This is a genomic window from Paenarthrobacter nicotinovorans, assembly GCF_021919345.1.
In the GTDB taxonomy this organism is placed as follows: domain Bacteria; phylum Actinomycetota; class Actinomycetes; order Actinomycetales; family Micrococcaceae; genus Arthrobacter; species Arthrobacter nicotinovorans.
This window is the reverse complement of record NZ_CP089293.1, coordinates 3322116-3379786: the sequence shown is the minus strand read 5'-3', so window position 1 is coordinate 3379786 and position 57671 is coordinate 3322116. Positions and strand designations below refer to the sequence as shown.

The window sequence follows — 57671 nt, the reverse complement described above, 5'->3', positions numbered from 1 at the left end:
CCGATGCCCGGTCTTCGGTCCCGGCAATACGTTGAATGCAAGCCCGGCAAAGGCGCCGGGCCAATTTCGAAAACCACAGAATTTGAGGGAGCACTCCAATGCCAACACTCGCACAACAGCTCGTGCAGTTCCTGATGAGCCTGTTCAACGATCCTGACGCCGCAGAAGACTTTGTACGCGATCCCGAAGCGGCCCTCGCCGCTGCGGGCCTGCGGGATGTCTCCTCCGCAGATGTCGACGCCGTCCGCCCCGTGGTCCTCGACTACGCACCGATCAATGCCCGGTCGTCCTTCGACCGTGAATACAACACCGGAGGAAACCACGCGACGACCGGCGGCGGACGGCCCGAGCACGATGGCGGCGGCTGGAGTGGCGGCGGACGCCCGGAACACGATGACGATCACGGCGGCGGCGGTGGCGGTGCCGGCGGTGGTTGGGATGGCGGGCATGACGGTCATGACCACGACCACGACGACGATCACGGCGGCGGCGGTGGCGGTGCCGGCGGTGGTTGGGATGGCGGGCATGACGGTCATGACCACGACCACGACGACGATCACGGCGGCGGCGGTGGCGGTGCCGGCGGTGGTTGGGGCGGCGGGCACGACGACCATGCACATGCGGTCCAGCAACTCGTCCACGTGGTGAACAACTACTCCTACACCACCACCATTGATGACCGCGACACGATCACGGACCAGTCGGTGAACCAGAACATCTGGGCCAACGGAGATGTCTCCCAGATGTTCAACCAGGACGCAGTGATCGCCTCCGGTGATGGTGCCATTGCCGCCGGCGACGATGTCACGAATTCCGGAAACACCACGACCACAACCACCACCACGAACAACGATGACCACACCGTGGACAACTCGGTCAACGTCAACACCAGCGGCAACAACAACGATGTCTCGGTGGGCAACGACTACTCGGATCATTCGGTGACCAAGGACTCGTACAACACGGACGATTCCTACAACACAGAGGATTCGTACAATACCGATGTTGATGTGGATGTGGAGATCGAGGATTCGTTCAACGAGGACAACTCCAACCACACAACGAATACCACCAACACAACGAACACGACCACCACAACCAACACCACCAACACGGCCACGGACTCGTTCAACGACAACTCCACGGACGTGGATGTCGATCTGGAGGACGTACAAGTGGTGAACGATTCCGTGGTGGTCCAGGACAACGAACTGGACCTGGAATACTCGCCGGACTACTCCACCAACGTGGAAGTGGACGACGTCAACGTCATCAATGATTCCATCGTTGTGGCCGACAACGAGTTGACCTACACCGAGGACAATTCCACCACCGTAGGCGACGTCGACGTTGACTACACCAACGTCGAGGACAACGTTGTTGTGGCGGATAACGAACTCGATGTCGAGTACAACGACATTGATGATTCGGTGGTGGTTGCCAAGAACGACGTCGACATCGACTGAGGCAGCACCCTCCGCGCAGGAGTTGCAAGCACAAGCGCGAAACCCCAGCAGTGCCCGGCAGGTGGACCCCCTCCTGCCGGGCACTTCGTGGCCCCCTGACAAGGGGCGGCATGTGAGCAAAGGAAGAACCGTGGCGGAAACAGTACGCATGACCACCCTTGTGGAGCACGGGATAGCACTGGCAGGTGAGCGGAACGACCTCAGGCGGCGCTTGGACAACACGCTCCGACGCCTGCAGGACCCCAACGTCAGGGTGATTGTGGTGGGCGAGTTCAAACAAGGGAAGAGCCAGCTCATCAACGCTTTGGTCAACGCTCCTGTGTGCCCGGTGGATGACGACATCGCCACCACCGTTCCCACGCTGGTAAGGCAAGGTGATCCGGCGTCGGCGGTTGTCCTTGTCCCCGCGGCCGATCCCCCAGGGCCGGACAGCTTTACGGACATCGACGGCGGTGAATCGCGCCTTGAGCGCAAGCCCGTGCCGTTGGCCGAATTGTCCGACTTCGTCTCCGAGAAGGGCAACCCGGGAAATGCCCGGAACATCGTTGCAGCGGAGGTGGCCCTTCCCAGGAAGCTCCTGTCAGGCGGGCTCTGCATTGTGGATTCCCCGGGAGTGGGAGGACTTGGCTCAAGCCACACCCTGACCACGCTCACGGCATTGCCCTCGGCACATGCCATGCTGTTTGTCTCCGATGCGTCCCAGGAGTACACAGAACCGGAAATGCGCTTCCTCCGGCAAGCCATGCGCGTGAGTCCCAACGTAGCCTGCGTGCTGTCCAAAACAGACCTCTATCCGGCATGGCGCCAGATCGCTGAGCTGGACAAGGGCCACCTGGCCGACGTCGGGCCGGACATCCCCCTGTTTCCTGTCTCTTCGGAGGTGCGGCTCGAGGCCGCGAGGCTCCAGGACGCCGAATTGAACAACGAATCCGGATTCCCGGAGCTGGTCTCCTACCTGCGAAACGCCATTGTTGCTGAGGCGGCTCTCATCCAGCGCCGGTCCGTAGGCAACGACCTCGTGTCGGTTACGGGGAACCTCATGCTGGCGTTGCGGTCGGAACTTGGGGCCTTGGAAAATCCCGAAGACACACCGCAGATGATCGCGGGCCTGAAAGCGGCCAAGGACGATGCCGACGCGCTCCGGAAGAAGTCCGCCCGATGGCAGACCACCCTGAATGACGGCATTGGCGATCTCATCGCGGACATGGAATATGACCTCAAGGACCGTCTTCGGCGAATACAACGCGAAGCCGAGGCGGCCATTGACCAGGGCGATCCCGGTCCCGCGTGGGAACAGTTCGCCAAGTGGCTTGAACAAAGCGTTGCCGCCGCCGTGTCCGACACTTTCGTGTGGACCAGCGAGCGGGCACAGTGGCTGGCCGGACAGGTGGCAGAGCATTTTTCCGAAGACGAAGTGGCTTTGCCTGCCCTCCACGTTGCCGACACCGGCGGAGTGCTTGACCCCGTGGCAGAAATCCAGGACATGGAAGATGGCCGTATGGGACCTGTGCAGAAGGTTCTGATCGGCATGCGCGGGTCCTACGGCGGGGTGCTGATGTTTGGCCTCTTGACGGGTTTGTTTGGCTTGGCCCTGATCAACCCGCTGTCTGTGGGGGCCGGGCTCATGCTGGGCCGGAAAGCGTATCGGGAGGAGCAGGAAGCACGGCTGAAACGTCGGCAGGCAGAGGCCAAACTCCTGGTGCGGAAGCAGGTGGACGACGTCGTGTTCCAGGTGGGCAAGCAACTCAAGGACCGGTTGCGGCTGGTTCAGCGGGCCACCCGGGATCACTTCACGGACATCGCAGAGGAACACCACCGTTCCCTCACCGAATCCGTGGCTGCGGCGCAGAAGGCGGCAGCCACCTATGCTGCCGAGCGGGACCTGCGGATCAAGGAGATCAAGAACCAGCTCAAAGCCGTGGAAACCTTGCACGCGGTTGCCCGGCAACTTCAGGAAGAAGGGGCCGGAGGACAGCACGCCGTTCCGGCGTCGTCCGCGGTTCCGGCGGGATGATCGAATCGGGAATCGCCGGCGCAGCGGAGCTGCTCCGGCAAGCGCGGGAGGTCTTCCAGGGGGACCCGGCTGCCCTGGCTGTCCTGGACGACCTCGACCAACGCCTTGCCGGGCCGTTGCGCATTGCGGTGGCCGGAATGGTCAAAGCCGGAAAGTCCACCCTTCTCAATGCCATCATCGGCGAGGAGATCGCTCCTACCGACGCCGGTGAGTGCACGAAGATCGTCACGTGGTACCGCTACGGGCACGCTCCCCGTATCACCCTGCACCCCTTGGCAGGCGGGCCGCAGGCGCTGCCAGTGCACCGTGAAGATGGCCGCTTGGTGTTTTCATTGGGGGAATTCCAGGCGGAGGACGTGGAAAAGCTCGTGGTTGATTGGCCGGCAGCCAGCCTCCGGGATCTCACCTTGATCGACACTCCGGGCATCGCTTCCTTGTCCAAGGATGTATCCGGGAGGTCCACGGCCTTCCTGCTTCCCGAAGACGCTCCCACCGCTGCGGACGCCGTTATCTACCTGATGCGTCATTTGCACGCCTCGGATGTCCGGTTCCTCGAATCCTTCAAGGACACCGCCGCCGGGAAGTCCGGGACGGTCAATGCCCTCGCTGTCCTGTCACGCGCGGATGAGATAGGTGCCGGCAGGATAGATTCGCTCATTTCCGCTGCCGTGATTGCCGACAGATACAGCCGGGACGAAAACCTCAAACCGCTCGCGCTGGGAGTGGTACCCGTGGCGGGACTGCTGGCGCAGAGCTCCAGGACCATGCGCCAGGGCGACGTGGACGCCCTCATGCTCCTGGCGCGCATGGACCGGAACCAGCGCGAAAGGATGATGCTTTCTGTTGACCGCTTTGTCCGCGCGGCCGGACCGGAAGGCGTGGAGCCCGGCCTGAAGGCTTCCCTGGTTCAACGGTTCGGGCTGTTCGGGATCCGGCTGGCAGTGGCCCTGATCCGGGGCGGAATCACCAACCCGACGGAACTGGCGCACGAACTCGCGCGACGCAGCGGACTCGGCCGCCTGCTGGACACAGTGGCCTCCTTGTTCCAAACGCGGGCCGACGCACTCAAGGCGCGTGCCGCCGTCGTGGGTTTGGAGTCACTGCTGAGCGGCTCCCAACCCGGCCAGTCAGCAGTCCTCGAACCGGCGCTGGAGGAGTTGCTTGCCGGCGCGCACGAATTCCGCGAACTCAAGCTCCTGGGCTCGCTGCGGACAGGTGGTGTGGTCCTGCCACCCGGGCAGGCAGAGGACGCGGAACGACTGGTGGGCGGCCGCGGCAACCTTCCGTTCCAGAGGCTGGGACTTCCCCCGGACGCGGACGCGGAGGAGATCGCGCGCGAAACCCGCAGGGCCCTTGACCGTTGGCGGCAGATCGCGGAAAACCCGTTGTTGGTCGAGCCTTCGGCGGTGGAAGCCTGCCGGGTTGTCCTGCGCAGTTGCGAAGGTATCCTGGCGGCTATGCCCGCCGCCCGCTGAGCAGCCAGGCTGTCGTCGACGGCAGGAAAAGCAGAATCAGGCCGGCTGCAGCGAGGATGAATTGCGCGGCGAGAAGCACCATGGCCATGACGCCGTCATTGCCCGGAGCGACCACATAATCAGCGGTGATCACGGTGACGACGGCGTGGAGGAGGAGCAGGGGAGCCAAGGCCCAACGGGGCCACGTGCGTCGCCTGAAAAGGATCGCCAAGAGGACGGCTTCCATCGCGACCACCACGGCGATCATGGCCAGGCTGCCGAGGAATACGACGGCGGCGGCCCCCTCGACGGAGTTGGCGTCGCCGTCCGGGACCATGGACTGGATAACGCCCTTCAAGCGCTCAAAGTGGGCGTCGCGGCCAAGGAACCCCGTGAAGACCACGGCGATGCCGGCCACGAAACTTGCCAGCCACAGCGAACGGGACAACCGGGCCGGGCCGGGAGGCTTTACCGCTGCAGGGATGGGCGGCGGAGTTGAAAGGGACATGCCCGGGCGCTGGGGTGGCGCCGGTGGCCCGCTGACTGATGGCGTGGAGGGTGACTGCCGTGAACCATCAGCTTGCTGGGCCATGTTTGCCTACTTCAGCTCGTCGGTATCATGCGTATCCGGCTCACCGCGGTGGGCATCGTCCGTGCCTGATGACGTGTCCCGGAGTTTGCGTTCCTTGGCTTCGAGATCCGCCTTGAGCTTCTTCAGGCGGTCCTCTTCGGCTTGGTTGCGACGGCGGGTCTCCAGGTTGCGGAGGAACTCGGGGTCGTCGTCCGGTGCGGTGGGGTGGCGCCTTACGGGGGTGGCCGTGGGCTTGTTGTAGGGACGGCCGAAAATGAACCACAGAACGGCACCCAGCAACGGCAGGACGATCATCACGATGATCCACGCGGTCTTCGAAATGCCGCGGGTCTGGTGCCGGTCAGTGCGTATGACATCCACCAGGGCATAGACGAAGACAACAAGAACGACGACGACGCCTATAACGCGGAGCATGCATCAAGTCTAGTGCCCGGAAGCCGTTCGCTGGACGCCCTCTTTGGGCCGTGACCAGAGTGCAACCATTCGGGCGGCTAAACTTGGATGGTGGCTTTCCTGAAGTATTCCCTCATCCGCCTGGCGCTGTTCGTGCCGTTGTTCATCATCTTCGCCCTTTTGCAGGTGGGTCTGCTGCCTGCGGCCATCTTCGCAGGGCTCATGGCCTTCGCCATCAGCTACCTGTTCTTCCAGAAGCAGCGCGACGAAGCCACGGCGGCGATGCGCGAGCGTTTCTCCGGGCGCGCCAAGCCCATCCGCACCGCCGGCGAGGTTGAAGACGCCGAAGCTGAGGACAGCCTGGTGGAGAAGAACCCGGACATTGCCGTCAATAACGACAAGCGCCCCGGCGCGGCCTAAGAATTGAAACAGCGAACGCCCCTCAGCACATTGCCGGGGGCGTTCGCTTTTTGTGGAGCCTAGAAGCCGCGGCTCAGAATGAGCCCGAGCGAGAACAACAGGCTGTAGCCGAGGTTGATCAGGCCGGTCTGCTTGAGCACCGGGATGAGGCTCTTGCGCTTCTTGCCGTTGACCATCAGCCATGCAGGCATGAGGCAGGCGGGGATCAGCAGGAGCACGATCAACATCCAGGGCTTCGTGGGCGCCAGGACGATCACCAGCAGGATGGACACGGCCAGCATCAGCACGTAGCTTTCGCGGGCATGACGGTCACCCAGGCGGACTGCCAAGGTCCGCTTCCCGGCCGCGGTATCCGTGGGGATGTCCCGTACGTTGTTGGCCATGAGCAAGGCGCAGGCGATGAGGCCGGTACCTATTGCGCCGATGACTGCGGCCAGGCTCACCTGGCCGGCCTGCGTGTAGGTGGTACCCAGGGTGGCCACCAGTCCGAAGAACACAAACACGAATACATCACCCAGGCCCATGTAGCCGTAGGGGTTCTTGCCGCCCGTGTAACCCCACGCTGCCAGGACGCAACCGATGCCCACCAGGATGAGCCACCACGTTTGGGTAATGATCACCAGGATGAGGCCGCACAGCATGGCAGCGCCGAAAAGGGCGAAGGCCGCCCACTTCACCTGTTCCGGCTTCGCTGCGCCGGAACCCACCAAGCGCAGCGGGCCGACCCGGTCCTCATCGGTTCCGCGGATGCCGTCGGAGTAGTCGTTGGCGTAGTTGACGCCGATCTGCAGCAGAAGCGCGACAAGCGCCGCGAGGATCGCGTTCGGCAGCCGGAAAGCATGGAGCTCGTACGCCGCTGCCGAACCGATCAGGACCGGCGCTATTGCCGCGGGCAGGGTGCGGAGCCGGGCTCCTTGGATCCATTGTGCAGCTGTCGCCACGTGTAGTACCTCGTGTGTTTCGCGTTTGATCTCAGTTGGGGGGAAGAACTTGTCTATTGTCCCTGATGCAGATTGGAAAGCTGTTCAATCATGGCCAGCCTGTCCGGTTTTCCGTTCGGCAGCATCAGCAATTCCTTGTCGGCCAACACTGTTTTCGGGGCCAGGACGCCCAGGGCGGCTTCCCGCCGGGCCGTGAAACCCTTGATTCCGTCAGGGCTGGGATCCTCGACGGCCACGTAGGCCGCAACAGCCTGGCCCCATTCCCGCGAGGGGACGCCTGCGACGAAAGCCGCGGTGACGCCGTCGAGCTCTTCCAGCTTGCTCTGGATATACGTGGCGGAGGCCTTGACGCCCCCGGTGATGATGACGTCGTCGGCGCGTCCCAGCACGGTGAGTTTGCCTTCCGGGGACAGTTCACCAAGGTCGCCGGTGACGTACCAGCGCGTACCGTCCTCTTCGAAGAACGCAGCCTTTGACGCGCGGGCAGCATCCAGGTAACCCGCGGCCACCGTGTCGCCGCCCAGCAGGACCCGGCCTTCCAGGTCGCCGTCGCCGATCCGGATTTCGACGCCGTCCAGCGGCTCGCCGTCGTACACGCACCCGCCGCACGTTTCGGCGGAACCGTAGGTGGTGACCACCTTCAGGCCCGCGGCCTGGGCGGCTGCCAGGAGGTCGGGCGACGCCGGTGCGCCGCCCAGCAGGATGGCGTTGAAGCGGCGCAGTACGGCGAGGGTTTCGGGCGCGGTGGAGTCCAGGAGCCGTTGCAGCTGCGTCGGCACCAGGGAGGTGAACCGGATCTTGTCCGTCAGTTCCTCGGCTGCGGCGGTGAAGGCCTCCGGAGTGAAGCCGTTGGTCTGGTCCATCACCCACGGCCGGGTTCCCGCATAAAGGGAGCGGACCAGCACCTGCACGCCGGCCACGTACTGCAGGGGCAGCGCGAGCAGCCACTGGCCTTCGCCGCGCAGTGCCATGGCGGTCGCCACCGACGACGCCGCGAGGGCATCGACGGTCAGGACAGTTGCCTTGGGTGTTCCCGTGGAACCGGAGGTGCGGACCACCACTGCGGCATCCTCGACGCCGGTCTCCACCGGCACCGCCCGGGGTTCGCCGTTTTCATCCAAGACGATTTCGACGGCGGGACCCTCACCGTGGAGGGCAGCCATCAGGGCTTTGAGGACAGGATCGACGTTCACGGAGGAGTCCTAGAAGTAGTAGGGGAAGCTGGACCAGTCGGGATCCCGCTTTTGGAGGAACGCTTCCTTGCCTTCCACAGCCTCGTCCGTCATGTACGCCAGGCGGGTGGCTTCGCCCGCGAAGACCTGCTGCCCGGCCAGTCCGTCGTCGGCCAGGTTGAACGCGAATTTGAGCATGCGGATGGCCTGCGGGGATTGCCGGGCGATGTCGGCGGCGTACTCGAGGGCGACTTCTTCGAGGCGTTCGTGGTCCACGGCCTCGTTGACGGCACCCATCCGGACCATGTCCTCGGCGGAGTATTCGCGGGCGAGGAAGAAGATTTCCCGCGCGGCTTTCTGCCCGATCTGGCGCGCCAGCAGCGCAGAGCCGTATCCGGCGTCGAAACTTCCTACCGTGGCGTCCGTCTGCTTGAACTTGCCGTGTTGGCGGGAGGCGATGGTGAGGTCGCTGACCACGTGCAGGGAGTGCCCGCCGCCGGCCGCCCAGCCGTTGACGACGGCGATGACCACCTTGGGCATGGTCCGCATGAGCCGCTGGACTTCCAGGATGTGGAGGCGGCCTGCACGGGCGGGGTCTATAAATTCAGCAGAGTCTCCTGGGGCGTCTTCTACTGCGTACCTGTATCCGTCGCGGCCACGGATCCGCTGGTCGCCACCGGAACAGAACGAATGTCCGCCGTCCTTTTCGGACGGCCCGTTGCCGGTGAGCAGCACGGTGGCGACGTCCGGAGTCATCCGGGCGTGGTCCATGGCCCGGTAGAGCTCATCGACGGTGCCGGGACGGAAGGCGTTGCGGACCTCGGGACGGTTGAACGCGATACGGACTGTGGGGAGATCCTTGACCGTGCCGTCCGCGGACCGTTCGACCTGCCGGTGGTAAGTCATGTCCTTGAAGTCGTCGAAACCCGAAACCGTGCGCCAGCGCGAGGGGTCAAAGATGTCGGAAACCTTGGCAGGGAGATCGTTGTTCACAGTCCGAGTCTAGTAATGGCCTTAGCTGATGCAGAACTCGTTGCCTTCGGGGTCGGCCATGGTGTGCCATTCCTGGGGTCCCTGGCGGGCGGTCCAGAGGTGTTTGGCGCCGCGGGCTTCCAGCTCCTTGCGCACGACGTCCTTGTCCCGGCCGTCCAGGCGGACGTCCCAGTGCACCCGGTTCTTGACGGTCTTGGGGTTGGGATCGGTCTGGAAGAGGATACGGCGGCCTGTTTTGGGATCGGTGTCTTCGGCGGGCACGATCGCACAGCCTTCGGCCCAGACGAGTTTGCCGTTGTGGGTGATGGTCTGGTCTTCGGTGGCGAATCCCTGCTCGATCATGGACCGGATGAACGCCTCGTCCTGGGGTTCCACGGTCCATTCGAGGGTCTCGGCCCACCAATCGGCGAGTTCGTGGGGCTTCCTGCAGTCGACGGCTACCTGGATGTTGAGTGTCATGCCCACCAAGCTATTCCGACGGCGGGTGGCTGGGTAGCGCAATGCGGTCAACTTCCGTCCGGGTTACCCGAGCGGGGGACAGTGCGCGTAGAGATTTGCTGTCCCTTAGTTGGACAGGAGCTCGGGCGGGACCGCGTAGATCAGCACGACGGCCATGAGGTTCTTGGCCGCGTGCACGAAGTAGGAAAACATCAGGTTCTTGCCTGTCCAGACATAGACGGCCACCAGCACCGCGGCCATTCCCAGATAGGGCGCCAAGGCTGAAAGCACCAGTCCTTCGCGGCCCACCACATGGATGGACGCGAAAACCACCACGGAGATCACGCAGCAGATCCAGATGTTCACATGCTGCGACAACTTGCCGATCAGGAGATGGCGGAATAGGTACTCCTCAACAAACGGCCCCAGAACCACCAGCAGGGGCACCATCAACCAGGCCGGAACGTGCTGCAGCAATCCCTGGATACCCAGTTGGTTCTCGGAGCTTTGGGCAGTCCCGAACGCGGCGACGAGCAGAGCCGTCAGGATAAGCATCACCACGATCGCGAGGGGAATCATGCCCAAGGTGAACCACGGACGCGTCCCCAGGATCTTCAGGTCACGTCCCGCCACACGCCAGGCTGACGCCGCGGCAAATATTCCGACGCCGGCATAGAAGACCGCGTTGACGGCATAGGACGCTGTGGCCGGGTCGGGAAACAGCTGAAGCATCAGCCGTTCGACTGCTTCCCCGCTGACCGTGAAGTAGACGGTGAACCCGAGATAGACGGCTACGGCCAAGGCATCCAGGGCAGTGAATCTGTACAAAGATGCCTTGGTATGAAGAGTGCCCATGGTTCCAGCCTAGCTTTGCTGCCTGATGCTCCGGATCAGGCCAGGCCGGATATCAGGACTGCCCTGTGAGGGTGAGCGTGATGAGGACACAGTTCAAACCGACGATCAGCACGGCACTTGTCCAACCCGCGATCTTCAGCGGCATGCCGTCGGTGTGGAGGCCCATGACATCCTTCTTGCCGGTGAGCCGGATCAGGGGAATCAAAGCGAAAGGAATACCGAAGCTGAGCAACACCTGGCTCAGCACCAGGGCGAGTGTCGGCTCAATGCCGGCCCCCAGCACGATCAGGGCGGGGATCAGGGTGATGACGCGGCGGGTGAGCAGGGGAATGCGGACTTTGAGGAGACCGCCCATGATGGTCGCGCCGGCATAGCAACCAACCGATGTGGACGCCAGTCCGGATGCCAGCAGGCCGATGGCAAAGATCACGCCGATGGCCGGGCCCAGGGCGGACGTCACCGCGGCGTGGGCGCCGGCGATGGTGTCCGTGCCTTCTATGCCGCGCAGGCTGGAGGCGGCAAGAAGGAGCATGGAGATGTTGACGACCCCGGCCAGGAGCAGGGCGCCGACGACGTCCGTGCGGGTGGCGCGGATCAGCTTTGTCCGGATGGCGGGGTCCGGGGAGAAGCCGTGCCGGTCGCGGGCAAGGGCCGAGTGGAGGTAGATCGCGTGGGGCATCACGGTGGCGCCCAGCATGCTCGCTGCCAGAAGGATGGTGTCCGTACCTTCAAAACGCGGAACCAGCCCGCCAAGGGCGCTCCCTGCATCCGGGGGATTGACGAACAGCCCGGACACGAAGCCCACGGCGATGATCCCCAGGAGAACCAGGATGGCGTACTCGAAGGAGCGCTGGCCCCGCCGCGACTGCAAGGCCAAAAGCAGCATGGAGGCGATGCCGACGATCACGCCACCGGCAAGCAGCGGAATTCCGAACAGCAGGTTCAAGGCCACGGCTCCACCGATGACTTCCGCCATATCCGTGGCTCCGGCAACAACTTCAGCTTGCAGCCAATAGAGGCGCCGGCGCTTGTTGCCGAGCCGCTTGCCAAGAATCTCAGGGAGGCTCATTCCTGTGGCGAGGCCGAGTTTGGCTGACTGGTACTGGACCAGGACTGCCATGGCGTTCGCTACAACCAGGACCCAGACCAGCAGGTAGCCGTAGTTGGCACCGGCCGTGAGGTTGGCTGCGACGTTTCCCGGATCCACGTAGGCGATCGCAGCAACGAAGGCAGGTCCCAGGAGCAGGAGCCGGGACCATACTTTGCCGGGGGTGGCACGTGTTTCCAGGGTGGGTGCAGCCATTGGGGTTCCTCATCGTTGGGGGTACTCACTACGAGGATAGCGAAATTTAGGCATACCGAAAAGTTTTATTTAGGCAATCCATTGGAGAACCGAAATCCGGGGTCGGAGATGGCCCATCCAGCGGATAAATATGGGCCATATCCGACCCCGCGTGGCTTCCGGAGAAAGGGGTGCTGTTGCCTGCGTCACGGGCATTCCGGTTAATCCCGTAAGATAGACGGGTTGCGCGAAGCTTCGGCGTTCTGCGTTCTTTGTCACACTTCGGGATCCTCAAAGCGGGAAAGCTCGAATTATGTGTGCCAAAGCCGCCCGTGTCCCGGCACTGGGCGAAACCCCTACAGCAATACCCCAACCCACAAGGAACAGCTGTGCCGCAAAGTACTCCCACAGATCTCCAGAGCCCCAAGGCCTCATCCACAGCCGCAGGCTCTACCCTCAGCGCCGAGGGATACAAAAAGACCCTGAGCCGCCGCCACGTCACCATGATCGCCATGGGTGGCGCCATCGGCGTCGGCCTCTTCATGGGTGCCGGTGGCCGCCTGGCCTCCACGGGCCCGGCCCTCATCTTCTCCTACGCCATCGCCGGCGTCATCGCCTACCTGCTGATGCGCGCACTCGGTGAGCTCATCATGTACCGCCAGACGTCGGGCTCCTTCGTGAGCTACGCCGGCGAAATGTTCGGCAAGAAGGGCGCCTTCCTCTCCGGTTGGATGTACTTCATCAACTGGGCCATGACGGGCATTGCCGAACTCATCGCGATCGGACTGTACTTCCAGTTCTTCTTCCCCAACGTTCCTATTGAACTGTCCGCCATTGCCGCATTGGTGCTGTTGGTGGCTGTGAACCTGTTCAGCGTCAAGGCGTTCGGCGAGTTCGAATTCTGGGCATCCTGCCTCAAGGTCGCAGCAATCGTGATCTTCCTGGCCGTTGGCACGTTCATGGTTGTCACCAACGCCAAGGTGGGCGAGGGCCATGCGTCTGTTGCCAACCTCTTCCACGAAGACGGCGGCATGTTCCCCAAGGGCGGCCTGGTGATGATCCTGGTCCTCAACGCCGTGATCTTCGCTTACAACGCCATTGAACTCGTCGGCATCACCGCAGGTGAGATGGAGAACCCGGAACGCGAAGTTCCCAAGGCGATCCGCGCCGTCGTATTCCGCATCGTTGTCTTCTACGTCGGTTCGGTGACGCTGCTTGCCATGCTGCTGCCGTCCGACCAGTACGTCGCCGGCACCTCGCCGTTCGTTACCGTGTTCGGCCAGATGGGACTTGGCTGGATGGGCGATGTCATGAACATGATCGTCATCACCGCCGCGCTGTCCTCCTGCAACTCCGGTCTCTACTCGATCGGCCGTATCTTCCGCACCATGGCCAACAATGGCCACGCCCCGCAGTGGCTCACCAAGATGTCCACCCGCCATGTGCCGTACGCGGCCATCCTCGCGATCGGCGGCGTGTACCTCGTTGGCATCCTGCTCAACATCTGGCTGGGTGGCTCGCACGCCTTCGACCTCGCACTGAACACGGCCTCCATCGGCGTGATCTTCACGTGGGGTTCCATCTTCGCCAGCCAGATCGCGCTTCGTAAGAAGCATGGCAAGGTCTCCAGCCTCCCCATGCCCGGTTCGCCGTGGACCAGCTGGCTGGGTTTGGTCGCCCTGCTTGCCATCACTGTGCTGATCGGTTTCGACACCATGACCGACAAGGCAACAGGCGAGGTCTTCCTGCTGGGCCTGTGGACCCTTGCCACCATTCCGTTCTTCGCCCTGGTGCTGTGGATCGGCTGGCAGAAGGTCAAGAACAACCAGCCGAAGAGCGAGCTTTTCAGCTGACGCTTATGAGCTGACAGAGGCTCGACGACGGGCGCCCCCTCCAGTGATTGGTTCACCGGAAGGGGCGCCCGCCGTCGTTTCGGCCCGCTTTTGCCCGAATCAGCTTTTGCCCGGGTCAGCTTTTGCCCGGGTCAGCCTGCCAGGTGCTTCGCGAAATGCTTTTCGATGCGCCGCCATGCTTCCGGGGCGGAGGCTGGATCGGGTTTGATGCCCATGACCCGCGTCAGGGGGCGGAGCAGCTTCGGTCCTACCGGGGCGTCGTTCATGAAGGCGTGGCCCGCCGTCGGAAATTCCTTGACGTCATGCTCAATGCCGAGGCTGTTGAGGGCCTGATCCAGCTTGGCGGCAGCTCCGGGCAGGGTGCGGTCCTTGCCGCCGTAATTGGCAACCACCGGACACGCGCCTTGGAGGGCGTTATGCAGGTCCCGCGGGAGTTGGCCGTAGTTCACGGCCGCGGCGTCAAAACCATCGTTTGCGGCGAGTAACGCGAAAGCGCCGCCCATGCAGAAGCCGATGACGCCCACCTTGCCGGTGCACCTGTCATCGTTGCGCAACCACTCTTTGGCGGTGGCCACATCGGTGAAAGCCCGGCCCTCGCCCGAGAGCATAGAGCGCATGGTGGCGACGAGGCAGCGCCTTGCACCGCCGTCGCTGTACAGATCCACCGCGAGCGTCAGGTAGCCCGCCGTCGCCAGCCGGTCAGCCTGGCGACGCATCACATCATCCAATCCAAAGGCTTCGTGGATCATCACCACCCCGGGAAACGGACCCTCGCCCGGGGGCTCGGCCAGGTATCCCTTGAGGGACACTGAGCCTCCCGCTGCTTTGCTCTGTCCGCTCAAATCGATGGTGACCATGGGGTGGCCTTTCGGTGTGGTTTCCAGCGCCGGCGGTGGTTTGGCAGGGTTGCTGACCCCCGGGGACGGTTTTGTCGGCGCCCGGGGATAGGCTCGAAGCATGGAACCAGCCACCACTTTGACGCAGCATATCAACGCCGGACCGGAGCGGGCCCGGGCCGGCTTGCCGGATCTTCCGCCGGACACCGGGACCACCGCTCCAGCGGCGATTGCAAGAAAAGCGGAGGCGCTCTGATGGCGGCTGCGAAGGTGGCGGCCCCCAAGATCTCCCCGGTGCGGTTGGATGAACTGCGCGACGACGACGCCCCGGAGTTCCAGCGCGGCGAACGGTACGACGGCGTCCGGCTCACCCGGGTCTCGGCGGACGGGGAGGAACTGAGCGGCGCGGATTTCATTGAGTGTGAATTCAACGGTGTGTCCTTCAACGAGGCACAACTGCGGGGAGCGACGTTCCGTGAGTGCATCCTGGCTGAGCCGTACGCGCCCGTGTTCATGGCTGCGCGTACGTCCTGGCAGGATGTCGAGATCACCAATCCCCGATGGGGTTCGGCCGAACTTTATGAGGGCAACTGGCGCTCGGTCCGAATCGACGGCGGCAAGCTGGACTACGTGAATCTCCGTGGTTCCAAGCTCATGGATGTCCAGATCTCCGATTGCATCATCAACGAACTCGATCTCGGTGGATGCACGGGAACGCGGGTGGCGTTGAAGAACTGCACCATCGGAACCCTTGATGTGACGGGCGCCAAGCTCAAGGACGTGGATCTGCGGACATCGGAGTTTCGGGGAATCAATGGTTTGGCCGGGCTGGCGGGGGCGGTTATCGACGATTACCAGTTGAGCTTGATGGCGCCGTTGTTGGCCGGTCATCTCGGAATCCGGGTGGTCTGAGCGGGGTGGGATGCGGTCCGGCGGGCAGCTTCATCTGTTGACCCTCCCGCTGGGCCGTGTAATCTTTATAGAACGAACGGTCGGTATATTATTCGAGGCCGGTCCCTTTCACTTTCGCGAAGGATGTTCTCATGGTCGAGGCTTTTCTTGTTGGCGGCGCACGGACGCCTGTGGGTCGCTATGGTGGGGCGCTGTCCTCAGTCCGACCCGATGATCTCGCCGCATTGGTGGTCCGGGAAGCTGTGGCGCGTGCCGGCGTCGACCCTGACTCGATTGATGAGGTGATCCTCGGCAACGCCAACGGCGCCGGGGAGGAAAACCGCAATGTTGCCCGAATGGCAACCCTCCTTGCCGGGCTTCCCCTCCACATCCCGGGCATTACGGTCAACCGGCTCTGCGCTTCCGGATTGAGCGCCATCATCATGGCCAGTCAGATGATCAAATCCGGTGCCGCGGACATCGTGGTTGCCGGCGGCGTCGAGTCCATGAGCCGTGCGCCGTGGGTCCAGGAGAAGCCGACCACGGCCTTCGCCAAGCCTGGCCAGATTTTTGATACCTCCATCGGCTGGCGCTTCGCCAACCCGCTCTTCACCAAGGGCGAGCTGTCGCGCGACGGCAAGATGACCTACTCAATGCCGGAAACTGCCGAGGAAGTCGGCCGTGTGGACAATATCTCCCGCGAAGACGCCGACGCGTTTGCCGTTCGGTCGCACGAGCGTGCGCTGGCAGCCATCGCCGGCGGACGGTTCAAAGATGAGATCGTTCCCGTCACCGTGAAAACGCGGAAGTCCGAGACCGTGGTGGACACGGACGAAGGCCCCCGGGAAGGAACCACCATGGACGTCCTTGCCGGATTGCGCCCCGTGGTTCCCGGTGGATCCGTGGTCACCGCCGGGAACTCCTCCTCCCTCAACGACGGCGCTTCGGCCATCATCGTCGCCTCCGAAGCCGCCATCAAGAAGTTCGGCCTCACACCACGCGCCCGCATCATCGACGGCGCCTCAGCCGGCTGCGAGCCCGAGATCATGGGCATCGGTCCCGTCCCTGCCACCCAAAAGGTGCTGGCCCGCACCGGGCTCAGCGTCGACCAGCTCGGTGCCGTGGAACTCAACGAGGCTTTCGCCACCCAGTCCCTCGCCAGCATGCGTCGCCTTGGACTTGACCCTGAAATCGTCAACAACGACGGCGGTGCCATCAGTTTGGGACACCCCCTCGGTTCCAGCGGCTCAAGGATCGCCATCACACTGCTGGGCCGGATGGAACGCGAATTGGCCTCGGCGACGGGACCGAAACTCGGCCTGGCCACCATGTGCATCGGCGTGGGCCAAGGCACGGCAATGCTGCTGGAAGGCGTGTAATGGCACTGAATCCTGAAGACTTCACTACGCTCCTGCTCGAAGAACGCGACGACCGCCTGACCGTTCTGCTGAACCGCCCCGAGGTCCGCAACGCGATCGACCAGAAAATGGTGGACGAGCTTCATGCCGTGTGTGCCGAGCTGGAGCGGAACCCCAGAATACTGATCATTGCCGGTACCGACGGCGTGTTCGCCTCCGGTGCCGATATCGGCCAGTTGCGTGAGCGGCGCCGGGACGACGCTTTGCAGGGCATCAACTCCACGATCTTTGTCCGCATCGCCAAGCTGCCCATGCCCGTCATCGCGGCGTTGGATGGTTACTGCCTGGGCGGCGGCGCTGAGTTGGCTTACGCTGCCGATTTCCGGATCGGCACCCCGAGCGTGCGCATCGGCAACCCGGAAACCGGATTGGGCATCATGGCCGCTGCCGGCGCCACCTGGCGTCTCAAGGAACTCGTCGGGGAACCGAAAGCCAAGGAGATCCTCCTGGCCGGGGCGGTACTGCGGGCTGAAGAGGCGCTGCGGATCAACCTCATTACCGGGATCTACGAAGCTCCCGAGCTGATGGATGCGGCCCATGCCCTGGCAGACCGGATCGCCCGCCAGGATCCGATGGCCGTGCGCATCACCAAATCGGTGTTCCACGCGCCGGCGGAGGCCCATCCCGTGATCGACACCCTCGCCCAGGGGATCCTCTTTGAGTCCCAGGCGAAGTTCGACCGCATGCAGGCATTCCTCGACAAGAAGTCGGCCAAAGCTTCGCAAGACTCCGACGCTTCCACGCAGGACAGGACGCAGAAATGACCACAGTATCCGCAATCCCGCACGTCGTAGGTGTCCTCGGCGGAGGCCGGATGGGCGCCGGCATCGCGCACGCCTTCCTCACCAAAGGTGCCACGGTCATTGTGGTGGAACGCGACCATGAGGCTGCAGCCGGTGCGCACTCCCGGGTAGCCGACGCCGTGGCCAAATCCGCAGCGCGTGGCACCCTCACTGAAACAACCGACGAGGCAATGTCGCGCTTCAGTACCTCCACGGACTACGAATCCTTCGTCCACTGCGGCCTGGTGGTGGAAGCCGTCCCAGAGGACTACGACCTCAAGGTCACGGCGCTCAAGGCCGTGGAGGACCACCTGTCTGCCGATGCTTTCCTGGCCTCCAACACGTCGTCGCTGTCTGTCACAGGACTCGCCAACGAACTTCGCCGGCCTGCAAACTTCGTCGGGCTGCACTTCTTCAACCCTGTTCCCGCATCCACCCTCATCGAGGTGGTGCTGGCCAAGGAGACGTCTCCCGAACTCGCTGAAGCGGCAAAAAGCTGGACGGAGGCACTCGGCAAGACTGCCGTCGTCGTCAATGACGCTCCGGGCTTTGCATCCTCACGGCTGGGGGTGGCCATAGCCCTGGAAGCGATGCGCATGGTGGAAGAGGGCGTGGCGTCCGCGGAGGACATCGATGCCGCGATGGTTCTCGGCTACAAGCACCCCACGGGCCCGCTGAAGACTACGGACATTGTCGGGTTGGACGTGCGGCTTGGCATTGCCGAGTACCTGCAGTCCACGCTGGGAGACCGTTTTGCTCCGCCACAGATCCTGCGGGACAAAGTGGCGCGGGGAGAGCTGGGCCGTAAAACGGGCAAGGGCTTCTTCGACTGGAACGACTAAGCGCTGGGTCCGGTTAGGCTATCCGGGTGACTTTCATTGAACCCATTACCCTGACCGGCAAGTTCGTGACACTTGAGCCGTTGAGCCAGGAACACCACGATGGCCTGGTGGATGCGGCCCGCGACGGAGATCTGTGGAAGCTTTGGTACACCTCCGTTCCGACGCCGGAGGGCATGGCTGCGGACATCGAGCGTCGCCTTTCCTTGCAGGAGGCCGGCTCCATGCTGCCGTTCGCCACGCGCTCCAAAGCCACGGGCAAACTGATCGGCATGACCACTTACATGAACATCGACGCCGCGACCCCTCGCGTGGAGATCGGTTCCACCTGGAACGCGGCGTCGGCGCACGGTACAGGAACCAACCCGGATTCCAAGCTGCTGCTGCTGCGGCACGCCTTTGAGACCCTGGGCTGCCCGGCCGTGGAATTCCGCACGCACTGGCTGAACCACCAGTCCCGTGAAGCCATTGCCCGGCTCGGCGCCAAGCAGGACGGGGTTCTCCGGAACCACTCCCGCACCAAGGACGGCGTGCTTCGCGACACAGTGGTGTTCTCCATCCTTGAGCACGAGTGGCCGGCTGTGCGTAACGGTCTCGAGTACCGGCTGGCCAAGTACGGCGCCGAGGGGTGAGCTTTCGGCGGTAAGCGCCCGCGGTTGGTCCCGAGAGCTCACCCCTCGGCGCGCAGTTAGTCCCGAGAGCTCACCCCTCGGCGCGCAGGCGGTCCCTTCCGGCCCGTCGATGTGCTTAGCTGGCTGCTATGGACGGGACTTCTTCAACGCACCAAAGTGTCCACTGGGATGGCGCTGTCAACGCCTGGAAGATCGCCGGCGACGTGTACCGGATGGGTCGCCACGAATGGGTCACCGGGGACGGTTGGCAGCAAATGTACGACGACGGCGTCCGCACCGTGATCGATCTCCGCGCCTCGCGCGAGCGGCGGCAACGCGACACGGATCCTGAGGTGCCGGACGATGTGAAGGCGCGCATCGACGTCGTCCATTGCCCCACGGAAGACCCGGACCACAGCCAATTCAGTGAGCTGTTCGGCCCGTACCTGAGGGATCCAGCCCAGTACGGCGACTATCTGCAGCTGTTCGGGGAGAAGGTCGCCGCCGTCTTCAAAGCCATCGCTGCCTCACCGGGCAAAGTGGTGGTGCACTGTTCTGCCGGGAGGGACCGGAGCGGAATGATCGCCCTGATGCTGCAGCGGCTCGCGGGGATGGACGATCAGGAAATCCTTGCCGGGTATGAGCTTGCTGCCCGCGGGATCAATGAGCGGCACCGGACCCATGGGGCGCCCCACGCACATGATCCGTATCTTCCCGACGAGCAGCTCGAGGCCATGTTGGCTGAACGCCTGGCGGCTTTGCGGAGCTTCCTGGCTTCGCTTGATGTTGCCGGATTCCTCACGGACAACGGGCTTTCTCCGGAGGAGCTGGGCACGGTCCGGGCCAAGGTGGGAGCCGGGGCGGGCTTCTCCGCTTGAAAAACAACTGCTGTACTCGCCGGGGGATTCATGTACCCTGTATATATTACCGAACGGCCGGTCAGTAATGTTGGCTTCAGTCATCTGACCGTGCCGATTTCCTGTGCCTTGGAAGGACCCGTCGACGATGACCACTACCGCAGTCGCCCCGGAAACCACAGCCGTTGCCACCGTCCCCAGCTACGTCCAGGATGCCTGGTGGACCCCGGCCCCCGATGCCAAGAAGGTTCCTGTTCGCGACGCCAGCACCGGAGAAATCCTGGCGAACGTGAGCACCGACGGCCTGGACCTGGCCGCCGTCGTGCATTTCGCGCGGACCACCGGCCAGGCCGAACTCGGGAAGCTGACGTTCCACCAGCGCGCCCTCAAGCTCAAAGAGCTTGCCATGTACCTCAACGGGCGCCGTGAAGAGCTGTACGCGTCGTCCTCGCAGAGCGGCGCCACCAAGATCGACAACATGATCGACATCGACGGCGGCATCGGCGTCCTCTTCACCTTCGGTTCCAAGGGCCGCCGCGAACTCCCGAACTCGCAGGTCATTGTCGACGGCCCCATGGAGGTGCTCTCCAAGGACGGCTCGTTTGCCGGTGAGCACATCTACACCCGCATTCCGGGCGTCGCAGTTCAGATCAACGCCTTCAACTTCCCCGTCTGGGGCATGCTGGAAAAGTTCGCCCCGGCGTTCCTGGCCGGCGTTCCCACCATCGTGAAGCCCGCCACGCCCACCGGCTATGTGGCCGCTGACGCCGTCAAGGCAATCGTCGAGTCCGGCATCCTCCCGGCCGGTTCCCTGCAGCTGATCTCCGGGTCTGCCCGGACCATCCTGGACGAACTCGACTACCGCGACCTCGTTTCCTTCACGGGCTCGGCATCCACCGCCAACTCCCTCAAATCCCATCGGAACGTGGTGCAGGGCGGGGTCCGCTTCACCTCCGAGACCGACTCGCTCAACGCAGCAATCCTTGGCCCCGACGCCGTTCCCGGGACCCCTGAATTCGATGCCTTCGTCAAAGCCGTCGTCACCGAGATGACCGTCAAGGCCGGCCAGAAGTGCACTGCCATCCGCCGCATCATCGTTCCCCAGGAGTTGACCGCTGACGTCGCGGCCGCCGTCGGAGCCCGCATCAACGAACGAGTCGTACTCGGCGACCCGCGCGCCGAGGGCGTCACCATGGGCGCCCTGGCTTCCCTCGAACAGCTCGCCGACGTCCGCGCGGCCGTGCAGTCAATGCTCGACGCCGGAGGTGAACTTGCGTACGGATCCCTCGATTCGCCGTCGGTCACCTCCGTTGGAGGCACCGTAGGAGTTGTGGAGGACGGCGCGTTCATGTCGCCCGTGCTCCTCAGCTGGGCAGACGCCGAAGCCGAAGAAGTCCACTCCCTGGAAGCCTTCGGGCCGGTTTCTTCCGTGCTCGGGTACTCCGACCTTGCCGATGCCATCCGCCTGGCAGCCCGCGGCTCAGGCTCGCTGGTGGCTTCCGTGTGCACCAACGATCCCGCTGTCGCCCGCGAACTGGTGACAGGAATCGCAGCCCACCACGGCCGCGTGCACATGCTCAACCGCGAAGACGCACGATCCTCCACCGGACACGGCTCGCCGGTGCCCCATTTGGTCCACGGCGGTCCGGGCCGCGCCGGCGGTGGCGAGGAACTGGGTGGCATCCGTTCCGTCCTGCACCACATGCAGCGCACGGCCATCCAAGGTTCGCCGAACATGCTCACCGCGGTCACTGGCCAGTGGCACACCGGCGCCGACCGCAGCTTCACTGTGGAAACAGAAGGCGAGCACCCGTTCCGGAAGCACCTTTCGACCCTCCGCATTGGTGACGCCGTCCGTTCGGAACTGCGCGAGGTCAGGCTTGAAGACATCACCGCCTTCGCGAACTCCACGGGCGACACCTTCTACGCGCACACCAACCAGGAAGCCGCCGAAGCCAACCCCTTCTTCCCGGGCATCGTGGCCCACGGCTACTTGCTGCTGAGCTGGGCCGCGGGGCTGTTCGTGGAGCCCGCGCCGGGGCCCGTGCTGGCCAACTACGGCCTGGAGAACCTGCGCTTCATCACCCCGGTCGCAGCCGGCGACTCCATCCGCGTCACACTGACGGCCAAGAAGATCACCCCGCGTGAAACGGACGAATACGGCGAGGTGGCGTGGGACGCCGTCCTGACCAACCAGAACGACGAGATCGTGGCCACCTACGACGTCCTGACCCTCGTGGAGAAGTAACCCTTCCTCACGTTCCTTGGGTTTGGTCGTGACGCTTGCTCACATCCCGCGTGTTTGGTGGTGACGCTTGCTCACACCCCCCGTGTTTGATGCCGACGCTCACGTTCCTTGGGTTTGGTGGTGACGCTTGCTCAAATCCCGCGTGTTTGGTGGTGTCGCTTGCTCACGTTCCTAGGGTTTGGTGGTGTTGCTTCACGTTCCTTGGGTTTGGTGGTGTTGCTTCACGTTCCTTGGGTTTGGTGGTAACCCTTCCTCACGTTCCTAGGGTTTGGTGGTGTTGCTTGCTCACGTTCCTTGGGTTTGGTGGTAACCCTTCCTCACGTTCCTAGGGTTTGGTGCTGACGCTTGCTCACGAACGAAACGCCTTCTCACATCGTGGGATGGCGTTTCGTTTTGTGCCTGCGCGTCTATGGGCATTGCACGACGACGGCACCTGGCGCGCATGCCACGCCCACCTTTGGGGAAGGTGGCAGCCTGGAGGGCGTGGGGTGTGATGGAGCGTTGGCATCAAACACGGGGGGTGTGATGGAGCGTTGGCATCAAGCACGGGGGGTGTGATGGAGCGTCGGCATCAAGCACGGGGGGTGTGATGGAGCGTTGGCATCAAACACGTGGGGTGTGATGGAGCGTCGGCATCAAGCACGCGGGATGTGCGGGAGGGTCAGGCTGCGGTGTGGAGTCCGTCGAAGGCCATGGTGATGACGTCGTCCGCGAGCTTCTCAGGGGACAGGGAACCGCCGGGCTTGTACCATTCCACGATCGAGTTGATGGTGCCGAACAGGAGCCGTGTGACCGTCCGGGGGTCGATGTCCTGGCGCAGGGAGCCGTCCTCGCGGGCGGCGGAAATCAACTCAGCCACCTTGTGGTCGAATGCGCGCCGGCGTTCCAGTGCGTCCCGTTCGATCTCCGTGTTTCCGCGCAAACGCAGCAGCAGGGTCACAAACGGCAAGCGGTCCACCAGCACCGCGATGGTCTGCCGCAGCACGAACTCGAGCCGCGCATCAGCAGGTCCGGACGTTGCTGAGGGCTCCTCCAGGATGGCCTCAAGACCACCCAGTGCGTGGTCCAGGGCGAGCTTCAGCAGATCGCCCTTGGACGGCACGTGGTGGTAGATGGCTGACTTGGAGATCCCGAGGTTCTCGGCCAGGATGCCCATGGACGTGGCGTCGTACCCGTGGCGGTTGAAGACGTCGACGGCGATGCGGAGCACCGACTGCTGGTCATAACCGGGCCGTCCGCGCTTGGTGGTGGTCTCAGTAGGCATGCTGGCATTTTCTCACGATCTCAACCGGGGAAGGCGCTCAGCCCTTGGGCCGCATGTCGTAGATCCGGCGGAGCTTGCCGTTGGACCGCTCAAGCGAGCCCGGCTCCACAACGTCGACTACGCAAGATGACCCGACGTGAATCTTGATCTGCTCACGCAAGGTGTGGGCCGCCGTCGTGCCGGCATCAACGGTGACGTTTTCGCGCCGCTCAATCTTCACGGTCAGTGAGTCCATGCGCTTGCCCTCGGGGCGGGTGATCTCAAGCTGGAAGTGCGGGCTGAGTTCGGGGATTCGGAGTGCGATTTCTTCGATCTGCGACGGGAAGAGGTTCACGCCACGGAGGATGATCATGTCGTCGCTGCGGCCGGTGATGCGGCCCATGCGGCGGTGCGCGGGACGTGCGGTGCCGGGCAGCAGGCGGGTGAGGTCCTTGGTGCGGTACCGGATGATCGGCAGCGCTTCCTTGGTCAACGAGGTGAAAACGAGTTCGCCCGGTTCGCCGTCGCCCAGGACCGTGGAGTGATCGAACGGGTCGATGATTTCGGGGCGGAAGTGGTCTTCCCAGATGTGGCAGCCGTCCTGCGTTTCAACCGCTTCACCCGCAACTCCCGGACCCATGACTTCGGAGAGCCCGTAAATGTCCGAGGCTTTGATGTTCATGGTGACTTCGAGTTCGTGCCGCATTTCCTCTGTCCACGGCTCTGCGCCGAGCACTGCGTATTTGAGGGAGGTGGACGTGGGATCGATTCCCATGTGCGCCATGGCGTCGGCGATGGTGAGCAGGTAGGTGGGTGTGGCCAGGATGGCGTCCGGCTTGAAGTCCTGGATGAGCTGGATCTGGCGTTCTGTCTGGCCGCCTGACATGGGGATGACGGTGCAGCCGAGCGCTTCGGCCCCGGCGTGCGCGCCGAGGCCGCCGGTGAAGAGGCCGTAGCCGTAGGCATTGTGGACTTTCATGCCGGGGCGGACGCCGGAGGCGCGGAAGGACCGGGCCACCAGTGTTGCCCAGTTGGCGAGGTCGTTCTTGGTGTAGCCCACGACGGTTGGCCGTCCGGTGGTGCCGGAGCTGGCGTGGATGCGTGCCACCTGGTCCTGCGGGACGGCGAACATGCCGAACGGGTACTCCAGGCGGAGGTCTTCCTTGGTGGTGTACGGGAACTTGCCAAGGTCGCTCAGTTCGCGGAGGTCCGACGGGTGCACGCCGGCTTCATCGAACTTGCGCTTGTACAGGGGAACGCGATCGTAGGCGTAGGCCACCGTGTGCTGGAGGCGGGTGAGCTGGAGTGCCTCGAGTTCGTCGCGGGAGATGGTCTCTTCACGGTCCAGCACGGGAGAACCGGCTTCGGACATGTTGGCGGTGGGTGCGGCCACGGTGTTCTGCGTCATGGGGTTTCCTACTTCTTGGAGATGGTACGGCTGCGGCCACGGAACTCAGCAATGAGTTCGCCGGTTTCTGCATCGGATGGCGTGTCCGGTGCGGCGTCGGGGGAGGCCGCGAAGATCTGGATGTCGTACAGTCCGCTGCGTCCCGTGCTTGCGCGGCGGTTTGCGACGGCGGTAATCACCTGGCCCTGGTAGGCCGGCTTGATGAAATTGATGTCGACGCCGGAGGCCACCGTGATGGAGGCCGCCTCCTCGGGTGTCGGGTTGGCCGGGTTGCAGGCCAGTGCGAAGGCGGTGTCGCCGAAGGCAAAGATCATTCCGCCGTGGGCCATGCCGAATCCGTTGAGCATCTCCTGCCGGAGGTGCATGCGGATCGTGGCGTGGCCGTCGTCGAGCTTGAGGACCTCGATACCCATCCATTCGGACGCGTAGTCGTTCGTCAGGATGTGGTGCGATGCACCGGAGAGGGTTGTTTCAACCATGCGTCATTGCCTCCAGCTTTATTTACCGAATGTTCATTAGGTAATCCCAGATCGCGCCACGTGTCAAGACTGGGCCACTATTCGTCCCGGCCTAGTAGCCTCATGTGCATGCCCGAAATTGAGCTCCCGATTGTCACCGACCGCCTGATCCTGCGCCGTTTCGGTGTGGAAGACCTTGAACGCTTCCACGAATACCAGGCCCTCCCCGAAACAGCCCGCTTTCTGTTCCGCCACGAACTCACCAAGACCAAGTCCATGGAGGTCCTGGGCCGCTACGCCAACTTCGAGTTCAACCAGGAAGGGGATTGGGTGTGCCTGGCCATTGAGCGCCAGGACCAGCCGGGCCTGGTAGGCGAGGTCGTGCTGAAATGGCTGGAAGGCACCGGGCAGGGCGAGCTTGGCTGGATCCTGCACCCGGATGCCCGTGGCCACGGATACGCCACGGAAGCAGCCGAAGCCGTCCTGCGCCTGGCGTTCGAGCAGTTGTCCTTCCACCGCGTGGACGCCAAGCTCGATGCCCTCAACGAAGGCTCGGCGGGGATCTGCCAGCGGCTCGGGATGCGTTTGGAGGCAACCTTGGTGGACAACTGGCACTACAAGGGCCAGTGGGCTACGGAGAACATCTACGCAATCCTGGACTCGGAGTGGCGCAACCGGCACCGCCCGTGGACCCGCAGCGTCAGCTGACCGGCCACGTGTTGTGGTGCTTCAGCTGCTCGGTCAGCTGTGCCTCGGCCAACGGCCTGCTGAAGTAGTAGCCCTGTCCGCTGGTGCAGCCAATGCCCAACAAGTACTCGGCCTGCTCCGCGGTTTCGATGCCTTCCCAGACGGCACTCAGCCCGCATGCCCGGATCAGCTGCAATACCGCTGCCAGGAGGGCAGGCTGGGAAGGATCGCTGCCCAGTGCTGACAGGAGTGTCCGGTCCACTTTCACGGTGTCGACGGGCAACTGCCGCAGGTAGCTGATGGACGAATAGCCCGTGCCGAAGTCATCGATCTCCAGCCCCACCCCCAAACGGCGCAGGCTGTTGAGGGTGTATCGATCCAGGTCGTTTCCCTGGATGACGGCGCTCTCGGTCAGCTCCAGCACCAGGAGCGAGGGGTCCAGGTCTGCCTCAGCAAGCGCCTCCCGCACGTCTTCCACGAACTCCAGCCGCTGCAGATCCGCCGCCGAAACGTTGATGCGCATGCTGAAGCGGTGGCGTCGGGTCAGGGGGTCGGTTCGCCATTGCTTCAATTGTTCGACGGCGGTGCGGAGCACCCAGCCGCCCAGATCGGAGATCATTCCCGTTTCTTCGGCGATGGGGATGAACTCATCGGGCATGATGAGTCCACGGGTGGGGTGGTTCCAACGGACCAGGGCCTCCACGCCTTCGATTTCCCGGGTGTCCAGCCTGACGATGGGCTGGTAGTGGAGCACCAGCTGGGAACCGGCGATTGCCTCCTTGAGTTCGCCGATCAGTTGGTTGCGCATCTGCCGCGCGTGCAACATGGCCGGTTCGAAGATCTTCAGCCGTCCACGGCCGTCGGATTTGGACTCGTACATGGCGATGTCCGCCTCCATCATGAGTTCCTCCGCGCGCTGGCCGGGGTCGGCCATGCGCAGGCCCATGCTGGCACCGCACCGTAGGTGCTGGCCTTCGATCTCCATGACCTCTACGACGGCGGCGAGGATGCGGTTGCCGATGGCGGCGGCTTCGCTGGGGCTTACCCCAGGGATCAGAACCGCGAATTCGTCACCACCCATCCGTGCCACCATGTCCTGTTCCCGGACCGCCCCGCTGATCCTCCCGGCTACGGTTTCCAGGACTTTGTCGCCGATGGTGTGGCCCAGGGAGTCGTTGATGGCTTTGAAACCGTCCATGTCCAGCAGCAGGATGGCCGCCCTCTTCTTGCCGTCTGCCTCCCCGGCCTGTACTTCGTTGAGCGCGGCGGCAAAGGCCGAACGGTTGTGAAGGCCGGTCAAGGGATCGGTCATGGCCATGCGGCGCATTGCGAGGTGGGCTTCGTTGAGCTGCTGGGTACGGGCCTGCACCCGCTGTTCCAGCTCCTCGTAAACAATCTGCAGGTCTTCGGCAAGGAGGTTCGTGCCCATGATGACGGCGTCGATCTCATCGCGCGCTTCGGAGACCTTCACCCGGGTGCTCAGGTCTCCTGCAGCGAGCCGGACGATGCCTTCGAGGAGCAGCTCCAAGCGGGGATCGTTCCCGGAATACATGCTTGCCTCGGCCACAACTAAACCTTGCGGGGCCCGTCCTGCAGTTCAACAGTCTTCTGCAAGTAGTCGCGAACCGCCGCACTACGCTCGGGCAGTGCTGCTTGGTCAAAAAGCTTTGCTGCGACTTCGCATGCTGCCAGGCCGTCGTCCGTCCGGCCGGAGTCCAATAGGGCGCGGGCCAGGAGGAAGTGCGCTTCGGCCGCGGTTTGGGTGGCCAAGATGGACGAGCGGGCACTCAACGGCTCAAGGATGGCCAGGGCTTCCTTCATTTGGCCGTTGAGGAAATTCCAGTGGGCGCGGACCAGTGACATTTCCAGGTGGTCCCGCTCTGAGCCGCCTACAATATCGGTGGCGAGCTCGGCCCGTTCGATGCAGCGCAAGGTGGCGGCGTCGTCGAGCTTGGCCTGGAGCCGCATTTCCGCCGAGGCGCGGTTGAAGCGTGCCCACAGATCGACGTCTTTCGACGGCGAAAGCCGTTCCGCGGCAAGGTCGTGATATCTGCCGCCATCGGCCACCCGGTCGGCCAGGAACGCTACGTTTCCGATGACCCAATAGCCTTTGCCCGCGGTGTCTTCGTCAATGTCGTCGGTGATCAACGTTTCCAGGACAAGGCATTCGCGCCAGGCGTCATCCAGGAGCCGGCTTTCTGCCAGGGCTGCAATAAGCGCACGCTGGGCCAGGATCTGCACGTACAGCAAATCGGAGTCCAAGGACGCGAGTTTCGCGGCATCGGCTGCGGTGGTGGCAGCCTCCGCGAGCCGGCCCAGTCCTTGGTATGCCACGGCCACCATAGTTCCCGCTTTCGCGCCGAGCTCCGGGGAAGTGGCTGTGAAGCTGTGGTCCTTCAGCTCTGTGGCCAGTTGAAGGTATTCCTCGATCCGTCCCTGGTCACGGAGGCATTCGGCCTGCAAATAGCGCATGTCCCACCAGGAATGGTCGTCCCCGGCGTCCGAGGCCAGCTCCGCGGCTTCACCCGCAAGCCTGAAGGCCTCGTCGAAATCCCGTTCCTTCCATTTGGCACGGGCCGTGAGACCGGCCACGAGGTGCGAGGCGAGGTGGGGACTATTCATGTGCCCATTATCCATGTCATTGCCGGAGAAAAGCTCGTATAGTTTGCCCCGTGACTTTATTCAAGTCACAGTCAACAATTCGCATCAGTACGAAAGGGCATAGCGGATGAAAAAATTTGCGGCAACCCTGCTCATGGCGGCAGTTCTGGCAGTAACGGGCTTCGCTGCTCCGGCTAATGCCGAGCCTTCGCAGGACAGCACGGCAATCGGCTGGTGGCCGAACAGCACCACCACTACCAAGACGAACACCACCAGCATCGGGTGGTGGCCGAACTAAACATTGGGGGAGCCTCTCAAGGCCACTTGACATAAAATTGATGCCCCGGGCCGCTGCCTGGGGCATCAATTTTTGTTTCAAATTATGTCGCGCATTAGTGACGGCCCGGGTGTGGTCCGGCTGAGCCATTGACAGGGCTGTCACAGGGCCTCGAAACCTAAGGTCCGCCGACGGGCAGCTCCACGGACACCGTGGTCCCGGAGCCGAGGGTGGAGTCAAACACCATGCGTCCCATGTGGCGGCTGATGATGTCATGTGCGATTGCCAGGCCCAGGCCGCTGCCGGGAACTGCTGCCGAGGTGGCATTGGAAGCGCGGTAGAAACGGGTCAGGATATGGGGGAGATCGTGTTCCGGGATACCAAGGCCGTTGTCTGCGATCTTTACCAACGCTGCCCGGCCGCCATCCTTGGAAGAGGACACGGCGCTGCTGATGCCCACCCGGCCGCCCTCGGGGGTGAACTTGATGGCGTTGGCCACGATGTTCGTGAAGACCTGTTCCAGCTTTGCCTCGTCCGCGGTGACTTCGATGTCCTCGGGGCCCTCCGTGACAGACACCGACACGTGGCGGGACTCTGCCAGCGGCCTCAGCGTCGCCACGACAACCTGGAGGAGCTTGGCGATGTCCACCGGTTTGAGGTCGAGGTTGCTGCCGTCCTGCATCGATACCGTCAGCATGTCCTCAATGAGCTTCCGCAGGCGGCTGGAGTTCCGGGCTATGACGTCCAGCATCCTGTTGATGCCCTCGGGAACCGGGCCACCTGAACCGTCCTGGATCATGTCCAGGTAGGCAGTGATGGAGGTCAACGGGGTGCGAAGCTCGTGGTTCACGGTGGCCAGGAAGTCAGTCTTGGCCTTGTCCAGTTGCCGCAGCTGGTGCAGGACACGCTGCTGTGCGCTGATGAGGTTTCCCTGGATGAGTCCGTGCGCAACGTTTCCGGCCACGTGCTGCAGGAGTGCGATTTCGGGCCGGGTCCATTCGTGCCGGTCCTCCACTGTGGAGAGCAGGATGATGCCCATGGCCGATGCGCCTTCGCCCACAGGCAGCAGCACTGTAGAGACGGGGTTGAGTTCGTTGGACCAGGTTTTCAGGGCCTGGGCGATGGCCGAGTCGGGGTCCTCACGGTGGTCGGTAATGGCCAGCACATCTGCCGCAGCCCATAGTTTGTTGGCCACCTCCATGATGGCGCCCTCACTGCCGCCCAGCCTTGCCGGAAGCATCTGGCGTCCCGGGCGGCTCCATTGGGCGCGGATGCTGGGGACCCGTTCATCCTGGAACGTCGCGAACCAGACGTGGTCGACACCCAGGGCGTCGCCGAAACCCTGGACGACGTGGTCTGCGATCAGCTGGGGGTCGTTCGTTTCCCGGATCGCTGACGAAACTCCCCGCAGGCTCTCGCGCAAGGCCTCGACCTCGCCCCGTGAGCGCGCGCGTTCCCTGGCGCGGCCGATCAGGGTCTGCACCCGATGGACAATTTCGCCCCCGCGGACCGGGCTCATGACGTAGTCGGCAACCCGCCATGACTCCACGGCTTCCACATCCAGCGATTCGTCTTCACCGAGGAGGAGCAGGACCGGGACCCCGGGATTGCGGAGGGACTGCCCGAGCGAGCTTTCCGCTACCACTACCGCGGGGCGCTCGTGCTGGAGGAGCGAAGCGATTTCGCCGGCGTCCTTGGCAGGAAGAACGCGGAAGCCCGCGGCAGCGAGGGCCGCCGATGCCACGGCCAGGCGGTCCGCATCGGAATCTGCGACCACGGCGGAAAGGGAATGCTGTACTTCGGCATTGTCCTGGCCCACTGAGCCCCTTCCCTTCAACGCTTAACCACGTAAATTCCGGATGTGGCAACACCCTATCAGCGGCGTGGGGGCGTACGGACGCCACGCAGCAAACGGGCTGGATGAGTCGTGGATCACGCCTTTACATTGTCCTCCGGATTCGACAGCCTTGAAGAAGCACCGAAGCCCACTGCCTGTGGCACAGAATCGGATGAGGAGCATCGTGGACCAACCCGCCACACCGCCGGAACACCAGCAGGTGATGTTTGAGCTGGAGCTTGAAGAGTCCGGAATTCTGCGTCTTACCTGGCCTCGCGGCGCCAGGATCAAGGAAGGGGACGCACAGCGGGCCATGGACCGGGTCAACGAGCTGTGCGGCCAGGAACGCCACCCCATGATTGTGGACATGGCAACCACGGACGACGTCACGCGCGGCGCCCGCTCCGTCTTCGCCAAACCCTGCCAAGCCAACAGGATCGCCCTTTGGGGTTCGTCGCCGGTGGACCGGGTCATTGCCAATTTCTTCCTGGGCATCATGAAGCCGCCGTGTCCCACCAAATTCTTCACCTCCGAAACAGAAGCGCTGGAGTGGCTGGTGCAGGGATAAGGCACCCTATATTTGGAGCATGCTCTCTGCGCTGAGGAAGTACCTGCTGATCCCACGCCTCATCAGGCTCTCCTCTTCGGCGCCCAAGGATCCGCTGACCGCCTGGGACCAATACTGGGGCAACGTGCGATCGACGGGAGCCAGCGGCGATGTCCTCTGGGACTCGGGAAGCGACCATGAACTGAACGGCTACCTTCCCAAGCTGGCGAAACTTGACCCGGCCCTCGCTGTGGTGGACGTTGGATGCGGCAACGGCAGTTTCACCCGGCTCCTCGCAGGGCACTTCCCCCTGGCCCTGGGGCTCGACTACTCCGCCAACGCCATCGACCGCGCCCGGCAGGAGTCAGCCGGCATCACGACGGCGGCATTCGCCGTGTGCGACATGACGGCACCGGACGCTGCGCAGACTGTCGCAACGGCGCTGGAAAAGGCGGGCTGGACCGGCGACGCCAACGTCTTCATCCGAGGCGTGCTGCACGTGCTGGACCGCAAAGGACGTGCAGCCTTGGCGGCAAACCTGCTGCCCGTCGTCGGACGCCATGGCGGCGTGTTCCTGGCAGAGACCAACTTTCCCGGCACCCCCGTGGACTACGTCAGCCACCTCGGCGCTACCCGCAAGTCGATCCCTGCACCGCTTGAATGGGCCATCCGCGGATTGCCAATGCCGGGCCGCTTCGGCGCGGCGCAGCGCGCCAAGGCCTTTCCGACGGCGGACTGGAACCTTGTGGAGGACGGCGCGACGAACATCGAAACCCGCCCGTTGAGCAACCCATCGGTTCCGGATGTGATCCCGGGGTATTACGCCATCCTCCGCTCAAGGGCTACTTGAGGCCGGCTCCCGGAAGCAGTTTCGTGGCGCCCAGGGAGTCGGCCACGAAGGCGTAGTCCCAGGCACGCTCGCGCCACTGCACGTAGCGGCCAGACGCGCCACCGTGGCCGCCGTCCATCTCGATCTTCATGACGATCGGCTCCGTCCCAGTGGAGGTGGCGCGTAGAGCCTGGACCCACTTGGCCGGTTCAACGTAAAGCACACGGGTGTCATTGAAGGACGTCACAGCGGCGATCTTTGGATAGGCCGTGGCTCCCACATTCTCGTAGGGAGTGTAGGACTTCATGTACGCATACGCCTGGGGATCGGTAATCGGGTTTCCCCATTCCTCCCATTCGAGGGCGGACAAAGGCAGCTCGGGGTCCAGGATGGTGGTCAGGGCGTCCACGAACGGGACCTGCGCCACCACCGCAGCGTACTTTTCGGGGGCCATGTTGGCGACGGCGCCCATCAGCAGTCCGCCTGCGGAGCCGCCCATTGCGGCAATACGCGAGGGGTCGACCAAGCCCGAGGATGCCAGCCAGTCCGTTGCGGCAATGAAGTCCGTGAAGGTGTTCTTCTTGTTGAGCTTCTTCCCGTCCTCGTACCAGTGGCGTCCCAGTTCGCCGCCGCCCCGGATATGGGCGATGACCATGACGATGCCGCGGTCCAGGAGTGACAACCGCGCCACGCCGAATCCGGGGTCCATGCTGACCTCGTACGAGCCATATCCGTAGACGAGACCCGCCGCAGTGCCGTCAGGCTGTACCGAAGCGTGACGCAGTACCGACAACGGGACCCGGGTGCCGTCGTCGGCCGTTGCCCATTCGCGCGTCGCCACGTAGTCGGAAGAGGAGTAGCCGCCCAGGACGGGGCTTTGCTTGCGGAGCAGAAGCTGGCCATCGGGCAGCCCGGGAGTGGGGAGGACGAAGTCGTACACCCGTGACGGTGTGAAGTAGGAGGTGTAGCCCATCCGGATCACGGGGGCTTCATAATCCGAGCCCGAAACGCCTGCCGTGTAGAGCTCTTCGTCGAAGGCCGGCTCCACGGGTGCGCCCTGAGCCGGGGTGCCCAGCCCTGCCAACGGCAGCACCTGCACCCTTTCGATGGTGTCTTTGCGGATGGAAAGAACCAGATGGGTGGAGGTCACGCCTGCGCCGTTGACCCTGACGTCGTCCGAATGCGCGACGACGGTACGCCAGTTCTGCGCGGCGATGGGCTTGGTGAGCTCCGCCGGGTCCACCAGGCTGACCATCGAGTTGATGGCGTCCTTGTTGTGGGTCAGGAGCAGGGTTTCCCGGCCGTCCAGGAGGAAGGGCTCGGCCTCGTAGAGAATGTGCTCTTCACGTGGAATGACGGTGCTGAGGCCGGATTCGTAGTCGTCGAAACGAAGCAGGCGGGTTTCGCTGAACTCCGAGCAGCCGATGCTGAGCACGAGGTGGCGACGGTCGGAGGCGAGGTCGAAGCCCAGCCACATGGCGACGTCGTCCTCCTGGTAGAGAACCTCATCCTCGGTGACGGGCGTGCCCAGGACGTGGGCCTTGACCTGGTAGGGCCGCCACGACTCGTCCACCACTGTGTAGAAGAGCCTGGTGCCGTCCGGGGAGAAGGCAACCCCGTAGAAAATGTCCTCAATGACATCCGGAAGGAGTTCGCCTGTGCGCAGGTCCTTGATCCGCAGAGTGAATCGTTCGTCCCCGGAGTTGTCCACTGCGTAGGCGTAGAGGTTGCCATCCACGGTCACGGCAGCGCCGCCGACGCTGAAGAACGGCTGGCCCTCGGCTTCGATGTTGCCGTCAAGGAGCACTTCCTCGCCGGGCAGTTCCACGCCGGCCTCCACGGCCGGGGGAGTCCAGTCCGCCACGGGATCGCCCGTGTTCCGGGCCAGGACGCGGCACTGGATGCTGTACTCCTTGCCCTCCACCGAGCGGCTGTAGTACCACCAGCCATCCTTGCGGCTGGGGACCGAAAGATCCGTTTCCTGGGTGCGGCCCTTGATCTCCTGGAACATCGCTTCGCGCAATGGCTCCTGGTGCGCAGTCACGGCCTCCTGGTAGGCGTTCTCCGCTTTCAGGTGCTCCACGACTTCCGGTGATTCCTTGTCCCGGAGCCACTCGTACTGGTCCACGAAAACATCGCCGTGATGTTCCCGCCGGGTGGGAACCCGCTTGGCAACGGGCGGCTCCGGAACAGTTTCGCGGGTTACCGGGGATGCAGAAGAAATGTGGCTCATGGGGCCACTCTATAGACGCGCTCCGACACTGAACCAGCAATTTCGCTCAGAGCGCCGGGCACGTCCCGGGGAAGCCGGGAGCGACCCCATCTCCCGGGAGATCCTCGCGGATCTGCGTCATGACTCGCGCAGCACCCCCACTGCTTATAGGCGAGCACGATTTCGTACGGTGCCCGGAAAGTTGGAGGTTCGGATGTTCACGCTTTACCCGCAAAGTTTTCACCCCGGCAAGAGAGGGAATCCTCATCCCCGGTGGCCCTCCGAATCCATGCGCCGGTCCGTCGTGGACCTTGAGGTCATCATTCCTGCCTACAACGAGGCCGCCAGGATTCCCCACACCCTGCACCAAACCATCGACTTCCTGGCCGGCCAGGCATGGTCGTCGCGCATCGTGGTGGTGGACAACGGCAGTGTGGATGAGACAGCCGCCGTGGTGCGCCGGATCTCCCGTGAACAGCGCGGCATCGTGCCGGTGTCCGTGGTGGGCTGCGCCCGCCGGGGCAAGGGGGCGGCAGTCCGCCGTGGCCTGCTGAGCGGAACATCGAAATTCACCGGCTTCTTCGATGCCGATCTCGCCACTCCGCTGGAAACACTCAGCAAGACCATGGCCCATCTCTCGCGCGGCGCAGCCGCCGTCATTGCCTCGCGCCATTCGCCCGGTTCCACCTTTGTGCGGCCCCAGCATTTGGGACGCCGGATGGGAGGCACAGCCTTCCGGGTATTGACGCGCTCCAAGGTCAAGGGGATCCAGGACACCCAGTGCGGTTTCAAGTTCTTCGAACGCGACGCGCTCACCGCGGCCATGGTGCAGTGCCGGAGCACGGGCTTCGCCTTCGATGTCGAACTCCTCCTGCGGCTACAGAACAACGGCGCGAGGATCATCGAACTCCCCGTGGCCTGGACGGATGGTGCTGAGTCCACTTTCCGTCCCTTCCACGATGGCGTTGCCAGCTTCGCATCAGTGATCCAACTTCAGAAAGCAACATCATGACCTTTGCCCTGCCCGACATGAACTCTCCCGCGAGGCTTGCTGGAAAGCGGGTGCTGGTGCTCAACTGGCGCGATATCCGGCACTCCCTTGCCGGCGGTGCCGAGCAATACATGCACCAGATATCCAAGAGGTGGGTGGACAGCGGCGTAAAGGTCACCTGGTTCACAGCGCGCGACGCCGGTCAGTTGCCGGAGGATGCAATCGACGGCATCCGGATACTCCGTGCCGGCGGACCGCTGTCCATCTACGGAAAGACCGCAGCCAGACTCCTGCGCAGCGCCGGACAGTTTGACGCCGTGGTGGATTGCCAGAACGGGATTCCGTTCTTTTCCCCGCTGTTCCTGCCCAAGGATGTTCCGATCATCCAGCTGGTGCACCACGTCCATCAGGAGCAGTTCCGCAGCAGGTTCTCTCCACCGTTGGCTGCCGTGGGCAGGTTCCTGGAGAGTGCAGGAGCCAAGAGGGTCTACGGGCGGCGCTCGATGGTTGCGGTGTCACCGTCAACGCGGCTGGAATTGCGGAAGCTTGGCTTTGGAAGCCCCATCCACGTGGTTCCGAACGGCACCATCGACATCCCCAAGGCAGTGGCCACACGGGCAACTGAGCCAACCGTCGCCGTCGTCAGCCGTTTGGTGCCGCATAAGCGGCTGGATCTGCTGCTGGGCCAGTTCGCCGTTGCCGCACGAAGCGTTCCGAACCTGAGGATGGACATCGTTGGGGACGGGCCGGAACGGGCACGTTTGCAGCAGATCGCGATGGATCTTGGCCTGGATCATGCAGTGACATTCCATGGTTATCAGCCCGACGGCGTCCGCGACGAACTGCTGGGCAGGGCCTGGCTGACAGCTTCCACCTCGGCCTCCGAAGGCTGGGGTTGTTCGGTGGTTGAGGCCGCGGCCTGGGGAGTTCCCTGCCTGGCGCTTCGCGTGCCCGGAATACGGGACTCGGTGGTTGATGGCAGGACAGGCTGGCTGGTGGACAACCCTGCAGATATTGGCCGCACCATGGTTCAAGTCATGGCCACGTTGTCCCAGCCGGGCAGTTTCACGGACATTGCGGATGAGTGCCGTGAGTGGGCCCGTTGTTTCACTTGGGAGCGCAGCACCAGGTTGCTCACGGGGGTGCTGCTGGAAGAGGAGAAGTTGCGGCGGGACGGTGGAGATCCCCGGGCCTGTCACTCGGATCTCTCCACCCTGGTTCGTTTCGAACTGCCGCACGGAGCATCCCTCAAGTCGATTCTGCGGCCTACCGATGAAGTAGCCCTGAGCAGTGACGGGCGCGTGGCGATCCTGATGAAGGGACGCGACGAATTCGAGGCTTTCGCTGCAGCACAGAGCATTGGCGTTGCCAATCCGGAACTTCGCCAGGCGGGCCGCTACACGCTTCTTGCCGGACCCGAAAGCCTGTTTGCTCCGGCTGATGTAATCGATGGCCAATAGCTCCGTGGACGCGGACACCGCACCTTTCCCTTCCCGGGAGGCGGACACAGGCGGCCGCGCCAACCGAACGCCGGACCAAGGCACGAATGTATCGCAGAACAGTGGCCTTCTTGCGGTCTCGGCCGGTGTAGTCGGGGTGGTCAGCTACGCCTGCACGTTGCTGATGGCGGCCCTGCTTCCAACCACTGATTACAGCCTGTTCGCAGCGGCCGCGATGCTGGTAGGCATTGTGGGCATCGTCGCCGCTGCGTTGGTTCCCCTTCCTCTTTCCCACACCGTGGCTGTTCACGCGGAGGGCTCGGAGGGGCGGCGGGATGGTTTGTCGTTCTCGGTCTTTGTGTCGTGTCTGGCAGGGCTGGTGGCAGCCATCGTGACAGGCTGCCTCACTCTCGTCATTGGTACTCCCTCCATGGCTCTTGCTGTCGGCTTGGCCTCCTTCACGATTTTTGTGGTGGCGGTGCCTGCCGGATGGCTCCAGGGCGAATTGCGCTTTACGTGGTACGCCGTGGGAACCGTGGCCGAGGTTGTGGTCAGGCTGCTTGTCAGCCTGGTGGTGGCCGTGCTGGCTTGGGGTGCCGGGGGCGCGGTGACGGGCTTCGCGGTGGGGGCCTTGGCGGGTTTGGTGGTACCGCCGGCTTTCTACCGTGACCTGCGCTGGCGTCCCAGGGTGCTGCGTGAGAAATGGCGTTGGGCGGAAACCAGCGACATCGCCTCAGTTCTCTGCGTCGTGTCTGTGCTGGTGGGCATGGACGTGGTGGTGGTTGGTTTCCTGGACCAGGGATCGGTGGCAGCGGCTGGGTTCCAGGCCCTCTCCACCTTGGCCAAGGGGCCCGTCTATGTGGCGGCCGGAACCGCGCTGGTGGCATTCCCCTTGTTGCGGAGCCCTGGCGCTGATGTTGGCCGGATTCTTGCCGGAGCCTTTTCCTCGTTCGGGCAGTTGGCCGTGGTGGCCTTTGCCATCATTGCCACGGCACCGCCTCTGCTGGCCGGCCTGGTGATTCCCCGGAAGTACCACGGTTCCATTGACCTCCTCCCGTGGCTGGCCGCATCAGGTCTCGGTTATGCCGTCCTGATGGTGCTTTCCACGATCCTTCTGGCTGTGCGCGCCTATCGCCGATGCCAACTGGGCCTCGCATGTGCATGCCTCTTGCTGGTTGGCGGGCTTTGGGTTGGATGGGAGTTGAACAGGGTACCGGGCATGGCGGCAGGTGCCGCGGCCGGGGCAGTGTCGGCGGCCTTGGTCATGGCTGTTCTGGCCCGCCCTGTGCTGGCCAACGCCAACCCCGGAAAGGGAGCAGGCCGTTTTGCCATCCTGGCGGTCGCCCTGATCGTGGTCCTCGGCGTGGCCGCCCACCTGCAGCCACTGCTTTGGCTTCTGCCCGCCATGATCAGCGGGGTCGCTGTGTTGGCACACCAGCGCGGTTTGCTGCCCCACAGGAACGACTTCAAGTTTTTCCGCCGCCGCACTCAGGGTGCCCGTAGAAGGAGTTCCGGCCGTCGGTCCAACCACACGGGATCCCGGCGCGCGGGGCGCCTGCCGGCCTGGATCAGAAGAGGAGCGTCCAATAAATCACTGGCAGTCGGCTGGGTTGTTGTCGCAGCGTTCGGTGTCCGGGCGCTGGGGCTGGAGCGCGGCTTCGAGTTGTGGGTGGATGAAATGTTGTATGTGCGGCTGGGGGAGTCGGTCAGCAACGGCATGTTTCCCACGCTGCCGGACGGGCCGTTCTTCCTGCATCCGCCCGGATATTTCCTGCTTGAAGCGGGAGTCATCAAGGTGTTAGGCATTTTCGGGGACATCATCGATGTGACGCTGCAGCTACGGTGGCTCAACGGCGTTCTGGGGGCTGTCACCGTGGGGCTCGGATTCTTGTTGGTCGGCCATCTGGCCACGAAGACCGCTGCCTGGCTTACCGCCGTGCTCCTGGCCTTTGAACCGTTCATCCTGCGCAACAACAGCCACGCCTTCCTTGAGACATCTGCCATGGTTCCCGCGCTGGCCGGGATGTTGTTGCTTGTGGGCGCCCGCGAGCCTGGGAGCAGGGCGCGATGGTTCCTCAGATTGATGGCTGCCGGATTGTTGTTCGGGTACTCCATCCTGTGCAAGGACTTCTTCTTCATTTGCACGCTGGCTCCCGTGCTGGCCGCCGTTGTGTGGAAGAAGACCCTTCCGTGGCGGGAAGCGCTGGTGCTGACAGTCTTCGGCGTACTGCCTTATGCAAGCTACTTGCTGGTGGTTGCCGCCGGCGGTCATTTTTCCGATTGGGTGTGGGCAAAGACCCACGGGCTGGTGCGCATGTCCGGTGTGGAGAAGACCACCGGCTTCACTTCTGAGGGATCACCGAGCTTGGTGTCGCGCCTTATTGAGCAAAGCGGGCATTTCGGCACGAGCTATCTTCTGCTGGGCCTGTGCCCGCTGGTGGGACTCGTCCTGTGCTTCAGCCATCATGCCGGGAGGCGACTGGTCGGGCTGGGCGGCTTGGCCCTGGGAGCCGCCGGCGTCTACAGCGCGGGGTTTGGCACCTTTGAGGAACAGTACGGGTACGGCGTCATGGTGGCCGGCGCGTTGTGTTCGGTCATTGTGGTGGTGGAGCTCAAAGAGAGATACCACCGCGCACGCAGAACCCTTGGCGTCGTCAGCGTCTGTTTCGTGGCGTTGACCGTGGTGCTGGGTCTTCGGACTGAATTGACGGTGGACAACGGCTTCGTCCGGTCCAACGACTGGGTGCAGGCGAACCTGCCAGCGGACGCACGGATCAGCGTCACCAACAGCACAGGCCACTTCGCCTATCTGGATGACCCGCGGTTTGGTATCTGGCCTTCGGCGCCCCTGATGAAGCAGAACGGGGCCAGCTACATCCTGACCCAATCCAAACCCACCAGCCAAGGCTACGGCTATGCCAATCCCACCATGCTCGCCTGGTTGAAGGAGCATGCAAGGCCCTTGGTCTCGACGCCGGGCCCGACCAACGGCGAAACGACCATCTGGTTTGTCGAACCGGCTGATCTCGAACAGGCGGCGATGACCAACATCGGTGAGCCCTCCAAAAGCTACGGAACGGAAAAATAGATGAGAGTACTGCATCTGGGCTTCGAAGATCCACGCATGCCAGGAGCCGGCGGAGGATCCGTGAGGACCCACGAGATAAACCAACGGCTGGCGGCGAGGGGTTTCGACGTAACGGTCCTCACCACCCGGTATCCAGGATGGGAAGAGCGTGTCCAGGACGGGGTCCACTACGTCCCCATTGGCCTCGGGGAAGGCCGCAACCGGCTGTCCAGGCTCCTGGCGTATGTTCTGTGTTTGCCGTTTGAAACCCTCAGGAGGCACGGGAAGACAGACCTGGTGGTGGAGGACTTTTTTGCCCCCTTCTCAACGATGGCCGCACCGCTCTGGACCCGGCGCCCCACCATCGGGGTTGTCCAGTGGCTCCATGCCAGGGAGAAGGCGCGGCAGTACAAACTCCCCTTGCACTGGCTCGAGCGGCTGGGGGTGCGCTCGCACCGGAGGCTCATCTCTGTTTCGCAGGGAATCGCGGAGCGGTTGACGCAGCTGAATCCGCGCCTCCACGTGGACGTGATCGGAAATGGCGTGGACCCGGCCGCGTGGAAACCCATTCCACATCGGGGGAAGGACGTCATGTTCATTGGCCGCCTGGAGTACGGCCACAAAGGCCTGGACCTCCTCCTGGAAGCCTGGGCGCAATGCTGTGACCGGGTGGATGGCGACCTGCTGGTGGCCGGCACGGGTCCGGATGAAGCCAGGTTCCGCGAAGGCATCCGGGAGACGGGACTGTGTGGACGCGTGCGGATGCTCGGATGGTTGTCAGGTGACGAAAAGTTCCAGGCGCTGAGCGATGCGCGGCTCGTGGTGGTGCCGTCCCGGCACGAAACCTTCGGATTGGTTGCCATCGACGCCTTGGCGGTGGGGACCCCCGTGATTGCCTTCGACATCCCCTGCCTCCGTGAGATCGTCCCGACGGGTGTCGGCTGGCTGGTCGAAGCGCTGAACGTCGCCAAGCTGGCTGATGAGATCGCCCTCCGATACACGGAGCCGGCGCTTGACGGGGTGGCAGCAGAGGGACGCCGGTTCGCCGCTGCGTATGACTGGGACGTGTTGGCCGAGCGCCAGGCTGCAGCGTACAAGGACGCGGTGGCAACCCTGAAACCGACCGCATCCGGGGAAGGGGCTTGACGTGCAACTCCTTAACAGGATCGAACGGTCCATGGCCGGGGATGCGCCCTGGCTGGTCCTTTCCCCTCACCTCGACGATGCCGTGTTGTCCTGCGGAGCGCTGATGGAAGCCCAGGCCCGTGGCCGCCAAATAGTGGTGGCCACGCTGTTCTCCGACGCAGATCCCGGCCCGCACACCAGGGCTGCGGGGTCGTTCCTGCGCCAATGCGTGGTGGGGGACGCCGGTGGCCTTTACAGGGCCCGGCAAAGTGAGGACCGGGAGGTCCTGACGGACATGGGCGTTCAGTCCCTTCACCTCGGGGCCGTGGATGCCCTCTTCCGGCGTCGACGGCGGCCGGCGCGGTGGGGGAGCAGCGCATGGGACCGGCTCCTTCCGGAGTTCACCCACCGTTACCCCACCTACCGCTTCGACATCGCCCAGGGCAGGGTTTCGCGTGGGGACAAGGGGCTCATCCGCTCGCTCGGAGCCACCGTCGCCACGCTGCTGGCGGAGACTCAGGCGGAGCTGCTCTTCTGCCCGGCTGGCGTGGGGAAACACGTGGACCATCTGATTACCCGCCAACTGGGGACGGACCATCGGGACAGGCTGGTGATGTACTCGGATTTCCCCTACGACCTCCAGGCCGGACACGATTCACGGTTCATGAACCAGCTGGGATACGAGCCCTGGTCCTGGGACGACGGGCTTGCCGGGAAACAGCGTCGGATCAGGCAGTACGCCTCCCAGGTAGAGGCGCTCTTTCCCGACGGCGGGATTCCACGGAAACCGGAAAGCTACTTTGTTCCCGGGGCCGATGCCGGATGGTGACTTCACTGACGTTATCCACGGGACGAGGTTCATCGTTTTGCCCGGCGAGTGTGTCCATACGCAGAGTCCGGCGAACGGCGCCGACGGAGCGTCTTGACACTTTGGGGGATCGCAGTGGGAACTGCTGACATTGAATTGGGACTGCCGATGCGCCGTACCGGGGCGCAACCACGACGGCGGTGGACCGCTTTGGCGGTAGCGGCCACAGTTGCCTCACTCGCCATGGCCGGGGCGCCTGTTGCTACGGCGACGGCGACGGCGACAGCAACAGCCGGTCGGGCATTTTCGCTGTCAGCAGCTCCCACGGCCACAACTGCGGATGCGGCATGCACCAAGAGCGGTGCGACAGGCAGCACCGCCACCAGAGCCTACACAGTCACTACTACCGTCAACGATGCCGGGGACGACACAAGCGCCATCCAAAACCGCATCAACGCCGCAGGAGCAGCCGGGGGCGGCGTCGTCAAACTTGTAGCAGGCACCTACATCATCAACGGCAAGCTCAGAATGGCGAACAATGTGAAACTGGAGGGCGCAGGCCCGGCCACGATCCTCAAAGCAGGCCCGGATTTCCTGTCGACAAAAGGACCGTACGGTGGTTACCCCATTGTCACCACCAACTACGCCACGAATACCACGATCACGAACCTCACGGCGGACCATTCAGGCAACACCCTCCCAGCCAGTAACAGTTTGGACGGGCGCTTGAGCGAGTACGTCGTGGACATCCGGGGCGGCTCCAACAACCTCGTGGATGGGGTGCATGTAAAGAACCCGTTCACATACTCCATCGCCGCCGCCGGGACCACGAAGTTCTGTGTTACGAACAGCAGCACCGTTGTGGTCACGAGCGGCAAATATGACCAGCTTGACGGCATTCACGTCCTGGACTCATCCTTCGGCGATGTCATCAGCAATGCCATCGACCAGCGCGTTGGAACCGACGGTGACGACGGCCTTGTAGCCCACACCATCGATGGAACCACTCACGACATCAACTACATCGGGAACACGGTCCGGGGCGGACACCGGGGCAGCAGCATGCAACTAGCGGTCGGCAACCACTCGATCTATAACCTGAAAGTCGCCGATAACGAGTTCTATGGGGCGCCGTACGGTATCCGTACCGGCTATTATGACAACCGCACCGGGGCAGTCACTGGGGTGATCCTGAGCGGCAACTACATCCACGATTTGGAATTCGGTCACGTGCTCCCCGAAGGCAGCTACGACGCCATCCACATAGGCGACTTCGGCGCTCAAGGCCCGATCACCAACGTGGTCGCCACCGACAACAGGGCGTGTGCAGCAGGGGATATCCACTTGGCACCCGGCACCAGCAACATCAAACGAAACAACACCATACAAACAGGAACATGCTGACCCTGCGCCAGGACCGGATCCTGGCCGGCGGATTTAGCCGGCAGCTACAGCCACGCACAGATCATTCCGCATAGAAGTTATGGGCAAGGGCCACCCTGTTCCTGCCTGCAGCTTTGGCTGCGTACAAGGCGAGGTCGGCCTCCCGCAGGAGCTGTTCGGTTCCGGCGGGGTGGCCCCCCGAGGAAGCGGCGATTCCCGCGCTGATGGTCAGTACGCCGTCGGGGTCGCCGGAGTGTTCGATCCGCAGATCGTGCACGGCTGAGCGCACGCGTTCCATGACCGTTTCCGCGGTAGTGGCCGTCTGTTCCCGGAGCAGCAACAGGAACTCTTCCCCACCGAACCGATACACGGCGTCCGTGGCCCGGATTTCGCCGGAAAGGGTGGCGGCGATGGCCACCAGCGCGGCATCCCCGGCTTGGTGGCCATAGATGTCGTTGTAGCTTTTGAAGTTGTCAACATCCACCATGGCCAGGCAGTAGCCGTGGCTCCCGTCGTGCAGCTCACCCAGATCCTCGGAGAGTTTCAGCCGGTTGTGCACCTTGGTGAGGGGGTCCGTGCGTGCCTGCTCGGTCAGGGCCGAACGGTAACGGGCCAGGTCCGCATGCAACGAGGTGATGCGCTGGGCGGCCAGGAGCCGGATGTGCAGGCTGAACGGGTCCAGGGGTTTGGTGACGTAGTCGTCGGCTCCTGCTTCCATTCCCGCAAGGACGTCCTTCCGCGAGCCATGGGAGGTCACCAGGATGACGTAGGTGTACCTGTCCTTCTCCGCTGCCCGGATGGCACGGCAGAGGTCCAGCCCGTTGAGCCCGGGCATGATCAGGTCCGTCACCACGGCTTCCGGTCTGTGCTCCTGGAAGAGTTGCCAGGCCGAGTCGCCGTCCACGGCCACGATGCAGTCATGCCCGGATTGTTCCACGGCCGCTTTGGTGATCATGCGGGAGATCTGGTCGTCGTCCGCTATAAGGATCTTCATAGGGCTCCCAATAAGATGCGCTCAAGGGCATGGTCAACCCTTGCCAGTTCTGCGGTCAGCCGCTCCAGCAGCCGCGTTCCATCAGCGACCAGCTCCGGTCTGCTCTCCCGGCCAAGGGTTTCCAGTTCCCGGCACAAGGCTGCGGCGCCCACGGCTCCGATGTTGGCTGCTGCGCCTGCAAGTTTGTGTGCGGCCGCTTCGACGGCGGATGGTTGCCCGGCGTCGATGGCTGACCGCAGTGTCTCCACCGTGCCGCCGGCATCTTGCCGGAAGGCCTCGATGGCCGCCGGGAGCAGGCCCACGCCGTCGTCGGGTCCTAGTTCGCGGAGGATCTGGAGCCTCCCGGTGTCGAGAACAACCGCGTCCGACGGCGGTGCTTCCGCCGGCTGCGGCACCCCGGCGGCGGGCGGTGTGGGAGCAGCGGCGGCTTCCGCCGTCGTCGGTTCTTCCAACTGCGGCACCCAACGCGCCAGTACGGTTCCCAGAGTAGTGAGGTCGACGGGTTTGCTGATGTAGTCGTCCATGCCGGCAGCGAAGCAGCGCTCGCGGTCCTCGTTGAGGGCTCCGGCCGTCATGGCGATGATGGGGATCCGGGCCGAATGCCCGTTGCGGGCGCGTATGGCGCGGGTGGCGTCGAAGCCGTCCATGACCGGCATGTGGCAGTCCATGAGTACCGCCGCGTAGTTCCCGGTGAGGGCCGCCGTCACGGCTTGTGCGCCGTCTTCGACGATGTCCACGCCGTAACCGAGGCGGTTCGCCATGCCGCGTGCCACCAGCTGGTTGACCTCGTTGTCCTCTGCCACGAGCAGTTTTCCCAGCCGTGCTACCGGCTCGGCGGACGGAGCGGCCGCTGAGGGTGCCGGTGCTGCGGGGGCACGCATGGTTCTGGTGGCCATGAGGCGAAGGAGCCGGTTGTAGAACTCGGAACTGCGGACGGGTTTGGTGAGGTACTCGCGGATCCCGGCTGCTGCCAGATCGACTTTGTCCACCAACATGGTGGAGGTCAGCAGGATGATCCCGGGTGTTCCGGGGTTGGTGCTTTCATGGTTGATGAGGCGTGCCAGCTCCAGACCGTCGGTGTCCGGCATGCACATGTCCACCACGGCGATGTCGTAGGGGTGGCCTTCCAGGACGGCGTTGCGGTATTCGGTCATCGCGGAGGACGCATCGGCCACAGCCACCGGCGTCATACCCCAGCTGTCCAGCTGGGTCTCCAGCACGAGGCGGTTGGTGGCGTTGTCGTCCACCACCAGCACCCTCTTGCCCGCCAGGGAAGCAGGCAGGGTGAGAGTTTCCGAGGCCGGCGGTCCGATGGGCAGTTCCAGTTCGAACCAGAATTTGCTGCCGTTGCCCAGCTCACTGTCCACACCGATGCGGCCGCCCATGGCTTCCGTGAGCCGCCGGGATATGGCCAGCCCCAACCCGGTTCCACCGTAGCGGCGCGTAGTTGAAGCATCTGCCTGGGCGAAGGAATCGAACAGGCGGTGGTGGTCGGTGGCACTGATGCCGATTCCCGTGTCACGGACTTCAAAGCGCAGCGAGGCGTTACCGGCATCTGTCCCCAGCACGGAGACTTTGATTTCGACTTCTCCGGACGGGGTGAATTTCACGGCGTTGGAGGAGAGGTTCACCAGGATCTGCCTGATGCGGCCGGAGTCGCCCATGAGCCGTCCCGGAACATCGGGATGGCAGTAGGAGATGAGTTCCAGATTTTTGCCTTGTGCGGCCTCGGCCACGAGTCCGGCGACTTCTTCCACGAGTGCCCGGGGGTCGAAGGCGGTGACTTCCAGATCCACTTTCCCGGCTTCGAGTTTGGAGAAATCCAGGATGTCGTTGATCAGCGTGAGGAGGACTTCGCCGGCTCCCTTCACACCTTGGGCGTACTGCCGTTGGCCTTCGCTGAGCGGCGTGTCCATCATCAATGAGGTCAGCCCGATCACGGCGTTCAGTGGTGTCCGGATCTCGTGGCTCATGGTGGCCAGGAATTCGGATTTGAGTCTGCTTGCTTCCAACGCGGCTTCCCGCGCGGCCATAAGTTCGGATTCGGCGGCTTTGCGTTCAGTGATATCACGCGAAATGAAGGCCACTCCGCGTATCCCGGACGCGTTCCGTACAGGGGAGAGAGTGACGGAAACAGGGATGGTGGTTCCATCACCGCGAAGGCGTTGCGTTTCGTAGTTCTGCACGTCCCCGGTCCGGGCTGTGACGTCCATTGCCCGGCGTTCTTCCTCCTGCGCAGCTGCCGGAATGAAGAAGTCGCCCTTCCTGCCGATCACCTCCGAGGCCGGATACCCGAAGATTTTTTCGGCCCCGGGGTTCCAACTGGTGATGACACCGTCCAGGCTTTCGCCGACGATGGCGTCGCCGGAGGAATTGACGATCGCCCCCAGCCCCTCAAGTTCGGCCGTGCGTTCGGCCACTTTCGACTCGAGGTCGCGTGTGAGCGTCACATTTTCGACGACGATCAGCACCTGGCGCACGATGACGAACCCCAGGACCACCAGGCCGGTGACTAGCAGGACGGGGTCGGCGCCGATGGGGCCGGTCCGGGAGAAGAACACGGCACTGAAAACGGGGAGGTAGGGGAGCAGCTCAAGGGCGGCGGCATAACCGCGGCCGTCCTTGCGATTGCTGCCGGTTTCCGGCACCAGCGGGCTTATGCCCACCAGCAGGAAGGCTACTACCCACCCCAGCGCCAAGGGCGATCCTGTGACACCTGAAATGCCTTCCAGGGTGAGCCGCATGTAGGCGAGGTCCGTTAGGGCAAGGATCCAGAAACCGATGCCAAGGCTTAGCCACGGCAGTCTGCGCCCCCGGGCCGCACGCATGGTGAGGACGATGACCACGGAGACCATAAGGACGTCTGCGATGGGGTAGGCCATCTGTGTTATCCGGGCAAAGGCGTCACTGTCCTTGGCACCGGCCAGCGGACCCAGGACAGAACTCCATGCGATGAAGAACGTGGAGCTTGCCACTACCCCCGTGTCGAGGATGGCCCGGCGCAAAGGCAGCCGCAAACCCTGTCCGCGCAAAAGCAGGACCAAGCCAATGGAGGCCGGTACCGCGTACCAAACAAAACCGAAGTCGGCGAACGACGGAAAAGGGTAGTCGTGGTCGAGGGTGATGCCGTTGAAAGTCCAGATGCCTTGGCCGACAGACCAGAGCGCCAGTCCCGCCACAACGAACCAGCGGCCCGTAGCGTTGACCGGCTGTTTGAGGGCTGCGCGTGTATGGGTCGTCAGTGCCGTCAGGACGGCTGTGAGGATCGCCAGGTCACCTGCGAGCTGGGCTGTATTGGTGCCGGTTCCGCTTGCCAGGCCAACGGCCAGCAGTACTGCGCAGAAGGCAACCGCAATCAGGAAGAACGGCATTCCGCGTCCCGACCACGAGCGCTTCGAAAGAACCTCGTGCTTCACTCCCGCCACTGAACCCCTGCCTTCAAAAGTGGCCCCACCAAAAGCGAACGACGCCGTCTTAGCTGCGCTGAGGAGAGCATACGCTGAAAACACCCGTTCAGGGCACAATAAATGTCCTGTGAAGCGCGCAAGGCTGCAGCTCTCCCCGCCAACGTCCCATCAACCGGGACCTGAGTACTGCCAAGTAGTCCGTTCCCGGAAACTGCGTAATACCTGACAGCGCCGCGCTTCCCTTGCAGGGAAAGTCGAGTATCTCCTACTCGTGCAGCCGGCAATGCCCAATTCCTATATTTGAATTCGCAGGGGTTTATTGCAATTCCGTTCCTCCGGCTCAGCGGTGGACCGCACCCCGCCGTAGTGCGGCGGTGCTCCTCCCTATACATAGCTGCGCTTTCTGCACCTGGGCCACAACGGCTCCCACGCGCGGTCCAAGCCATGGAGTCCCGGAGTTCCCATGAACATGAATGATGTAGATCTTCAAACTTCCCTTAGTAAGAACAATGGCGTTGTCCGGCATACGCCGTTCAGTAAATCCAAGCTCATGATTGCCGGCGCCGTTCTTGCATTACTGGCATTGATCCCGCTGCTTTTCGGGGTGGTCAATTGGGCCACGCAACCGGCCAGTGTCGAACAATCAGTGTCGAATGAACAAGCGGCGGCGCCGGCGGCGTCGCCGTCGTCCGACGCAGCTTCGACACCATCCGCGGACGCCGCACCGGCCGCCCAGGCAGCTCCCGCAGCGGCGGCACCGGCCGCAGAGGTACCGGCTGCGGCACCTCCCGCAGAGGCCGCACCGGCCGCCGTCCCCGCGGTTGTTGCCGAGCCCGCGCCGGCCGCCGAAGCTGCACCCGCCCCTCCGGCCGGTGACCCCAACCTCTACACGGTGGCATCCGGTGACACGGTGGGCTCCATTGCCGCAAGGTTCGGTGTGGACGTCAACGCCATGCTGGCTGCGAACGGCCTGGGTGCCTATTCGGTAATCGTGCCGGGCCAGGTCCTGAAGCTCACTGGACCGCCTGTTGCGCCCGTCGCCCCGCCGGCGGCAGTGCAGGCCCCGGTTGCGCAGGCCCCGGTTGCGCAGGCCCAGGCCGCAGCCGCCCCTGCCGTCGTGGCAGCGCCGGCACCGGCACCTGCTCCTGCCCCTGCTGTGCGTACCATCTACGTGGCCGGTGCCGGTGGACAATCACTGGTGGATGCGTGCATCGGCCCGATCAACTACACGCCAACCAACGCCTACGCCGTGTTCATCACCGAGCACGACTTCTGCGGAGGATGGGCCCGGTTCTCGGGGATCGGTGTTGGTGAGACGGTTTCCATTCCGGGGTACGGGACCTTCACGGCCACGGGCAGGGGCCAAGTGCCCAACCCAGGCACCACCAATGATGTGGCAGCAGTGTTCGGCGGATTCCCAGCGGTGGTCTTGCAGACCTGCATCCCCGGAACCAACCAGATGCTGGTGATCGCCCTCAACTAGCAGCTGATAACTAGGCCGGCGCCGTAAGGCGCGCGAACCGGAGGATACCCAGGATGGCCGGGGCCAACTGATCCTCCATCTGGTGGTAGACCTCTTCCGCTCGTCGGTAGGGGTCTACCACGTCGTTGTCGGCAGGATCGGACGGGAGCGCGAGGTGCCGGACAGATGCTGCGCGGGCGGGGAGGTCGCGCCAGAAGTCCACGATATTCCCGGTGGCGGGAGCGCCGTCGCGGGTCTCCAGGACGGACAACATGCGCGCAAATTCGCGGACCGTAAACGTGCGTTTCAGCAGCGATGCGTCCAATTGGAGTACTTCGCCGCGGTGTTTGGACGTCATGGCCAGCACCAGATCCGTTTCCCGGAGGATCTTCTGGGTGAGCTGCCGGGCCGCAAAATCGTCCGGAGTTCCGCGGAAGGTGCTGATGATCTGTGCCGAAAGGGGCTGGATGGGTTCGCCCACCATGGCCCGCGTGCCGGCGCTGCGGACCTCGAATGATCCCGGACTTACCTGGTTGAGCCCAGCCTGGAGCAACCTCTCGGCCACGGGGGAGCGGCAGATGTTTCCGGTGCAGACGGTGAGGATTCGGAAGGGCTGGGGCGATTGCACGTAGGGCTCTTTTCTTGCGTTGGCGTGGGGCGGTTGAGGCCCCACCCCAAGTTAACACGGGGAATCTCAGGAGCCTTGTCAACAACGCCAGGCCACGGGAACAGTCATAAACCGCTGACGCTGCCTTCCGGTGAACGCTTGACTGAGATCATCCGCTCCGCATATTCTGAACGAACGGTCGGTAATTTATTAGGAGCAACCATGGCATCGCAGAATCTGCAGTCAGTGCCCGCTGAGCTGTCCCCGGAAGAGCAGGAGCGGGAGGCAGCCGGACAGGCGTATTTTGAGCGCATCATTTCGGAGGACTCGCGCATCGAACCGCGCGACTGGATGCCGGCGGCTTACCGCAAGACTTTGCTGCGCCAGATCTCGCAGCACGCACACTCGGAAATCATCGGCATGCAGCCGGAAGCCAACTGGATCACGCGCGCGCCCAGCCTGAAGCGCAAGTCCATCCTCATGGCCAAGGTCCAGGATGAGGCAGGCCACGGCCTGTACCTGTACTCCGCAGCAGAGACGCTGGGGCAGAGCAGGGACCAGATGATGGAAGACCTGATTGCCGGCAAGGCCCGGTACTCCTCCATCTTCAACTACCCCACGGTTTCCTGGGCGGACATGGGGGCCATCGGATGGCTCGTCGATGGCGCCGCCATCTGCAACCAGGTGCCCCTGTGCCGGGCTTCGTACGGTCCTTACGGACGCGCAATGGTGCGCATCTGCAAGGAAGAGTCATTCCACCAGCGCCAGGGTTTCGAGATCCTGCTTGAGCTCTCCAACGGCACGCCTGCGCAGAAGCAGATGGCCCAGGACGCCGTGAACCGCTGGTACGCGCCGTCTCTGATGATGTTCGGCCCGCCGGATGATGATTCACCGAACTCCAAGCAGTCCATGGCATGGAACATCAAGCGCTTCAGCAACGACGAGCTTCGCAGCCGCTTCGTCGGCATGATGGTGGAGCAGGTCAAGGTCCTGGGCCTGACCCTCCCGGACAAAGACATCCGTTTCAACGAAGAAACCAGGAAGTGGGAGCACGGACCCCTGGACTGGAACGAGTTCAAGGAAGTCCTGGCCGGCCGCGGTCCCTGCAACTCGCAGCGCATCGAGCGCCGCCGCGAGGCACACGAAAATGGTGCCTGGGTTCGGGAAGCAGCAGTGGCGTACGCCCGCAAGCAAGCAGAGAAAGTGAACGCAGCATAATGGCTCCCCACGGTAACCCGGAAGAACCGGCAAGCGCCGCCAGCGAGATCAAGCGCGAAGCCCCCAAGGTGGCGGCTACGAACGCAGAAAGCACGACGACGGCCCCCGCCGCGCGCCCGGCCGGCACCCCCGGCGGCGCCAAGGAAGAGCACCCGTGGTCCTTGTGGGAGGTCTTCGTGCGTTCAAGCCGCGGCCTGTCCCACGTGCACGCAGGTTCCCTGCACGCTCCGGATGCGGCGATGGCCCTCCGGAACGCCCGCGACCTCTACACCCGCCGGAACGAGGGCGTCTCCATTTGGGTTGTCCCGGCCGAGGCGATTTCCTCCAGTGATCCCGATGCCAAGGGTGCCTTCTTCGAGTCCCCGCAGGGCAAGGATTACCGCCACGCCACCTACTACACCAAGAGCGAAGGCGTGAAGCACCTGTGACCACTAAAGACGTGACCACCAAAGACACTGACTTCGCAATCGAAGGCCACGGCGATATCTCCGTCGGCGTTCACGGAGCCGGAGCTTCCGGTGACGGTTCGGCCAGCGCAACGCGTATCACGCCGGGCAACGCCCTGCGTCCTGAGGACATCGCGCTGGAAATCAGCCGCGGCCAGGTCAAGCCCGACGAGGATGTGGCTGAGTTTGCCCTTCGCCTGGGCGACGACGGCCTGATCCTCGCCCAGCGACTGGGCCATTGGATTTCCCGTGCCCCGGAGCTCGAGGAAGACATCGCCCTGGGTAACATCGCCTTGGACCAGTTGGGCCACGCACGCTCTTTCCTGACCTACGCCGGAGCCGCATGGGGCAAGTCGGAGGACGACCTCGCCTACTTCCGCCGCGAGCACGAGTTCCGTTCGGCGCACCTGTTTGAGCAGCCCAACGGTGACTTCGCTGTCACCATCGCCCGCCAGTTCATCGTGAGCTTCTACCAGTACGGGCTGTACAGCCGGCTGGTGGAGTCCACGGACGCCACGATCGCCGCCATCTCTGCCAAGGCTGTCAAGGAAGTGGATTACCACCGCGACCACAGTGCCCAGTGGGTGCTGCGTCTTGCCGGCGGCACGGATGAGTCCCGCGCCCGCATCATCCAGGGCTTCAAGCTCGTGTGGCCGTACGTGGACGAACTCTTCGAGGACGATGAACTCACCACCCGCCTGTCCGAAGCCGGTGTGACAGTCCAGCCTTCCTCCCTCCGTGCCGAATTCGATCGCCTCACGGGGCAGATCATGACGGAGGCTGAACTGGACATTCCAGGTGTCCCGCAGGCACCCGGCGGAGGACGGCGTGGAAAGCACTCCGAGTTCATGGGCTACATCCTTGCCGAAATGCAGGTCCTGGCCCGCGAGCACCCCGGCGCGAGCTGGTGACCAGCGTGGCAACCCCCTCGCAAACGCAGGCGCAAACGCAGGCGCAAACGCAGCCGCTCAGCAAGGCTGAGCAGCAGGCCTGGAACATCGCGTCCACGGTCTGCGATCCGGAGATCCCGGTCCTCACCATCGAGGACCTGGGGATCCTGCGCGGCGTCCGCGTTACGGAGGCACCCCACCATGAGGGCGCTCCCGACGGCGGCCCGGCAAGTACCGCCGTCGAGGTCACCATCACGCCCACGTACTCGGGTTGCCCCGCGATGGACGCCATTGGCGACGATCTCCGCAAGGCTTTTGAGAAGGAAGGCTACGCGGGCGTCCACATCAACCTGGTGTTGTCGCCGGCGTGGACCACTGACTGGATGACCGAATCCGGCAAGGCCAAGCTGGAGGAGTACGGGATTGCTCCGCCCAGCGGCAGGGCTGCCGCCGGCGGCCATTCCGGTCCCGTCCGCCTGAGCCTGGCCGTGAAATGCCCCCAGTGTTCCTCGCTCAATACCAAGGAACTCACCCGCTTTGGTTCCACCTCCTGCAAGGCGCTGTTTGTCTGCCAGGACTGCAAGGAACCGTTCGACTACTTCAAAGTCCTTTAAGGAAGCAGCCATGACCACCGAAACACAGACGGCCAGCCGCCGTCGTGCGTCTTTCCACAACCTGACCGTCGCGGAAGTCCGGCGCCTCACGGACGATGCCATTGAGGTCACGTTCGGTGTCCCGGCGGAACTTGCCGGCCAGTATGACTACCTCCCGGGCCAGTACGTCGCCCTGCGCACGACGCTTCCGGACGAGAACGGTGAGCCGCACGAGGTCCGGCGCAGTTACTCGATTTGCGCAGAGCCGCGCAGCTTCGAGGACGGCAGCAGCGAGATCCGGGTGGCCATCAAGAAGGACCTGGGCGGGCTGTTCTCCACGTGGGCGAATGCCGAACTGAAGGCCGGGGACGTACTGGATGTGATGAGCCCGCAGGGTGCGTTCATTTCGCGGCACGGCAAGGACGGTTCACCGGTCCAGCACAACGTCATGAACTCCATGAACCACCCGGAGGAACTGGCGGGGGAGCCGGGCAACTTCGTGGCGATCGCCGCGGGTTCGGGCATCACGCCGGTCATCGCGATTGCGCGCACGCTGCTGGCGGCCAACCCGGAAACCACCTTCGACCTCGTGTACGCCAACAAGGCCGCCATGGATGTCATGTTCCTGGAGGAACTGGCGGACCTGAAAGACAAGTACCCCACTCGCCTGGCCCTGCACCATGTGCTGTCCCGGGAGCAGCGGATCGCGCCGCTGATGACCGGCCGCATCGACTCGGAGAAGCTGCAGGCCCTGTTGTCTTCGGCGATTCACGCCGAGGACGTTGATGAATGGTTCCTGTGCGGGCCGTTCGAGCTGGTCCAGTTGTGCCGGGATACCCTCGCCGCCCGCGGCGTGGAGCCGGAACACGTCCGTTTTGAGCTGTTCACCACCGGCCGACCGGACCGCCCTGAAGGCAACGCCGGCCGTCCTGTTGTGGAGGACGAGTCGCAGGACACCTACAAGATCACGTTCACGCTGGACGGCCTCACCGGCGACGTCGCCAGCCCCACGCACGCCCGCGAATCCATCCTCAACGCAGCGCTGCGCGTCCGCCCTGACGTTCCGTTCGCCTGCGCCGGCGGCGTGTGCGGCACCTGCCGCGCCAAGCTGATCACCGGTACCGTGACCATGGATGAGAACTACGCCCTTGAACAGGACGAGCTGGACAAGGGCTACGTCCTCACTTGCCAGTCCCACCCCACCAGCGAAGAAGTTACCGTCGACTTCGACGTCTAAGGAGTCCCATGATCGAGCTCTCCATTGCCAACGGCATTGCCGAAATTGTCCTCAATGCCCCCGAAAAGCTGAACTCCCTCAACGAGGACGCCCTGGCGGAACTGGATAAGGCGTACGACGACGCTGCTGCCGCCGCCTCGCGCGGCGAAGTGCGGGCGCTGCTGCTTCGCGGCGAGGGCCGTGCCTTCTGCGCCGGCCGCGACATCGCGGCCGTGACTCCTGAAACCGATGATGCACAGGCGTATCTTGGCGGACTCGTGGAGCCGCTGTTGAAGAAGATGGCTGCGTTCCCGGCGCCCACGTTTGCCTCCGCGCATGGTGCTTGCCTGGGAGTCGGGCTGGGGCTGCTCCTGGCCACCGACGTGGTGTACGTGGCGGAGAACGCCAAGTTCGGATCGCCCTTTGCCAAGCTCGGGGCGACCCTGGACTCTGGTGGGCACTGGTACTTCACCGAACGCCTGGGCATGCACCGCACCCTGGACCTGATCTACACCGCTGATCTGATCTCCGGGGCCGAAGCCGTGGCCCAGGGGATGTTCAGCCGGGCAATGCCTGCTGATGTCCTGCTCGATGAGACCCGGGCGATTGTTGCGCGGGTCGCCGCGGGCGCGACCCAGGCGTTTGTTGCGTCCAAGGAGCTCGTGGCACACATCCGCGACCAGCGCCTGGGCCTGTGGGATTCCATGGTGGAGGAGAACGCAGAGCAGGCACGCCTGTGCAAGACCGACGACTACGCCGAGGGTTTCCGGGCTTTCCAGGAGAAGCGGGCGCCCGTTTTCAAGGGCTAGACGAACTCCTTGAGGAGCTTGTAGCCGGCCACTTTCCCTTCCAGGGAGATGACGGCCATGTCCTGATCCGTGGTTGTTACATCTGTCAGGGCGCCGTAGGTAAAGGCCAGGGTGGCCGAGCCACCCTTCAGGCACGGGAACGCCGTTTGAGTGCCGGCACCTATGTCGCCTCCCGGCCGGTCCTTGTAGGGACCGTTCGGTGGAGCGGTATATGTTGCCTGCTTCCAACAGATGAAGCCGTCGTCGAAACTTGCTCCGCGGGGCTTTCCGGTGTGGGTGTCTACCAGGTTTGAGTCCCAGAACGTGCCTGCAATCAGGAACTCACCGTGGCTTGCTGAAGGGATGAGGCCGTACTCGTCCCAGCTGTACACATAGACAGGTTCGCTCTCCCAGGATGCTTCGCCGGTCAGGGGATCGTAGCCCACTACTTTGGATCGGGCGCCCCGGTATTTGCCCGCGGGAAACTCGATGTAGCCGTCCACGTATTCGCACCGTATGGGCAATGCGGTTCCAGTGCCCATCTTGGTGTCACCGGCACTCATTGTCTTTGAGCATTCGAGTGTGGAGGCATCCGCTGTCCATAAAACCCGCCCGCTCGAGGCTCGGAAACCGACGGTCTTAGTGCTTTCGCGAAGATTCAGCGATAAGGATTTTTCCGGGAATTTCTCGGGGTCGACACCCGTCGGATTGATTCCGACCGAGCCCACATAGAGGTCAAGCTTCTCAGAGTAAGTGAAATGCCACCCCAAATCGGTGGAAGCACCTTTTCCAAAAACCTTCTCTACTTCGATCTGCCACTTAACCTCGCCGTAGGAGACGTGAGCCAGTTTTTCGACACCGTCTTTTTCCACCGCATACAGTTCTTTGCCCACCGGCTGGAAGAATCCGGTGAGCTCGTTGATGTCGGCGCCTCCGGACTCATCTCCGGTTTCCAAGTCCACCCAGTGTTCAACTGACTGCGCTGAGTCGTCAAAGGCGATAAAGCACATGTCGAAGAGTTCGTCACAGGCGAAGGGGCGCGTACTGACCAGTTCAGGCCTTCCCCGGTAGAGCTCTTTGCCTGTGCCCAGATCAAAGGCGACAGGCGAAGTCCACCAGACGACGTCACTGTCGATGCCCGCCGGAGCGGCAGCGGCCTGCAGGAAGATTGCGGCGCTTTTCCCCGAAGCAGTCCTTGTCAGCGCAGGCTTCAACGGGTTCCCCGGAGCGTCGTATCCCGGATGAACCGGCTGCTTCCACAACTCCTTGCCCGTAGCCACGGAAAGCGCGTGGGCTTCCACACCGGCACTGCCCCGGGTGTAGACCAGTGCTACCCCGTCGGCGACCACCGGCTGACCGATGGGATCGAGCGCAACTTCCCAGGCCGCCGTCGCGGTTTCCTTGTTGCGCGGGGGCGCCTCCGCTGACGCGGGAGATTTGCTCGGCGAGGGTTCGGCCGAACGTGGCAGCGGGAGCATGGTGCACGCCGAAAGCAGGACGGCGGTCCCGAGTGCCAGCGCACCGAGCCCCCAGGACGTGAGGTGGGCGCGCAGCATCGCGGGTCGAGAATGAGTCAAAATTCCCCCAGAAAAAAGGCCATCCAGACGTGGCTCAAATAGAGAATACAGCCACCGGAGTCAAGTCAACATCCCATGGCAAAGGTTGTGTGGCCGGACCTGAGGGCGTTAATAGTCAGGCCGGCCACACTGGCTGCTGCCGGGGAAGGGGGGAAAGCAGCCAAAGGCGCCGCCGGCTTCGTCGTCCAAAGGCCAGTCGGTGCTCGGTGATTGGTCAGCAAGGGCGTTGCCCTCCGACTACGGCTGTCTCTCGTCCCCCATTGGACAGCCTCACATCAATTGAGTGGGAAGAACTGCCGGAACGTGTCGTGATTCCGGGGTCCTATTCGTAACGGATTGGGCAGCTTCCAGAATGCCTGCAATCCAGTGCTCTATTCCGCCGTTGGCCGGGCGGCTGATATAGGTGCCGGTGCCGGGCAGATCCAGGATGGCCACGGGGCTGCGGCCGGTGTGATGGGGGCCTGCGTAAAGGGTCAGCTTTCCCCGGTGAATCCCCGCTACGGAGAGGCAAAGCTCGGTCCGGGCAGCCAACGCGGACTCCCACGCGGCAAGCGAGGCAGGTGTATGGGTGGTGATGGCCATCTTTTCCTCGTTCGAAGTTGATGCACAAAAGCGACGGCCGGGAGTCGGGGGGACGTGATCCGGCCGTCGCTTCGTGTTCCCGGCGGGCACCCGGGAAGTGTTCGGCTTCAGCTCATTGAGCGAGCATCAGCTTTCTGTCATGCACGACGCCGGCGGGTCATCAAAGCCAGCCCGACGCCTGCGGCCAGGAGTACTGCGCCGATGCCGGCCACCAGGAACGGAACTCCTCCGGTGACGGCCAGCGGTGCCGGCTGGGCCTTGGGACCAACCGGGGTTTCAGCCGAGTCCGTGGGTGAGGAAACGTCGCCATCGGGGCTGACTGCTTTGGCCCCGGCCACGTTCCGGATCGGCTGACCGGACTCCACGTCCTTGGCCTGCACCTTGTAGGCAGCGGTGCAGGTTACCGTTTCTCCCGGGGCGAGGCTCGTCGTCGGGCATTCGATGGTGACGCCGGCGTTGCCAAGCATCGGATCATCAACCACGACGTCATTCAGCGTCACGGTCCCGGTGTTGGTCACCGCGAACGTGTAGTTGACCGTTTCCCCGGCGTCGGCGAGGTTGTCGCCGTCGGCATCAACCAGTGCAGCAGACTTGTCGATCACCAGTGCAGCAGCGTGCGGCACG

Annotated in this window: 52 protein-coding genes (1 of these 52 only partly in view); 30 read left to right on the top strand and 22 right to left on the bottom strand. The window is 63.6% G+C overall.

Annotated features, from left to right (window positions below; genetic code table 11):
• Positions 1 to 98: 98 nt before the first annotated feature.
• The 3 genes from JMY29_RS15665 (at position 99) to JMY29_RS15655 (ending at position 4955) form a co-directional block, all read left to right on the top strand.
• On the top strand, positions 99 to 1466 hold the full coding sequence (locus JMY29_RS15665; protein ID WP_189075385.1) for an IniB N-terminal domain-containing protein: 1368 nt from the start codon (positions 99 to 101) through the stop codon (positions 1464 to 1466).
• A gap of 130 nt (positions 1467 to 1596) precedes the next feature.
• Complete coding sequence (locus tag JMY29_RS15660) at positions 1597 to 3480, top strand: dynamin family protein (protein ID WP_189075384.1); 1884 nt, start codon at positions 1597 to 1599, stop codon at positions 3478 to 3480.
• Complete coding sequence (locus JMY29_RS15655; RefSeq protein WP_189075383.1) at positions 3477 to 4955, top strand: dynamin family protein; 1479 nt, start codon at positions 3477 to 3479, stop codon at positions 4953 to 4955. Before JMY29_RS15660 ends, JMY29_RS15655 begins: the two co-directional genes overlap by 4 nt.
• Here JMY29_RS15655 and JMY29_RS15650 read toward each other — a convergent pair.
• Positions 4936 to 5442 carry a hypothetical protein gene (locus tag JMY29_RS15650; RefSeq protein WP_237567094.1) on the bottom strand — a complete coding sequence of 169 codons (507 nt, stop codon included), beginning with the start codon at positions 5440 to 5442 and terminating at the stop codon, positions 4936 to 4938. The genes JMY29_RS15655 and JMY29_RS15650 overlap by 20 nt on opposite strands.
• Positions 5443 to 5532: 90 nt before the next feature.
• Positions 5533 to 5940 (bottom strand): PLD nuclease N-terminal domain-containing protein, encoded by a 408-nt coding sequence (locus tag JMY29_RS15645; protein WP_079580933.1) that lies wholly within the window; start codon positions 5938 to 5940, stop codon positions 5533 to 5535.
• Positions 5941 to 6027: 87 nt separating this feature from the next.
• Here JMY29_RS15645 and JMY29_RS15640 point away from each other — a divergent pair, with 87 nt between their 5' ends.
• Complete coding sequence (locus JMY29_RS15640) at positions 6028 to 6339, top strand: DUF4229 domain-containing protein (protein WP_018776963.1); 312 nt, start codon at positions 6028 to 6030, stop codon at positions 6337 to 6339.
• A gap of 59 nt (positions 6340 to 6398) precedes the next feature.
• Here the strand turns inward: JMY29_RS15640 and JMY29_RS15635 are convergent, their stop codons facing one another.
• From JMY29_RS15635 to JMY29_RS15610, 6 genes are all read right to left on the bottom strand, one after another.
• Positions 6399 to 7280: a 1,4-dihydroxy-2-naphthoate polyprenyltransferase gene (locus JMY29_RS15635; RefSeq protein ID WP_018776962.1), complete on the bottom strand. Its 882-nt coding sequence runs from the start codon at positions 7278 to 7280 to the stop codon at positions 6399 to 6401.
• A 53-nt stretch (positions 7281 to 7333) separates the two neighbouring features.
• A complete protein-coding gene (locus JMY29_RS15630; RefSeq protein ID WP_189075382.1) occupies positions 7334 to 8473 on the bottom strand; it encodes an AMP-binding protein in 1140 nt (379 codons plus the stop codon).
• 9 nt (positions 8474 to 8482) lie between these two features.
• The gene (locus JMY29_RS15625; RefSeq protein WP_018776960.1) at positions 8483 to 9445 is read right to left on the bottom strand and encodes a 1,4-dihydroxy-2-naphthoyl-CoA synthase; all 963 of its coding nucleotides are present in this window, start codon (positions 9443 to 9445) and stop codon (positions 8483 to 8485) included.
• 21 nt (positions 9446 to 9466) lie between these two features.
• Positions 9467 to 9904, bottom strand: coding sequence for a VOC family protein (locus JMY29_RS15620; RefSeq protein WP_026267050.1), 438 nt, complete (start codon positions 9902 to 9904; stop codon positions 9467 to 9469).
• A 105-nt stretch (positions 9905 to 10009) separates the two neighbouring features.
• Entirely contained in the window at positions 10010 to 10738 is a 729-nt protein-coding gene (locus JMY29_RS15615) for a CPBP family intramembrane glutamic endopeptidase (RefSeq protein ID WP_064721441.1), read from the bottom strand.
• Positions 10739 to 10790: 52 nt separating this feature from the next.
• On the bottom strand, positions 10791 to 12041 hold the full coding sequence (locus JMY29_RS15610; RefSeq protein WP_189075381.1) for an Nramp family divalent metal transporter: 1251 nt from the start codon (positions 12039 to 12041) through the stop codon (positions 10791 to 10793).
• Between the two features lie 368 nt (positions 12042 to 12409).
• Between JMY29_RS15610 and JMY29_RS15605 the strand changes: the two genes are divergently transcribed.
• The gene (locus JMY29_RS15605) at positions 12410 to 13873 is read left to right on the top strand and encodes an amino acid permease (protein ID WP_189075380.1); all 1464 of its coding nucleotides are present in this window, start codon (positions 12410 to 12412) and stop codon (positions 13871 to 13873) included.
• A gap of 131 nt (positions 13874 to 14004) precedes the next feature.
• On the opposite strand, the gene JMY29_RS15600 is transcribed toward JMY29_RS15605, so the two are convergent.
• Positions 14005 to 14730: a dienelactone hydrolase family protein gene (locus JMY29_RS15600; RefSeq protein ID WP_189075379.1), complete on the bottom strand. Its 726-nt coding sequence runs from the start codon at positions 14728 to 14730 to the stop codon at positions 14005 to 14007.
• Between the two features lie 100 nt (positions 14731 to 14830).
• Between JMY29_RS15600 and JMY29_RS20895 the strand changes: the two genes are divergently transcribed.
• From JMY29_RS20895 to paaZ, 8 genes are all read left to right on the top strand, one after another.
• Positions 14831 to 14965, top strand: a complete 135-nt coding sequence (locus tag JMY29_RS20895; protein WP_267912540.1) for a hypothetical protein — start codon at positions 14831 to 14833, stop codon at positions 14963 to 14965.
• Complete coding sequence (locus JMY29_RS15595; RefSeq protein ID WP_189075378.1) at positions 14965 to 15621, top strand: pentapeptide repeat-containing protein; 657 nt, start codon at positions 14965 to 14967, stop codon at positions 15619 to 15621. The genes JMY29_RS20895 and JMY29_RS15595 overlap by 1 nt, the downstream gene beginning before the upstream one ends.
• Before the next feature lie 131 nt (positions 15622 to 15752).
• Positions 15753 to 16979, top strand: coding sequence for a thiolase family protein (locus JMY29_RS15590; RefSeq protein WP_064721445.1), 1227 nt, complete (start codon positions 15753 to 15755; stop codon positions 16977 to 16979).
• Positions 16979 to 17782: an enoyl-CoA hydratase/isomerase family protein gene (locus JMY29_RS15585; RefSeq protein ID WP_039242761.1), complete on the top strand. Its 804-nt coding sequence runs from the start codon at positions 16979 to 16981 to the stop codon at positions 17780 to 17782. Before JMY29_RS15590 ends, JMY29_RS15585 begins: the two co-directional genes overlap by 1 nt.
• Positions 17779 to 18642 carry a 3-hydroxyacyl-CoA dehydrogenase family protein gene (locus JMY29_RS15580; protein WP_039242760.1) on the top strand — a complete coding sequence of 288 codons (864 nt, stop codon included), beginning with the start codon at positions 17779 to 17781 and terminating at the stop codon, positions 18640 to 18642. Before JMY29_RS15585 ends, JMY29_RS15580 begins: the two co-directional genes overlap by 4 nt.
• Before the next feature lie 26 nt (positions 18643 to 18668).
• Positions 18669 to 19271, top strand: coding sequence for a GNAT family N-acetyltransferase (locus JMY29_RS15575; RefSeq protein WP_039242759.1), 603 nt, complete (start codon positions 18669 to 18671; stop codon positions 19269 to 19271).
• Between the two features lie 128 nt (positions 19272 to 19399).
• Positions 19400 to 20128, top strand: a complete 729-nt coding sequence (locus tag JMY29_RS15570) for a tyrosine-protein phosphatase (RefSeq protein WP_189075377.1) — start codon at positions 19400 to 19402, stop codon at positions 20126 to 20128.
• A 127-nt stretch (positions 20129 to 20255) separates the two neighbouring features.
• Complete coding sequence (paaZ, locus tag JMY29_RS15565) at positions 20256 to 22355, top strand: phenylacetic acid degradation bifunctional protein PaaZ (protein ID WP_189075376.1); 2100 nt, start codon at positions 20256 to 20258, stop codon at positions 22353 to 22355.
• A 661-nt stretch (positions 22356 to 23016) separates the two neighbouring features.
• Here the strand turns inward: paaZ and JMY29_RS15560 are convergent.
• From JMY29_RS15560 to JMY29_RS15550, 3 genes are read right to left on the bottom strand one after another with little or no spacing between them, the layout of a single operon-like run.
• On the bottom strand, positions 23017 to 23619 hold the full coding sequence (locus JMY29_RS15560) for a TetR/AcrR family transcriptional regulator (RefSeq protein ID WP_018776946.1): 603 nt from the start codon (positions 23617 to 23619) through the stop codon (positions 23017 to 23019).
• 37 nt (positions 23620 to 23656) lie between these two features.
• Complete coding sequence (gene paaK, locus JMY29_RS15555; RefSeq protein WP_039242731.1) at positions 23657 to 25006, bottom strand: phenylacetate--CoA ligase PaaK; 1350 nt, start codon at positions 25004 to 25006, stop codon at positions 23657 to 23659.
• 8 nt (positions 25007 to 25014) lie between these two features.
• On the bottom strand, positions 25015 to 25485 hold the full coding sequence (locus tag JMY29_RS15550) for a hotdog fold thioesterase (protein ID WP_189075375.1): 471 nt from the start codon (positions 25483 to 25485) through the stop codon (positions 25015 to 25017).
• 108 nt (positions 25486 to 25593) lie between these two features.
• Here JMY29_RS15550 and JMY29_RS15545 point away from each other — a divergent pair, with 108 nt between their 5' ends.
• On the top strand, positions 25594 to 26172 hold the full coding sequence (locus JMY29_RS15545; protein WP_018776943.1) for a GNAT family N-acetyltransferase: 579 nt from the start codon (positions 25594 to 25596) through the stop codon (positions 26170 to 26172).
• Here JMY29_RS15545 and JMY29_RS15540 read toward each other — a convergent pair.
• Both JMY29_RS15540 and JMY29_RS15535 read right to left on the bottom strand, forming a co-directional pair.
• Complete coding sequence (locus tag JMY29_RS15540) at positions 26165 to 27703, bottom strand: putative bifunctional diguanylate cyclase/phosphodiesterase (RefSeq protein WP_233461341.1); 1539 nt, start codon at positions 27701 to 27703, stop codon at positions 26165 to 26167. The two genes, JMY29_RS15545 and JMY29_RS15540, sit on opposite strands and share 8 nt — an antisense overlap.
• 17 nt (positions 27704 to 27720) lie before the next feature.
• Positions 27721 to 28773: a hypothetical protein gene (locus tag JMY29_RS15535; protein ID WP_018776941.1), complete on the bottom strand. Its 1053-nt coding sequence runs from the start codon at positions 28771 to 28773 to the stop codon at positions 27721 to 27723.
• Positions 28774 to 28879: 106 nt separating this feature from the next.
• On the opposite strand from JMY29_RS15535, the gene JMY29_RS15530 reads away from it, so the two are divergent.
• Positions 28880 to 29050 (top strand): hypothetical protein, encoded by a 171-nt coding sequence (locus JMY29_RS15530; RefSeq protein ID WP_162239598.1) that lies wholly within the window; start codon positions 28880 to 28882, stop codon positions 29048 to 29050.
• A gap of 157 nt (positions 29051 to 29207) precedes the next feature.
• On the opposite strand, the gene JMY29_RS15525 is transcribed toward JMY29_RS15530, so the two are convergent.
• The gene (locus JMY29_RS15525; RefSeq protein ID WP_189075373.1) at positions 29208 to 30848 is read right to left on the bottom strand and encodes an ATP-binding protein; all 1641 of its coding nucleotides are present in this window, start codon (positions 30846 to 30848) and stop codon (positions 29208 to 29210) included.
• Between the two features lie 202 nt (positions 30849 to 31050).
• Between JMY29_RS15525 and JMY29_RS15520 the strand changes: the two genes are divergently transcribed.
• Together JMY29_RS15520 and JMY29_RS15515 are read left to right on the top strand one after the other, a co-directional pair.
• Positions 31051 to 31434 (top strand): DUF7793 family protein, encoded by a 384-nt coding sequence (locus JMY29_RS15520; RefSeq protein WP_039242755.1) that lies wholly within the window; start codon positions 31051 to 31053, stop codon positions 31432 to 31434.
• 19 nt (positions 31435 to 31453) lie between these two features.
• Entirely contained in the window at positions 31454 to 32263 is an 810-nt protein-coding gene (locus JMY29_RS15515; protein ID WP_189075372.1) for a class I SAM-dependent methyltransferase, read from the top strand.
• On the opposite strand, the gene JMY29_RS15510 is transcribed toward JMY29_RS15515, so the two are convergent.
• Entirely contained in the window at positions 32256 to 34475 is a 2220-nt protein-coding gene (locus JMY29_RS15510) for a S9 family peptidase (protein ID WP_189075371.1), read from the bottom strand. The two genes, JMY29_RS15515 and JMY29_RS15510, sit on opposite strands and share 8 nt — an antisense overlap.
• A 268-nt stretch (positions 34476 to 34743) precedes the next feature.
• Here JMY29_RS15510 and JMY29_RS15505 point away from each other — a divergent pair, with 268 nt between their 5' ends.
• The 6 genes from JMY29_RS15505 (at position 34744) to JMY29_RS15480 (ending at position 43288) form a co-directional block, all read left to right on the top strand.
• The gene (locus JMY29_RS15505) at positions 34744 to 35466 is read left to right on the top strand and encodes a glycosyltransferase (protein WP_018776935.1); all 723 of its coding nucleotides are present in this window, start codon (positions 34744 to 34746) and stop codon (positions 35464 to 35466) included.
• Positions 35463 to 36905 carry a glycosyltransferase family 4 protein gene (locus JMY29_RS15500; protein WP_189075370.1) on the top strand — a complete coding sequence of 481 codons (1443 nt, stop codon included), beginning with the start codon at positions 35463 to 35465 and terminating at the stop codon, positions 36903 to 36905. The genes JMY29_RS15505 and JMY29_RS15500 overlap by 4 nt, the downstream gene beginning before the upstream one ends.
• A gap of 4 nt (positions 36906 to 36909) precedes the next feature.
• Entirely contained in the window at positions 36910 to 39972 is a 3063-nt protein-coding gene (locus JMY29_RS15495) for a glycosyltransferase family 39 protein (RefSeq protein ID WP_189075369.1), read from the top strand.
• Positions 39973 to 41097 carry a glycosyltransferase family 4 protein gene (locus JMY29_RS15490; protein WP_079580918.1) on the top strand — a complete coding sequence of 375 codons (1125 nt, stop codon included), beginning with the start codon at positions 39973 to 39975 and terminating at the stop codon, positions 41095 to 41097.
• A 1-nt stretch (position 41098) separates the two neighbouring features.
• The gene (locus JMY29_RS15485; protein WP_018776931.1) at positions 41099 to 41905 is read left to right on the top strand and encodes a PIG-L deacetylase family protein; all 807 of its coding nucleotides are present in this window, start codon (positions 41099 to 41101) and stop codon (positions 41903 to 41905) included.
• 114 nt (positions 41906 to 42019) lie between these two features.
• A complete protein-coding gene (locus tag JMY29_RS15480) occupies positions 42020 to 43288 on the top strand; it encodes a right-handed parallel beta-helix repeat-containing protein (protein ID WP_064721456.1) in 1269 nt (422 codons plus the stop codon).
• Positions 43289 to 43349: 61 nt separating this feature from the next.
• Here the strand turns inward: JMY29_RS15480 and JMY29_RS15475 are convergent, their stop codons facing one another.
• Both JMY29_RS15475 and JMY29_RS15470 read right to left on the bottom strand, forming a co-directional pair.
• On the bottom strand, positions 43350 to 44261 hold the full coding sequence (locus JMY29_RS15475) for a GGDEF domain-containing protein (protein WP_189075368.1): 912 nt from the start codon (positions 44259 to 44261) through the stop codon (positions 43350 to 43352).
• Complete coding sequence (locus JMY29_RS15470; protein ID WP_229778567.1) at positions 44258 to 47770, bottom strand: hybrid sensor histidine kinase/response regulator; 3513 nt, start codon at positions 47768 to 47770, stop codon at positions 44258 to 44260. Before JMY29_RS15470 ends, JMY29_RS15475 begins: the two co-directional genes overlap by 4 nt.
• Before the next feature lie 361 nt (positions 47771 to 48131).
• On the opposite strand from JMY29_RS15470, the gene JMY29_RS15465 reads away from it, so the two are divergent.
• Positions 48132 to 49151 (top strand): LysM peptidoglycan-binding domain-containing protein, encoded by a 1020-nt coding sequence (locus tag JMY29_RS15465; RefSeq protein WP_189075367.1) that lies wholly within the window; start codon positions 48132 to 48134, stop codon positions 49149 to 49151.
• A gap of 10 nt (positions 49152 to 49161) precedes the next feature.
• Here the strand turns inward: JMY29_RS15465 and JMY29_RS15460 are convergent, their stop codons facing one another.
• Complete coding sequence (locus tag JMY29_RS15460) at positions 49162 to 49758, bottom strand: arsenate reductase/protein-tyrosine-phosphatase family protein (RefSeq protein WP_018776926.1); 597 nt, start codon at positions 49756 to 49758, stop codon at positions 49162 to 49164.
• A gap of 201 nt (positions 49759 to 49959) precedes the next feature.
• Here JMY29_RS15460 and paaA point away from each other — a divergent pair, with 201 nt between their 5' ends.
• The 6 genes from paaA to JMY29_RS15430 are packed head-to-tail and all read left to right on the top strand — an operon-like array spanning position 49960 to position 54909.
• Positions 49960 to 50955, top strand: coding sequence for a 1,2-phenylacetyl-CoA epoxidase subunit PaaA (gene paaA / locus JMY29_RS15455; protein WP_189075366.1), 996 nt, complete (start codon positions 49960 to 49962; stop codon positions 50953 to 50955).
• A complete protein-coding gene (paaB, locus tag JMY29_RS15450; protein WP_039242708.1) occupies positions 50955 to 51383 on the top strand; it encodes a 1,2-phenylacetyl-CoA epoxidase subunit PaaB in 429 nt (142 codons plus the stop codon). The genes paaA and paaB overlap by 1 nt, the downstream gene beginning before the upstream one ends.
• A gap of 11 nt (positions 51384 to 51394) precedes the next feature.
• The gene (gene paaC, locus JMY29_RS15445) at positions 51395 to 52312 is read left to right on the top strand and encodes a 1,2-phenylacetyl-CoA epoxidase subunit PaaC (protein WP_189075452.1); all 918 of its coding nucleotides are present in this window, start codon (positions 51395 to 51397) and stop codon (positions 52310 to 52312) included.
• The gene (paaD, locus tag JMY29_RS15440) at positions 52309 to 52905 is read left to right on the top strand and encodes a 1,2-phenylacetyl-CoA epoxidase subunit PaaD (RefSeq protein ID WP_272932230.1); all 597 of its coding nucleotides are present in this window, start codon (positions 52309 to 52311) and stop codon (positions 52903 to 52905) included. The genes paaC and paaD overlap by 4 nt, the downstream gene beginning before the upstream one ends.
• Before the next feature lie 10 nt (positions 52906 to 52915).
• Positions 52916 to 54121 carry a 1,2-phenylacetyl-CoA epoxidase subunit PaaE gene (paaE, locus tag JMY29_RS15435; protein WP_018776921.1) on the top strand — a complete coding sequence of 402 codons (1206 nt, stop codon included), beginning with the start codon at positions 52916 to 52918 and terminating at the stop codon, positions 54119 to 54121.
• Between the two features lie 8 nt (positions 54122 to 54129).
• A complete protein-coding gene (locus JMY29_RS15430; protein WP_189075365.1) occupies positions 54130 to 54909 on the top strand; it encodes an enoyl-CoA hydratase/isomerase family protein in 780 nt (259 codons plus the stop codon).
• Here JMY29_RS15430 and JMY29_RS15425 read toward each other — a convergent pair.
• The 3 genes from JMY29_RS15425 to JMY29_RS15415 all read right to left on the bottom strand — a co-directional run.
• Positions 54906 to 56465 (bottom strand): hypothetical protein, encoded by a 1560-nt coding sequence (locus JMY29_RS15425; protein WP_227453558.1) that lies wholly within the window; start codon positions 56463 to 56465, stop codon positions 54906 to 54908. The two genes, JMY29_RS15430 and JMY29_RS15425, sit on opposite strands and share 4 nt — an antisense overlap.
• Before the next feature lie 270 nt (positions 56466 to 56735).
• A complete protein-coding gene (locus JMY29_RS15420; RefSeq protein ID WP_039242699.1) occupies positions 56736 to 57047 on the bottom strand; it encodes a hypothetical protein in 312 nt (103 codons plus the stop codon).
• 137 nt (positions 57048 to 57184) lie between these two features.
• Positions 57185 to 57671: the 3' end of a DUF7507 domain-containing protein gene (locus JMY29_RS15415; protein ID WP_189075364.1), read on the bottom strand. It continues 3077 nt past the right edge of the window; only the last 487 of its 3564 coding nucleotides appear in the window; the start codon falls outside the window, past its right edge — the gene reads right to left on this strand; the stop codon is at positions 57185 to 57187.

Coding starts and splice junctions, on each gene's coding strand:
- JMY29_RS15535 (WP_018776941.1), bottom strand. CDS start 28,773: ATGAATAGTCCCCACCTCGCCTCGCACCTCGTGGCCGGTCTCACGGCC.
- JMY29_RS15515 (WP_189075372.1), top strand. CDS start 31,454: ATGCTCTCTGCGCTGAGGAAGTACCTGCTGATCCCACGCCTCATCAGG.
- paaZ (WP_189075376.1), top strand. CDS start 20,256: ATGACCACTACCGCAGTCGCCCCGGAAACCACAGCCGTTGCCACCGTC.
- JMY29_RS15530 (WP_162239598.1), top strand. CDS start 28,880: ATGAAAAAATTTGCGGCAACCCTGCTCATGGCGGCAGTTCTGGCAGTA.
- JMY29_RS15500 (WP_189075370.1), top strand. CDS start 35,463: ATGACCTTTGCCCTGCCCGACATGAACTCTCCCGCGAGGCTTGCTGGA.
- JMY29_RS15570 (WP_189075377.1), top strand. CDS start 19,400: ATGGACGGGACTTCTTCAACGCACCAAAGTGTCCACTGGGATGGCGCT.
- paaA (WP_189075366.1), top strand. CDS start 49,960: ATGGCATCGCAGAATCTGCAGTCAGTGCCCGCTGAGCTGTCCCCGGAA.
- JMY29_RS15505 (WP_018776935.1), top strand. CDS start 34,744: ATGCGCCGGTCCGTCGTGGACCTTGAGGTCATCATTCCTGCCTACAAC.
- JMY29_RS15550 (WP_189075375.1), bottom strand. CDS start 25,485: ATGGTTGAAACAACCCTCTCCGGTGCATCGCACCACATCCTGACGAAC.
- JMY29_RS15645 (WP_079580933.1), bottom strand. CDS start 5,940: ATGCTCCGCGTTATAGGCGTCGTCGTCGTTCTTGTTGTCTTCGTCTAT.
- JMY29_RS15650 (WP_237567094.1), bottom strand. CDS start 5,442: ATGTCCCTTTCAACTCCGCCGCCCATCCCTGCAGCGGTAAAGCCTCCC.
- JMY29_RS15655 (WP_189075383.1), top strand. CDS start 3,477: ATGATCGAATCGGGAATCGCCGGCGCAGCGGAGCTGCTCCGGCAAGCG.
- JMY29_RS15430 (WP_189075365.1), top strand. CDS start 54,130: ATGATCGAGCTCTCCATTGCCAACGGCATTGCCGAAATTGTCCTCAAT.
- JMY29_RS15490 (WP_079580918.1), top strand. CDS start 39,973: ATGAGAGTACTGCATCTGGGCTTCGAAGATCCACGCATGCCAGGAGCC.
- JMY29_RS15510 (WP_189075371.1), bottom strand. CDS start 34,475: ATGAGCCACATTTCTTCTGCATCCCCGGTAACCCGCGAAACTGTTCCG.
- JMY29_RS15620 (WP_026267050.1), bottom strand. CDS start 9,904: ATGACACTCAACATCCAGGTAGCCGTCGACTGCAGGAAGCCCCACGAA.
- JMY29_RS15585 (WP_039242761.1), top strand. CDS start 16,979: ATGGCACTGAATCCTGAAGACTTCACTACGCTCCTGCTCGAAGAACGC.
- JMY29_RS15610 (WP_189075381.1), bottom strand. CDS start 12,041: ATGGCTGCACCCACCCTGGAAACACGTGCCACCCCCGGCAAAGTATGG.
- JMY29_RS15475 (WP_189075368.1), bottom strand. CDS start 44,261: ATGAAGATCCTTATAGCGGACGACGACCAGATCTCCCGCATGATCACC.
- JMY29_RS15590 (WP_064721445.1), top strand. CDS start 15,753: ATGGTCGAGGCTTTTCTTGTTGGCGGCGCACGGACGCCTGTGGGTCGC.
- JMY29_RS15665 (WP_189075385.1), top strand. CDS start 99: ATGCCAACACTCGCACAACAGCTCGTGCAGTTCCTGATGAGCCTGTTC.
- paaK (WP_039242731.1), bottom strand. CDS start 25,006: ATGACGCAGAACACCGTGGCCGCACCCACCGCCAACATGTCCGAAGCC.
- JMY29_RS15595 (WP_189075378.1), top strand. CDS start 14,965: ATGGCGGCTGCGAAGGTGGCGGCCCCCAAGATCTCCCCGGTGCGGTTG.
- JMY29_RS15580 (WP_039242760.1), top strand. CDS start 17,779: ATGACCACAGTATCCGCAATCCCGCACGTCGTAGGTGTCCTCGGCGGA.
- JMY29_RS20895 (WP_267912540.1), top strand. CDS start 14,831: ATGGAACCAGCCACCACTTTGACGCAGCATATCAACGCCGGACCGGAG.
- JMY29_RS15615 (WP_064721441.1), bottom strand. CDS start 10,738: ATGGGCACTCTTCATACCAAGGCATCTTTGTACAGATTCACTGCCCTG.
- JMY29_RS15600 (WP_189075379.1), bottom strand. CDS start 14,730: ATGGTCACCATCGATTTGAGCGGACAGAGCAAAGCAGCGGGAGGCTCA.
- JMY29_RS15545 (WP_018776943.1), top strand. CDS start 25,594: ATGCCCGAAATTGAGCTCCCGATTGTCACCGACCGCCTGATCCTGCGC.
- JMY29_RS15560 (WP_018776946.1), bottom strand. CDS start 23,619: ATGCCTACTGAGACCACCACCAAGCGCGGACGGCCCGGTTATGACCAG.
- paaB (WP_039242708.1), top strand. CDS start 50,955: ATGGCTCCCCACGGTAACCCGGAAGAACCGGCAAGCGCCGCCAGCGAG.
- JMY29_RS15465 (WP_189075367.1), top strand. CDS start 48,132: ATGAACATGAATGATGTAGATCTTCAAACTTCCCTTAGTAAGAACAAT.
- JMY29_RS15420 (WP_039242699.1), bottom strand. CDS start 57,047: ATGGCCATCACCACCCATACACCTGCCTCGCTTGCCGCGTGGGAGTCC.
- paaE (WP_018776921.1), top strand. CDS start 52,916: ATGACCACCGAAACACAGACGGCCAGCCGCCGTCGTGCGTCTTTCCAC.
- JMY29_RS15540 (WP_233461341.1), bottom strand. CDS start 27,703: ATGTATTCCGGGAACGATCCCCGCTTGGAGCTGCTCCTCGAAGGCATC.
- JMY29_RS15640 (WP_018776963.1), top strand. CDS start 6,028: ATGGTGGCTTTCCTGAAGTATTCCCTCATCCGCCTGGCGCTGTTCGTG.